54 protein-coding genes and 1 other RNA gene (2 of these 55 running past the window's edge) are annotated in these 57,671 nt (G+C 52.5%); 27 read left to right on the top strand and 28 right to left on the bottom strand.

The annotated features are described in order from the left end of the window. A protein-coding gene (amtB, locus tag GA565_RS20085; protein ID WP_152200358.1) for an ammonium transporter AmtB crosses the window boundary here: on the top strand, window positions 1-1,109 show its 3' portion. 178 nt of this gene lie to the left of the window's left edge; 1,109 of the gene's 1,287 nt are visible here — the last part of the coding sequence; the start codon falls outside the window, past its left edge; it ends in the stop codon at window positions 1,107-1,109. Between the two features lie 109 nt (window positions 1,110-1,218). On the opposite strand, the gene tesB is transcribed toward amtB, so the two are convergent. After that, window positions 1,219-2,085, bottom strand: a complete 867-nt coding sequence (gene tesB, locus GA565_RS20080; protein ID WP_152200356.1) for an acyl-CoA thioesterase II — start codon at window positions 2,083-2,085, stop codon at window positions 1,219-1,221. Window positions 2,086-2,376: 291 nt separating this feature from the next. On the opposite strand from tesB, the gene GA565_RS20075 reads away from it, so the two are divergent. Then, window positions 2,377-2,946, top strand: coding sequence for a YbaY family lipoprotein (locus tag GA565_RS20075; protein ID WP_152200355.1), 570 nt, complete (start codon window positions 2,377-2,379; stop codon window positions 2,944-2,946). 68 nt (window positions 2,947-3,014) lie between these two features. Here GA565_RS20075 and GA565_RS20070 read toward each other — a convergent pair whose 3' ends face one another. Then, window positions 3,015-3,323, bottom strand: coding sequence for an MGMT family protein (locus tag GA565_RS20070; RefSeq protein ID WP_152200353.1), 309 nt, complete (start codon window positions 3,321-3,323; stop codon window positions 3,015-3,017). Between the two features lie 142 nt (window positions 3,324-3,465). On the opposite strand from GA565_RS20070, the gene ffs reads away from it, so the two are divergent. Further along, an RNA gene (gene ffs / locus GA565_RS20065) (signal recognition particle sRNA small type) lies at window positions 3,466-3,562 on the top strand. A gap of 71 nt (window positions 3,563-3,633) precedes the next feature. Here ffs and GA565_RS20060 read toward each other — a convergent pair. Further along, window positions 3,634-4,977, bottom strand: a complete 1,344-nt coding sequence (locus tag GA565_RS20060) for an NCS2 family permease (protein WP_152200351.1) — start codon at window positions 4,975-4,977, stop codon at window positions 3,634-3,636. A 98-nt stretch (window positions 4,978-5,075) separates the two neighbouring features. Next, window positions 5,076-6,863, bottom strand: a complete 1,788-nt coding sequence (locus GA565_RS20055; RefSeq protein ID WP_152201660.1) for an adenine deaminase — start codon at window positions 6,861-6,863, stop codon at window positions 5,076-5,078. Window positions 6,864-7,016: 153 nt separating this feature from the next. On the opposite strand from GA565_RS20055, the gene GA565_RS20050 reads away from it, so the two are divergent. After that, window positions 7,017-7,958 (top strand): LysR family transcriptional regulator, encoded by a 942-nt coding sequence (locus tag GA565_RS20050; protein WP_152200349.1) that lies wholly within the window; start codon window positions 7,017-7,019, stop codon window positions 7,956-7,958. A 164-nt stretch (window positions 7,959-8,122) separates the two neighbouring features. Here GA565_RS20050 and GA565_RS20045 read toward each other — a convergent pair whose 3' ends face one another. From GA565_RS20045 to GA565_RS20035, 3 genes are all read right to left on the bottom strand, one after another. Continuing rightward, on the bottom strand, window positions 8,123-8,326 hold the full coding sequence (locus GA565_RS20045) for an HHA domain-containing protein (RefSeq protein ID WP_055778183.1): 204 nt from the start codon (window positions 8,324-8,326) through the stop codon (window positions 8,123-8,125). A gap of 44 nt (window positions 8,327-8,370) precedes the next feature. Next, the gene (gene tomB / locus GA565_RS20040) at window positions 8,371-8,739 is read right to left on the bottom strand and encodes an Hha toxicity modulator TomB (protein WP_055776852.1); all 369 of its coding nucleotides are present in this window, start codon (window positions 8,737-8,739) and stop codon (window positions 8,371-8,373) included. Window positions 8,740-9,032: 293 nt separating this feature from the next. After that, window positions 9,033-9,386: a hypothetical protein gene (locus GA565_RS20035; protein WP_152200348.1), complete on the bottom strand. Its 354-nt coding sequence runs from the start codon at window positions 9,384-9,386 to the stop codon at window positions 9,033-9,035. 412 nt (window positions 9,387-9,798) lie between these two features. On the opposite strand from GA565_RS20035, the gene GA565_RS20030 reads away from it, so the two are divergent. Genes GA565_RS20030 through GA565_RS20020 form a run of 3 tightly spaced genes read left to right on the top strand, consistent with a single transcriptional unit; the run spans window position 9,799 to window position 12,303 of the window. Beyond that, on the top strand, window positions 9,799-10,536 hold the full coding sequence (locus GA565_RS20030; RefSeq protein WP_193311944.1) for a metal ABC transporter ATP-binding protein: 738 nt from the start codon (window positions 9,799-9,801) through the stop codon (window positions 10,534-10,536). Further along, window positions 10,533-11,390 (top strand): metal ABC transporter permease, encoded by an 858-nt coding sequence (locus GA565_RS20025; RefSeq protein WP_152200344.1) that lies wholly within the window; start codon window positions 10,533-10,535, stop codon window positions 11,388-11,390. The genes GA565_RS20030 and GA565_RS20025 overlap by 4 nt, the downstream gene beginning before the upstream one ends. 34 nt (window positions 11,391-11,424) lie before the next feature. Continuing rightward, on the top strand, window positions 11,425-12,303 hold the full coding sequence (locus GA565_RS20020; protein WP_152200342.1) for a metal ABC transporter substrate-binding protein: 879 nt from the start codon (window positions 11,425-11,427) through the stop codon (window positions 12,301-12,303). A 125-nt stretch (window positions 12,304-12,428) separates the two neighbouring features. On the opposite strand, the gene ykgO is transcribed toward GA565_RS20020, so the two are convergent. From ykgO to GA565_RS20000, 4 genes are all read right to left on the bottom strand, one after another. Beyond that, window positions 12,429-12,569, bottom strand: a complete 141-nt coding sequence (gene ykgO / locus GA565_RS20015; protein ID WP_009639085.1) for a type B 50S ribosomal protein L36 — start codon at window positions 12,567-12,569, stop codon at window positions 12,429-12,431. A 21-nt stretch (window positions 12,570-12,590) separates the two neighbouring features. After that, window positions 12,591-12,845 (bottom strand): type B 50S ribosomal protein L31, encoded by a 255-nt coding sequence (locus tag GA565_RS20010; protein ID WP_152200341.1) that lies wholly within the window; start codon window positions 12,843-12,845, stop codon window positions 12,591-12,593. A gap of 179 nt (window positions 12,846-13,024) precedes the next feature. After that, window positions 13,025-16,174, bottom strand: coding sequence for a multidrug efflux RND transporter permease subunit AcrB (gene acrB, locus GA565_RS20005; protein ID WP_152200339.1), 3,150 nt, complete (start codon window positions 16,172-16,174; stop codon window positions 13,025-13,027). Window positions 16,175-16,191: 17 nt separating this feature from the next. After that, window positions 16,192-17,364, bottom strand: coding sequence for an efflux RND transporter periplasmic adaptor subunit (locus GA565_RS20000; RefSeq protein WP_152200338.1), 1,173 nt, complete (start codon window positions 17,362-17,364; stop codon window positions 16,192-16,194). Between the two features lie 144 nt (window positions 17,365-17,508). Between GA565_RS20000 and acrR the strand changes: the two genes are divergently transcribed. After that, window positions 17,509-18,159, top strand: coding sequence for a multidrug efflux transporter transcriptional repressor AcrR (acrR, locus tag GA565_RS19995; protein ID WP_152200336.1), 651 nt, complete (start codon window positions 17,509-17,511; stop codon window positions 18,157-18,159). Between the two features lie 201 nt (window positions 18,160-18,360). Further along, window positions 18,361-21,669, top strand: a complete 3,309-nt coding sequence (gene mscK / locus GA565_RS19990) for a mechanosensitive channel MscK (protein WP_152200334.1) — start codon at window positions 18,361-18,363, stop codon at window positions 21,667-21,669. Between the two features lie 16 nt (window positions 21,670-21,685). Here mscK and rsmS read toward each other — a convergent pair whose 3' ends face one another. Continuing rightward, window positions 21,686-21,856 carry a pleiotropic regulatory protein RsmS gene (gene rsmS / locus GA565_RS19985; protein ID WP_072156448.1) on the bottom strand — a complete coding sequence of 57 codons (171 nt, stop codon included), beginning with the start codon at window positions 21,854-21,856 and terminating at the stop codon, window positions 21,686-21,688. Window positions 21,857-21,996: 140 nt separating this feature from the next. Further along, complete coding sequence (gene priC, locus GA565_RS19980) at window positions 21,997-22,533, bottom strand: primosomal replication protein PriC (RefSeq protein ID WP_152200333.1); 537 nt, start codon at window positions 22,531-22,533, stop codon at window positions 21,997-21,999. 506 nt (window positions 22,534-23,039) lie between these two features. On the opposite strand from priC, the gene apt reads away from it, so the two are divergent. From apt to htpG, 5 genes are all read left to right on the top strand, one after another. Further along, window positions 23,040-23,591, top strand: a complete 552-nt coding sequence (gene apt, locus GA565_RS19975; RefSeq protein ID WP_152201659.1) for an adenine phosphoribosyltransferase — start codon at window positions 23,040-23,042, stop codon at window positions 23,589-23,591. Window positions 23,592-23,795: 204 nt separating this feature from the next. Beyond that, the gene (gene dnaX / locus GA565_RS19970) at window positions 23,796-25,745 is read left to right on the top strand and encodes a DNA polymerase III subunit gamma/tau (protein WP_152200331.1); all 1,950 of its coding nucleotides are present in this window, start codon (window positions 23,796-23,798) and stop codon (window positions 25,743-25,745) included. 55 nt (window positions 25,746-25,800) lie between these two features. Then, window positions 25,801-26,130, top strand: coding sequence for a YbaB/EbfC family nucleoid-associated protein (locus GA565_RS19965; RefSeq protein WP_152200330.1), 330 nt, complete (start codon window positions 25,801-25,803; stop codon window positions 26,128-26,130). Beyond that, window positions 26,130-26,735, top strand: a complete 606-nt coding sequence (gene recR, locus GA565_RS19960; RefSeq protein ID WP_152200328.1) for a recombination mediator RecR — start codon at window positions 26,130-26,132, stop codon at window positions 26,733-26,735. Before GA565_RS19965 ends, recR begins: the two co-directional genes overlap by 1 nt. Before the next feature lie 330 nt (window positions 26,736-27,065). Continuing rightward, the gene (htpG, locus tag GA565_RS19955; RefSeq protein WP_193312003.1) at window positions 27,066-28,934 is read left to right on the top strand and encodes a molecular chaperone HtpG; all 1,869 of its coding nucleotides are present in this window, start codon (window positions 27,066-27,068) and stop codon (window positions 28,932-28,934) included. A 51-nt stretch (window positions 28,935-28,985) separates the two neighbouring features. Here the strand turns inward: htpG and GA565_RS19950 are convergent, their stop codons facing one another. Next, the gene (locus GA565_RS19950) at window positions 28,986-29,858 is read right to left on the bottom strand and encodes a LysR substrate-binding domain-containing protein (protein ID WP_152200325.1); all 873 of its coding nucleotides are present in this window, start codon (window positions 29,856-29,858) and stop codon (window positions 28,986-28,988) included. Window positions 29,859-30,063: 205 nt separating this feature from the next. Between GA565_RS19950 and GA565_RS19945 the strand changes: the two genes are divergently transcribed. The 7 genes from GA565_RS19945 to GA565_RS19915 all read left to right on the top strand — a co-directional run bounded on the left by GA565_RS19945 (window position 30,064) and on the right by GA565_RS19915 (window position 36,366). Next, window positions 30,064-30,774, top strand: coding sequence for a hypothetical protein (locus GA565_RS19945; RefSeq protein WP_193311942.1), 711 nt, complete (start codon window positions 30,064-30,066; stop codon window positions 30,772-30,774). Window positions 30,775-30,786: 12 nt separating this feature from the next. Beyond that, window positions 30,787-31,185: an NUDIX domain-containing protein gene (locus tag GA565_RS19940; RefSeq protein ID WP_152200323.1), complete on the top strand. Its 399-nt coding sequence runs from the start codon at window positions 30,787-30,789 to the stop codon at window positions 31,183-31,185. Beyond that, complete coding sequence (locus GA565_RS19935) at window positions 31,185-32,063, top strand: DUF6024 family protein (RefSeq protein ID WP_152200321.1); 879 nt, start codon at window positions 31,185-31,187, stop codon at window positions 32,061-32,063. The genes GA565_RS19940 and GA565_RS19935 overlap by 1 nt, the downstream gene beginning before the upstream one ends. Continuing rightward, the gene (locus tag GA565_RS19930) at window positions 32,060-32,947 is read left to right on the top strand and encodes a DMT family transporter (RefSeq protein WP_055776903.1); all 888 of its coding nucleotides are present in this window, start codon (window positions 32,060-32,062) and stop codon (window positions 32,945-32,947) included. Before GA565_RS19935 ends, GA565_RS19930 begins: the two co-directional genes overlap by 4 nt. Before the next feature lie 111 nt (window positions 32,948-33,058). Then, the gene (gene adk / locus GA565_RS19925) at window positions 33,059-33,703 is read left to right on the top strand and encodes an adenylate kinase (protein ID WP_152200320.1); all 645 of its coding nucleotides are present in this window, start codon (window positions 33,059-33,061) and stop codon (window positions 33,701-33,703) included. 204 nt (window positions 33,704-33,907) lie between these two features. After that, window positions 33,908-34,870 (top strand): ferrochelatase, encoded by a 963-nt coding sequence (hemH, locus tag GA565_RS19920; protein ID WP_055776909.1) that lies wholly within the window; start codon window positions 33,908-33,910, stop codon window positions 34,868-34,870. 176 nt (window positions 34,871-35,046) lie between these two features. Continuing rightward, window positions 35,047-36,366 (top strand): inosine/guanosine kinase, encoded by a 1,320-nt coding sequence (locus tag GA565_RS19915; protein WP_152200318.1) that lies wholly within the window; start codon window positions 35,047-35,049, stop codon window positions 36,364-36,366. 77 nt (window positions 36,367-36,443) lie between these two features. On the opposite strand, the gene ybaL is transcribed toward GA565_RS19915, so the two are convergent. The 8 genes from ybaL to GA565_RS19875 form a co-directional block, all read right to left on the bottom strand. Further along, window positions 36,444-38,132 carry a YbaL family putative K(+) efflux transporter gene (gene ybaL / locus GA565_RS19910; protein ID WP_152200316.1) on the bottom strand — a complete coding sequence of 563 codons (1,689 nt, stop codon included), beginning with the start codon at window positions 38,130-38,132 and terminating at the stop codon, window positions 36,444-36,446. A gap of 227 nt (window positions 38,133-38,359) precedes the next feature. Next, window positions 38,360-39,577, bottom strand: coding sequence for an MFS transporter (locus GA565_RS19905; RefSeq protein WP_152200314.1), 1,218 nt, complete (start codon window positions 39,575-39,577; stop codon window positions 38,360-38,362). Between the two features lie 101 nt (window positions 39,578-39,678). Continuing rightward, window positions 39,679-40,158, bottom strand: a complete 480-nt coding sequence (gene ybaK / locus GA565_RS19900) for a Cys-tRNA(Pro)/Cys-tRNA(Cys) deacylase YbaK (RefSeq protein ID WP_152200312.1) — start codon at window positions 40,156-40,158, stop codon at window positions 39,679-39,681. 297 nt (window positions 40,159-40,455) lie between these two features. Further along, on the bottom strand, window positions 40,456-41,262 hold the full coding sequence (locus GA565_RS19895) for a TraB/GumN family protein (RefSeq protein ID WP_193312002.1): 807 nt from the start codon (window positions 41,260-41,262) through the stop codon (window positions 40,456-40,458). A 140-nt stretch (window positions 41,263-41,402) separates the two neighbouring features. Continuing rightward, the gene (gene copA / locus GA565_RS19890) at window positions 41,403-43,952 is read right to left on the bottom strand and encodes a copper-exporting P-type ATPase CopA (RefSeq protein WP_152200308.1); all 2,550 of its coding nucleotides are present in this window, start codon (window positions 43,950-43,952) and stop codon (window positions 41,403-41,405) included. Window positions 43,953-44,179: 227 nt separating this feature from the next. After that, window positions 44,180-44,503 (bottom strand): hypothetical protein, encoded by a 324-nt coding sequence (locus GA565_RS19885; protein ID WP_152200306.1) that lies wholly within the window; start codon window positions 44,501-44,503, stop codon window positions 44,180-44,182. A 100-nt stretch (window positions 44,504-44,603) separates the two neighbouring features. Beyond that, window positions 44,604-44,843: an ogr/Delta-like zinc finger family protein gene (locus tag GA565_RS19880; RefSeq protein WP_084982912.1), complete on the bottom strand. Its 240-nt coding sequence runs from the start codon at window positions 44,841-44,843 to the stop codon at window positions 44,604-44,606. Between the two features lie 59 nt (window positions 44,844-44,902). After that, window positions 44,903-46,009, bottom strand: a complete 1,107-nt coding sequence (locus GA565_RS19875; RefSeq protein ID WP_152201655.1) for a phage late control D family protein — start codon at window positions 46,007-46,009, stop codon at window positions 44,903-44,905. 157 nt (window positions 46,010-46,166) lie between these two features. Here GA565_RS19875 and GA565_RS19870 point away from each other — a divergent pair, with 157 nt between their 5' ends. The 6 genes from GA565_RS19870 (at window position 46,167) to GA565_RS19845 (ending at window position 52,001) form a co-directional block, all read left to right on the top strand. Further along, complete coding sequence (locus GA565_RS19870) at window positions 46,167-47,333, top strand: phage tail sheath subtilisin-like domain-containing protein (RefSeq protein WP_152201653.1); 1,167 nt, start codon at window positions 46,167-46,169, stop codon at window positions 47,331-47,333. A gap of 12 nt (window positions 47,334-47,345) precedes the next feature. Next, entirely contained in the window at window positions 47,346-47,858 is a 513-nt protein-coding gene (locus GA565_RS19865; RefSeq protein WP_152200305.1) for a phage major tail tube protein, read from the top strand. A 54-nt stretch (window positions 47,859-47,912) separates the two neighbouring features. Then, a complete protein-coding gene (locus GA565_RS19860) occupies window positions 47,913-48,212 on the top strand; it encodes a phage tail assembly protein (protein WP_152200303.1) in 300 nt (99 codons plus the stop codon). A gap of 83 nt (window positions 48,213-48,295) precedes the next feature. Beyond that, window positions 48,296-48,361 (top strand): hypothetical protein, encoded by a 66-nt coding sequence (locus GA565_RS24975; protein ID WP_370518112.1) that lies wholly within the window; start codon window positions 48,296-48,298, stop codon window positions 48,359-48,361. Continuing rightward, the gene (locus GA565_RS19850; RefSeq protein WP_152200302.1) at window positions 48,358-51,564 is read left to right on the top strand and encodes a phage tail tape measure protein; all 3,207 of its coding nucleotides are present in this window, start codon (window positions 48,358-48,360) and stop codon (window positions 51,562-51,564) included. The genes GA565_RS24975 and GA565_RS19850 overlap by 4 nt, the downstream gene beginning before the upstream one ends. Window positions 51,565-51,569: 5 nt before the next feature. Beyond that, window positions 51,570-52,001: a phage tail protein gene (locus GA565_RS19845; RefSeq protein WP_152200301.1), complete on the top strand. Its 432-nt coding sequence runs from the start codon at window positions 51,570-51,572 to the stop codon at window positions 51,999-52,001. Window positions 52,002-52,073: 72 nt separating this feature from the next. Here GA565_RS19845 and GA565_RS19840 read toward each other — a convergent pair whose 3' ends face one another. The 6 genes in view from GA565_RS19840 to GA565_RS19815 are tightly spaced (at most 51 nt apart) and all read right to left on the bottom strand, a layout consistent with a single transcriptional unit that may run on beyond the window. Continuing rightward, entirely contained in the window at window positions 52,074-53,165 is a 1,092-nt protein-coding gene (locus GA565_RS19840; RefSeq protein WP_152200299.1) for a phage tail protein, read from the bottom strand. Window positions 53,166-53,216: 51 nt separating this feature from the next. Then, the gene (locus tag GA565_RS19835) at window positions 53,217-54,062 is read right to left on the bottom strand and encodes a hypothetical protein (RefSeq protein ID WP_152200297.1); all 846 of its coding nucleotides are present in this window, start codon (window positions 54,060-54,062) and stop codon (window positions 53,217-53,219) included. Between the two features lie 10 nt (window positions 54,063-54,072). Next, a complete protein-coding gene (locus GA565_RS19830) occupies window positions 54,073-55,896 on the bottom strand; it encodes a hypothetical protein (protein ID WP_152200295.1) in 1,824 nt (607 codons plus the stop codon). Further along, entirely contained in the window at window positions 55,889-56,500 is a 612-nt protein-coding gene (locus GA565_RS19825) for a phage tail protein I (protein ID WP_152201651.1), read from the bottom strand. Before GA565_RS19825 ends, GA565_RS19830 begins: the two co-directional genes overlap by 8 nt. Further along, complete coding sequence (locus tag GA565_RS19820; RefSeq protein WP_152200293.1) at window positions 56,490-57,401, bottom strand: baseplate assembly protein; 912 nt, start codon at window positions 57,399-57,401, stop codon at window positions 56,490-56,492. Before GA565_RS19820 ends, GA565_RS19825 begins: the two co-directional genes overlap by 11 nt. Then, window positions 57,398-57,671: the 3' portion of a GPW/gp25 family protein gene (locus tag GA565_RS19815; protein ID WP_226951002.1), read on the bottom strand. Its footprint extends 83 nt past the window's final position; only the last 274 of its 357 coding nucleotides appear in the window; its start codon lies off the right edge, out of view — the gene reads right to left on this strand; its stop codon occupies window positions 57,398-57,400. The genes GA565_RS19820 and GA565_RS19815 overlap by 4 nt, the downstream gene beginning before the upstream one ends.

Here is a 57,671-nt window from a genome sequence, read left to right as displayed (position 1 = left end):
CAAAAAACGTATTGTCGATGCTGACTCAGGTTATCGTCACTTTTGCTCTGGTTTGCGTACTGTGGATGCTTTACGGCTACAGCCTGGCCTTCAGCGAAGGTAATGCCTTCTTCGGCGGCTTCAGCAATGCCATGCTGAAAGGTATCGGTCTGACGTCTGTCACCGGCACCTTCTCGCAGATGATCCACGTTGCTTTCCAATGCTCTTTCGCGGCCATTACGGTTGCGCTGGTTGTGGGCGGCATCGCTGAACGCGTTCGTTTCTCTGCGGTTCTGATCTTCACTGTTATCTGGCTGACCTTCTCCTATATCCCAATCGCACACATGGTTTGGGCGGGCGGTTTCTTGGCAGCAGACGGCGCGCTGGACTTTGCGGGCGGTACCGTTGTTCACATCAACGCGGCAAGCGCAGGTCTGGTCGGTGCTTACCTGTTGGGTAAACGTGCGGGCTTCGGTAAAGAGGCATTCAAACCACACAACCTGCCAATGGTGTTCACCGGTGCAGCTATCCTGTATGTGGGCTGGTTCGGCTTCAACGCCGGTTCAGCAAGTGCGGCAAGCTCAATCGCAGCGCTGGCGTTCCTTAACACTGTGATGGCAACCGCAGGCGCAATCCTGTCATGGGTGCTGGTTGAGTGGATGGTGCGCGGCAAACCTTCGCTGCTTGGCGCATGTTCCGGTGCTATCGCGGGTCTGGTTGCTATCACCCCGGCGTGTGGTACCGTCGGTGTTGGTGGTGCTCTGATTATTGGCCTGGTCGGCGGCGTTGCTGGCCTGTGGGGTGTTGTTACTCTGAAAAAATGGCTCAACGTTGATGATACCTGTGACGTGTTCGGCGTTCACGGCGTGTGTGGCATCGTAGGTTGTATCCTGACCGGCGTATTCAGTGCCAGCTCTCTGGGTGGTACCGGCTATGCAGAAGGTGTGACCATGGGCCACCAAGTCTGGATCCAGCTGCTGAGCATTGTAGTGACTCTGGTTTGGTCAAGCGTGGTTGCTTTCATCGCTTACAAAATTGCTGACATGGTTGTGGGTCTGCGTGTTCCTGAAGAACAAGAACGCGAAGGTCTGGACGTTAACAGCCACGGCGAAAACGCTTACAACCAGTAATCCTGGTGGAGCGAGACACACTATCCCTGTAAATGGATAATGATGAGATAGCAAAAAGGGGGACGATAATTATCGTCCCCCTTCTTTTTTTACTTAAACATTGCGCCGCTTACTCCGGCTTTCTCTGCCGCATGACCCCTTCCTGCACGGTGGAGGCAACCAGCACGCCTTCTCGGGTGTAAAACTGTCCGCGAACGAATCCCCGCGCGCCTGAGGCCGAGGTGCTTTCAATACTGTACAGCAGCCATTGATCAAGACGGAAAGGGCGGTGGAACCACATTGAGTGATCAATGGTGGCGACCTGCATGCCCGGTTCAAGAAAGCCCACACCGTGCGGCTGTAACGCCGTGGGTAAAAAGTTGAAGTCTGAAGCATAGCCCAGCAGGTATTGATGAATTCGCAGGTCGTCCGGCATGGCGCCGTTGGCCTTTATCCATACTGCGCGCTCCGGAGGCTCTACCTTGCCCTGCAACGGGTTGTGAAACTTAACTGGACGCATCTCTATGGGTCTTTGACCGATAAACTTTTCCCTGACTTTTTCGGGAATGATGTGCGCAAACTTTTTGGCTATCTCGGACTCGGAGATAAGCGTTTCGGGTGCTGGAACCTCGGGCATGCTGTTTTGATGCTCAAAGCCTTCCTCCAGACTTTGGAATGACGCCGTCATGTAAAATATCGGCTTGCCACTCTGTACGGCTTTAACGCGACGCGCACTGAAACTGTTGCCGTCGCGCAGGTTCTCTACGTCATAGACAATCGGCTTGCTGCTGTCGCCCGGTCGCAAAAAATAGCTGTGAAAAGAGTGAATGCCGCGATCGCCAGGTACCGTCTGCTTGGCGGCGTACAGCGCCTGCCCAACTACCTGTCCGCCAAATACCTGGCGCAGTCCCAGATCTTCACTCTGACCACGAAACAACCCTTCTTCTATTTTTTCAAGATTGAGGAGATCCAGTAGTTTATTTAGTGCCTGAGTCATAGGTTGCCTCGTGAATGTAGGAATTACTGGGTCGGAATTTTCTCATAAATGCCGTTAATTATGGCGGCTCACTGGCGCTAAAAATGACGCTAATCGTCTGTCACAGCAAGAATTACTCAATTTATGATAGTAGATAGCGGATAGCAGCAGAAGGGTTCATTAAGGCCACGGCAGGAATAATTCAGTTTTGTGTGCCATAGTTATTAATACGAGTGGTTAAATAATCCATTCCAATCAAATCGGCATATAGAAAACCGTGTCGTGCAGATGATCATAAAAGGAGTACGATCAATGAAACTTTGGCAGATAGTAGGTGGAACCGCGCTGTCTTTTGCTCTTGCAGGTTGTGCTACACACCATCAGGCACCCCCGCAGCCATCCCCCAATTCGAGCGCTAGCCCGACGTCGGCACCGGCCATTACCGGACCCAATGTCTCGGGTGTGGTGAACATTTCGCAGCGCGTTGCACTGCCGCCTGATGCGGTCTTGACGGTAACTCTGTCGGATGCCTCATTGGCTGACGCACCTTCTCGCGTGATTGCGCAGAAAGTGGCACGCACCGACGGTAAACAGGCACCCTTCAGCTTCATCCTGCCGTACAACCCGCAGGATATTCAGCCTAATGCCCGTATTATCCTGAGTGCTGCCGTGACGGTGAACGACCGTCTGGTGTTTATCACCGATAATATTAAAGAAGTGATTAACGGTGCGAAAGGCACGCGTGCCGACCTGAACCTGGTTCCGGTAACGGCGGTCCCTGTTGCGACCAAACCCACGGGTTTAGGTCCTATGGGTAACACGGGTGATGCCGCCCCTAACGCGGTACCTGTACCCCAACCGGCTCCTATTACCTCTTATTAATTAAGTCTTATTAATTAATAAATTGGGCCGTCAAGTCTGTCCCTTCTTCCGCCTGCGGGAGAAGGGAGTTACAACTTCCAGCCAAACTTTAGCAAATCAATTTGCCCTTTTTTAAAGATAATACCCTCGGCAAGTAGGGCCTGACGCTGTCGTTTAAAATCCTCTCCATGAAGTGAAATTTCACCATGACGATTGACCACGCGATGCCAAGGCAGGCTGCTACCCTCAGGCAATTTCTTCAAGACCCCACCTACCTGACGTGCGGCGCGCGGTGAACCGGCCAGGCGAGCGATTTCGCCGTAGGTGGTCACTTGCCCCAAGGGAATAGCCGCGATGATTTGAAACACCCGCTGGCGAAAATTGTCGACTTCTGACATGCAAACACCTTTCTGAAAAGAATTCACCGTTGATTGTATAAGAAAACAACGGTTGTCGGCAGTTAACTTGCTTTTGTTTAGGTCATCCCTGATAATGCCCACCGCTTCGCAGTATTGAAGCCGTCAACGTCAATGGGGGCCCTGTTGGTTCTCCCGCAACGCTAACTTGTTAACTCGGTCAGGTCCGGAAGGAAGCAGCCATAGCAGGTGTCGTGTGTGCCGGGATGTAGCTGGCAGGGCCTCCACCATTTCAGCCCCACCGCATTATTTTCTTTTTCCCCATCAGACCCATTTACCCGTCGACCCAGCGTTAATGGTGCGTCAGCGTTGCAAAATAATAAACCAGCGGAATAGCCAAAACGTAAAGACTCACCGGCACTTCACGCGCTTTCCCCGCCACGACTTTTATCGCCACGTAGAACAGCAACCCTGCGGCAATACCCGTCCCGAAACTGTTAGAAATCAGCGTAGCCATCACCATCATCAACACCGGCAGGCCTTCAGTAAAGTTGCTCAAATCGACTTTGCGCAAGCCGCTGAACATATTTAGCCCAATCAAGATTAATGCTGGCGCCGTAGCCTCTTTGGGGATCATCAGTGCTATAGGCGTCAACAATAGCATCAGTAAAAACATCACCGCCGCCGTCAATGCTGTTAGCCCCGTTTTACCACCCGCTTCGGCAGCTGCCGCTGATTCAATCAGTGCCGTCGCCGCAGGAATACCGAAAATAGGACCCAGCGCCGCCGCAATAGAATCGACAACAAACGGACGATTAATGTTCTTCATATTGCCGTGTTCGTCGAGCAGTCCTGCTTCACCGCCAACGGCCAGGGTAGTGCCCATGGTCGAGAAAAACTCTGAGGCAAAAAAGATAAACAGGAACGGCAGGAAGGCAATATTAAGCGCGCCCAGCAGGTCAACTTTACCGATAAGCGGCGTTAATGAATGCGGCAGGGAAATCCATTCGGCAGGTAAATGTGTAATGTTGAAAGGCAGACCGGCCAGCGTGGCGAGCAGAATGGCCCACAAAATGGCGCCGGGAACGCGACGTGCCTGCAGCCCGATCGCGATTAATAAACCCAGCAGCGCAATCAGCGCCCCGGGCGCGGTAAAATCACCCAGTCCAAGGGCGTGTGTTTTAACGTTGGCGGTGACCAGACCCGCATTGCGAAAGCCAAGTAAGGCAACAAAGATGCCGATAGACGCTGTCAGGCCCAGCTTGATCGACTGCGGAATCGAGCGGGTAACCACTTCGCGAAGCCCCAAAATGGTCAACAGAAAGAATAAGATACCCGACCAGCAGGCTATTCCCAGCCCCACAGGCCACGTAATGCCGTCACCTGCCAGCGTGATACCGACCAGTACCGAACCGCCTATGCCAGGCCCGACCATAAACGGCAGGTTGGCATAGAAGGCCATCAGCAAACTGCCGGCAACCAGAACGATAATGGTGCCTGTCAGCGCAGCGCCTTTATCAATGCCGCCGACTGCCAGCAAACCTGGGATGACTACCAAAAGATAAGCGGCGGCCAAAAAACCGGTAATACCCGCAAGACATTCGATTTTCACACTGGTTTGACGTTGGTAAAGCTTGAAACGTCTTTGTAGCCAGCCTCCACCGGAGACGGCGTTGGTAACGGATGGTTCTGCCATGTTGTGTTCCCCTGAACAAAATGAATTATCGTTTTTTATGATTTACTATCAATCGTTTATGTTATTTTAATAAGTTGCCCTTCACGTAAAACGATTATTTATAGTACTTCCCATGCGTCGGTAAGCGGGTCGATGATTTGTCGCGTTCCGCCGTCGGTCAGCCCTAAATCAGTCAGATGTGGGCCGGCATTACAGGCCAGGCAGGTTCCTTCAATTGCTTTAAACACCCGATAAGGCGGCTCCCAGTCGGCGATTTTGGCACTCAAATCTCGCAGATTTTTAAACTGCACGGCCAACTGTTCGGCAGGTAAATCAGACAACATTCCGGCAATCGGCATGTCGACATTGGCCAGCAGTTTTCCATTCTGGCTGAGCGCCATGCCCCCACCGCAGGTAATAAGATGGTTCGCCGCCAGCGCCATTTCGGCAGGGTCACGCCCGAGAACCACCAAATTATGCGCGTCATGGGAATAGGAGGTGGCAATCGCACCGCGTAATTCCCCCCAGCCCTCGAGCAGGGCGAGCTGAGGCTTGGCCGGATATTTCCCATGACGATGCAGAACCCAGATCAGGCTAAACTCCGCGGGCAATTGCACTACGCCCGCACGCACGTCTACGGTGGTTTCGCTCCATTGGGTGAAGCGCGCACCCTTGATGTGTCGTAGCGTGGCTTTGCCATTGTTGACGTTTGGAATGCGGATGGCGAAGTCAGACTCACTGACCGGCGAAAGGTGCATGGTGTCGCGCGGTGGCTGAATCGTGGTTGCGGGTTCAGTTTCTTCAATCAGCATGCGACCGCTTTCGGCGATGCATTGCCCACCGACAAAAACTTTTTCAGGGCAGATCTTTTCCAGTGAATCGAAGGTGAAGAAATCGGCGCTGCGGCCAGCGGCAATCAGACCTAAATCGGCACGCTGCAGGCGCAGCGCAGCGTTAAAGGTTGCCATGCGCAGCACGTCTTCAGCCGGTAAGCCGCAGTCGATCAGCGTATTGACCAAAGCAATCATTCCACCCCGTTCAAGCAAAAAGTCCGGCGGTACGTCGTCGGTGCACAGCGTGATTTGCGATGACAGATGTGGCAGAGTTTTCAATGCGTTAACAATGTCGGGCAGTAAATACGGATGCGAGCCGCGAATTTGCAAATTCAGCCCCGCCCGCAGTTTTTCAAGCGCGTCTTCGGCCGAGGTCAGCTCATGGTCCGAGCCAACACCCGCCGCTAAATAGGCCTGCAGCTCTTTGCCTTTAAGCCCGCGCGCGTGGCCTTCAATCAACTTGCCGCTGCTAAGGCCAGCATCAAGAATTTCTAGCATGCGTTCACTGCCGGTGATCACGCCGTGCATGTCCATCATTTCGGCAACGCCGGCAACGTCTGGCCAGGCGAGCATGGTTTGCATCTCTTTACCGCGAAAATCAGCGCCTGATGTCTCAAGACCGGGCGTTGATGGCACGCTTGAAGGCGCAGCACAGATTACTCGCAGCGGCAGGCCGCGGCTCGATTCCACCGCATAGCGCACCCCTTCTACACCCAGTACGTTGGCCAGCTCGTGCGGATCCCAGTAAATGGTGGTCGTTCCCTGCGCAACCACGATTTGCGCGTAGCGATGAGCTGGCAGGTGTGAGCTTTCTACGTGAACGTGTGTGTCAATCAGGCCGGGGGAGAGGTAGGCACCGGCCAGGTCCTGCGTTATTGTCGCCTCAAAGTCATCACCGCACGGATGAACACTGGCAATCATCGAGCCGGACAGGCCGATATCGACCTCGCGGATTTCACCGGTGACCATGTCAATCAATCGGGCATTTTTTAGCAATCGATCGAAAGGCGTCTCACCCATCGCTGCCTGAACTGCGCGCCGCCGTAGCGAAATGGCCGGTTTGTCTGTGGTCATCATATTGTCTGCCAAATTAGGGGTCGAAAACGAGGAATGGCCTTACTGTAGGCAGGCCGACAGCGATTTAACAGATGATTTATTTTATCAGTGGATAAGATGGGGTTATGCTGGCTAACACTTTCTGCTGCATCATTGAACTGACGGGGATTTATGTCTGAACCCTGGCGCAGGCTGCCTGCGTTATCGCTTAAACAAATTCAGTATTTTGTTACGCTTGCCGAGCTGCGCAGCTTTACCGCTACGGCACATCTTTTGGCTATCAGTCAGCCTGCCTTGAGCAGCGCGCTTCGCCAGATTGAGTCCGTGCTTGGCGGCAAACTGGTAAATCGTACGGCGCAGGCGGTGACTCTGACCGATCGCGGGCTGGCGATTTTGCCCTATGCGGAAAGAATGCTGAATATTGCGCACAATACCTTCGATGACATGTTGCAAATTATGGCGCAGGGCGGTGACGGAACCTTGCGAATCGGTCTGGTGCCCTCGGTCAGTACGCTGCTTTTTCCGGCGGTTCCCGAATTACTGGCAACACGTTTCCCACATCTTCGGGTCGAATTTCATGATCTGACCAATGATCGGCTTTTGATAGAGCTTGAGAAGGGGTCGATTGATTTTGGACTTGGGTCGCTCGACAGCACGGTACCGGCAAAAATAGAAGTGTTCCCGCTGCTTGAGGACCCCTTTGTGGTCGTAATGCGCAAGGACGATCCGCTCGCTGATGGCCACCATCTACCCTGGCGACATCTGGCGCGACGGCCCATCGCTATCTTCCTCAAGGGGAATGTGAGTCGTCTCGTTAACTCGCTCATTGAAAGCCATCGTTTAAGCCTGGATATCGCCTATCGGGTCGATTTTCAAGAGACACTTTACGGATTGGTACGCTCAAGGTTGGCGCTGGCTATATTGCCCGAACTCTACACTTCAACGCTGAATGACAGTGAATTAACCGTGGTGCATTTACAGCAGCCAGAATTAACCCGCACGGTAGTAATGATGAGAACGAATTCACCTTTACGCTCACCGCAAACGGAGCAGTGCTTTCAATATTTACTGCAGGCGTTTCATCAACGGCTGAAATTACAGAGTGGGAAATAGGCAAAGAAGGATATTGAGTTTCACTGAGTGGAACTCATTAGCGAGGTAAATGTGTCCTGAATTTTAGCCTGATTAATTAATAACATTATCGGACATAAATTTAAGATAAGTAAAAAAATACATTGAGCCGATAAAGGTCGGCTCAATGAGGGCAGAATGAGAAATTAGCGTACAAACTTCCAAACGGCGACGGGAATTTTATCGTAAAGCTTATTCATTGTTAACTCGGCGAGGCGATGATCTGCCGCGGAGTAAAACAACTCCAACTCATCATTAGAAAGTTCGTACTTATTCTTCTCAATAACACGTTCAAGCGTATCGATAGTGGTGCATTTTCTTAAACGCATCAAATAGTCGGTTTTGTTCATCATAGCCTTTTCAACTGTATCTACATTCTTTATTAAATTATCTTTTATGTTTTCATCAAGGTACAGACATAATCCCCTGAGAACATTCTGAATAGTCGTTTTTTGGTTTTTTGCCATTGACGTAAATCAGAATCGTTAATTCCGTAATTGCTAAACAGGGTATAGGTATCGTCAAGATACTCCTCTACCAGGTCGCTGAGGTTCGTTTCATCCGGGTATTTAATTTTAAAGCTCATGATGAAAGAAGCAATATGCTCAATCAGGTCATTCAACTGCAGATTAACTGCTGAAGTTGGATCATTGACCCAGCCGTGGTGGCTGTCTCCCAGGGTTGCAATTCCTTCGTCGTACAAATTTTCGTTGAGGAACCGCAGTTGCGCAATATCATGTCGCTTAGGCGAGTACTCATCCATATCATCCCCTCCGTAATGGTTATTCGGTGTGATAACACTCTGTGAGTAAACAAAATCTGTAAATAAACAACAAAATCCGAGCTGAACCAGGGACTGCTTGGTAAAAAATATTACCCTATTAAAATTAAATGATATTTCGTATCACTATTGTTGAGAAGCGGCAGGTTCAGGGTAGATTGCCACGCTCATTATCGTGTCGAATGTTGTCGAGGATACCTGACATGACGTAATAATGAACTCACAATATAAATATAATCTAATTTTTGAGAACTGCGCAAACCTATTACTGAAACTTACAATTCATTCTCGGTGCCAGCCGAATCAAAATCTATTATATCAAACTCCAAACCATCGGGTTTAACGATAAATGATACGGTTTCTTTGGCATCTTCTTCTGAGTTGAGGTCAAGGCAACCATTGAAAATGGTCCAAGCATAAGTGTAACTCATTGAATACACTTGATTATGTAATAATTCTATAGATTTTATAACCAGCGTGCTCGGCGTGTAGCGAGCATTTTGCGAATAATAAGTTAACCCGGCAGTTAATGCGTCTTCAATCACCTGGATATTAGATTCTATTATCTGCTTAAGTTCAGCAAGGCTGAGTTCTTTTCCCTGAGTGTCATAAGTAATCAATTTTTTCATAAGAATTATCTGATCATTAAAATGGTCAGCATTAATTATTACATATTTTTGAGATAAAGTGGCAAAAGAGAACAAAATAATTATCTATCATTAATTTTTTTAACGCTATGTTTTTAAAGCAATTTTGTGTTTTTTTAATATTTAATTACGCTTTCCTGACGGAGTGCGTTGAGGCCTGTGGCGAAAAAATGAGATCTGCATCAATCATTTGGATACCCTACGTATTGTAGGTGAATGAGTAGACCTAGCATCTTGAAAAATCACTAAAATTGTGTTGTTATAATATAACATCGCTTGAGCAATTTATTATGACTAAAACACTGTTTACCTTATCTGCACTCTCCCGCTGTGCTATTGCTTTAATTTTACTAGCAATTTTGTGGTCAGGGATTTATTGGGCCATCTCTTTACCATGATCAACATTTCTAATCTTGAAGTCGGCTACGAACGACGCCCCGTTGCCATGCCGTTGAGCGGTCGCATCATTGCGGGCTCACTGACGGCGGTAGTGGGCGCCAACGGCGCCGGTAAGTCTACCTTTCTCAAGACTCTGGCAGGACTTCAACCCGCTATCTCCGGCTCAATCGAGTTTACGGGGTCATCTTCCAAAAACAAACGCCCGCAGCTGGCCTATTTACCGCAGCAGGCCGAGCTCGACCGACAGTTTCCCATCAGCGTGTTTGACCTGGTAGCCATGGGCTGTTGGCCGCAAAGTGGCCTGTTCGGTGGCATTAGTCGTGAGTCCGAACGGCAGGTGATTGAAGCCCTGGAAACCGTCGGCATGACGGAAATGCGCAACGTGGCCGTGGGTGAACTCTCCGGTGGACAGCTGCAAAGAACGCTGTTTGCCCGACTGTTGATCCAGCAGGCGCCGCTTATCATGCTTGATGAACCTTTCACCGGTATCGACAGCCAGACCACAGAACTGCTGCTCAAGGTTATCCGCCAATGGCACCAGCAGGGGAAAACGGTTATTGCCGTACTGCACGATATCGCGATGGTGGCGCGCCATTTCCCGCAGGTGCTTTTCCTCAGCCAGCAGCAAAATATTTGGGGAACGGCCGATGAAGTTCTCTGCCATTTTCCTCATCGCGATCACGCCTGCATTCTGGCCGATGAGTTCAGTCAGCAGCGGAGCGTTATTTCATGATGTGGTTTCATCTTTTAATCGATCCTTTTGTACAATTCGGCTTTATGCGCCGTGCGCTGATCGCCTGTCTGGCGTTATCGATTAGCGCAACACCGCTGGGCGTATTTCTGTTGCTGCGTCGCATGAGTCTAGTGGGTGATGCGCTGAGCCACGCGGTTTTGCCCGGCGCGGCGATAGGTTACCTGATTTCAGGTATGTCTCTGGTGGCGATGGGCGTGGGCGGTTTTATTGCCGGACTAGCAGTGGCCATGCTTTCTGGTGTCGTCAGTCGCCGCACGCAGCTTAAAGAAGACGCTAGCTTTGCCGGTTTCTATTTAGGATCATTGGCCCTCGGCGTGACCCTGGTTTCTCTTAAAGGCTCAAGTGTTGACCTGCTACACGTGCTATTTGGTTCCATTCTGGCTATCGACTCCAGCGCCATGCTGATGGTCGGCTCAATCAGCAGCGTTTCACTTATTATCCTCGCCTGTATTTATCGCGCCCTGGTCATCGAGTCTTTTGATGCGCTGTTTTTGCGCGTCAGCTCGGGTAAATGGCTGGCGCTGATCCAGGGCATATTTTTGGCGCTGGTGGTGGTGAATCTGGTCGCCGGTTTCCAGATCCTCGGCACCCTGATGTCGGTGGGATTGATGATGCTGCCTGCAGCAAGTGCACGTTTTTGGGGCCGTGATTTGCCGCATACGCTGCTTATTGCCATGGTGATTGGCATGATCTCAAGTTATATCGGACTGATTTGGTCCTACTATGCTTCGCTGCCTGCTGGCCCGGCGATTGTGCTCAGCGCCAACGTGATTTTCTTTATCTCAGTTCTGTTTGGAACGCGCGGCGGCATGTTAACCGCCTCGCGACGTTAGGAAGTAAAAATAAAGTCAATATAAAGGAGTGGAAATGAAATTATTACCTGTTGCTCTGTCAGTAGCTGCCCTACTGTCGAGCCCACTGGCGATGGCCAAAACGGTTAACGCCGTAGCCAGTTTCTCTATCCTGGGGGATATTGTGCAAGAAGTGGGCGGCGACCACGTCAAGGTCACCAGCCTGGTGGGGCCCGACGGTGACCCGCACAGTTTTGAGCCTGCACCGCGAGACAGCAAAACGTTGGCCTCGTCCGACGTCGTGTTCGTCAGCGGCTTGGGAATGGAAGGCTGGATGGACCGTCTGATCACGGCCTCTGGCTACCATGGTAAAGTGATCACTGCCTCTCAGGGCGTGGACACGCGCCAGATGGAGGAGGAGGGCAAAACGGTTACTGATCCTCATGCCTGGAACAGCATGGCTAACGGCGTTATTTATGCCACCAACGTCATGAATGCGCTGATTGCCGCCGACCCAGAAGATGCCGACTATTTCCGTCAGCACGGTGGGGCCTACATTGAACGCCTGAAGAAGCTCGACGCATGGGCCAAGCAGGAGTTTAGCAGTATTGCTGCGAATAAACGTACAGTGCTCACCAGCCACGATGCCTTCGGTTATTTCGGGAAAGAGTACAACGTGGCCTTTATGGCTCCGGTGGGTTTCTCAACCGAATCTGAAGCCAGCGCCAGCGGCGTCGCCTCGCTGATTAAACAGATTAAAGCGGAGAAGGTGAAAACTTACTTCATCGAGAACCAGACTGACCCACGTTTGGTGAAACAGATTGCTTCTGCAACCGGCGCACAGCCAGGAGGCGAACTGTATCCTGAATCGCTGTCTGGTCCGCAAGGACCGGCCACAACTTATGAAAAAGCCTTTACTCATAATGTGGAAGCGATCGTCGCCAGCATGAAATAAAACATAGACTCCCTCAACGGCGATAAGCTGTGAGGGAGGCTACAGGTTTCCACTTCTTAAGATGTGACAAAGCCCCGTTGGGCAGCAACGGGGCTTTTTTAATGCCTAAAAATCGACACACTGGGTTAGCGTTTTTTCTTGCCGCCCTGAACCGCTTTAAAGCGAGGGTTGCTTTTGCAAATCACGTACAAACGGCCCTTGCGTTTCACGATACGGCAATCAGGATGCCTGTTTTTGGCCGATTTTAATGAGCTTAATACCTGCATTTTACTTCTCCCAAACAACGCTTACTTTTTGCCCAGGAAGCTGCCAAAACGCTGCTGGAAGCGTGCGGTGCTGCCTTCTTTCGAAAACTCTTTCTGCTTGCCCGTGTAGTAAGGATGGGAAGCTGAAGAGATATCGAGCGTCACATAAGGAAAGGTTTTCCCTTCCAGCTCAATGGTGCGATCGGTTTTGATGGTTGATCCCACGCGGAAATACTCATCAACACCGGTGTCATGAAATACCACGGTGCGATAGGCAGGATGAATGTTCTCTCTCATAATAGCCTCTAAATGTAATGTTATACTATAACAATTATTATGCGCGTCTTGATTCATCACTTCAAGTATCATTTGGAGTTTTTTAATTATGTTCGCGCAAGGGGCAGGGCGAGATGGCGGAAAAACAGCAATAAAAAAGGCCGCTTGCGCGGCCTTTCGAGAAGCTTAATCAGCTCAAATTAGTGATGAGATGACTCAACCGGATGGTTGTGCTCAATATCTTCATTCTTTTTGCCAAAGCGGCGGCGAACCACCACGAAGAACACCGGAACAAAGAAGATAGCCAGCAGCGTTGCGGTAATCATCCCACCCATTACGCCAGTACCTACGGCGTTCTGTGCGCCGGAACCTGCGCCGGTGCTGATAACCAGCGGCATAACGCCGAGGATAAAGGCCAAAGAGGTCATCAGAATTGGACGCAGACGCATACGTACCGCCTCCAGCGTCGCCTCAATCAGCCCTTTACCTTCTTTATCCATCAGGTCCTTGGCGAACTCGACGATCAGTATGGCGTTTTTGGCCGACAGTCCGATGGTGGTCAGCAGCCCCACCTGGAAGTAAACGTCGTTGCTCAAACCGCGCATGGTCGCGGCAATCAGGGCGCCCACCACCCCAAGCGGTACTACCAGCATGACCGAGAACGGAATCGACCAGCTCTCATACAGTGCGGCCAGACAGAGGAAGACCACAATCAGCGAGATGGCATAGAGTGCTGGCGCCTGGTTACCCGAGAGCCTTTCCTGATAAGACATACCGGTCCAGTCATAGCCGATACCGTTAGGCAATTTGGAAGCCAGAGACTCCATCATTGCCATCGCTTCACCGCTACTTTTCCCTGGAACAGGCTGACCCAGAATCTCCATTGAAGGCAGGCCGTTATAGCGCTCAAGACGCGGAGAGCCATATTCCCACTTCGCCGTAGAGAAGGCCGAGAACGGTACCATCTGCCCCGAACTGCCGCGAACGTACCAGTTTTCAATGTCTTTAGGCAGCATGCGGAACTTCGCATCACCTTGAACATAAACCTTCTTCACGCGACCACGGTCGATAAAGTCGTTCACATAGCTGCCGCCCAGTGATGCCCCCAACGTGGTATTGATGTCAGAGATGGACACGCCTAGCGCCGTGGCTTTCTCCTGATCGATTTCCAGCTTGTACTGCGGGGTATCTTCAAGTCCGTTCGGACGCACGCCCGCCAGGAGATCTGGATGCTGAGCAACCATTCCCAACAGTTGGTTACGCGCCTGAGTCAGCTTGTCGTGCCCAAGGTTGGCCTGATCGATAAGCTCAAAGTCAAAGCCGGTCGCCGTACCCAGCTCGACAATGGCCGGCAGGTTAAAGGCAAAGACCATAGCATCTTTAATTTTGCTGAACTCGCCCATTGCACGACCGGTGATGGCGGCAACTTTGTTTTCAGCACCGCTGCGTGCTGACCAATCTTTAAGACTGACGAAGGCAATACCGGTGTTCTGGCCGCGCCCTGCAAAACCAAAGCCGTTAACGGTAAACACCGATTCAACGTTGGCTTTCTCTTTGGTCAGATAGTAATCGGTGACTTCGTCCAGCACTTTCTGAGTACGTTCCTGCGTGGCACCCGCTGGCAGCTGCGCCATGGTCAGGAACACGCCCTGATCTTCTTCCGGCAGGAAGGAGGTCGGCAGGCGAATAAACAGGAACGCCATACCGACTACGATCAGCAGATAGATAATCAGATAGCGACCGGTGCTGCGCAAAATATTGCCTACGCTGTCGGTGTAGTGGTGCGTGCTTTGGTCAAACTTCTTGTTAAACCAGCCGAAGAAACCTTTCGTCTTGCCGTGGTCGCCCTTGGCAATCGGTTTAAGCAGGGTTGCACAAAGCGCCGGCGTCAGAATCAACGCCACCAGCACTGACAGCACCATCGCCGAAACGATAGTTATTGAGAACTGACGATAGATAACGCCGGTTGAACCGCCAAAGAAGGCCATCGGAATGAATACCGCCGACAGCACCATAGCAATACCGACCAATGCGCCTTGAATCTGACTCATTGATTTGCGTGTTGCTTCTTTCGGCGGCAGCCCCTCTTCGGCCATGACGCGCTCGACGTTCTCGACCACCACAATGGCGTCATCCACCAACAGGCCGATTGCTAACACCATCCCGAACATGGTCAAGGTGTTTATCGAATAACCAAACGCCGCGATGATGGCAAAGGTACCCAGCAATACCACCGGTACGGCTATCGTCGGGATAAGCGTGGCGCGGAAGTTCTGCAGGAACAGGTACATTACCAGGAACACCAGCACGATGGCCTCAACCAGCGTTTTCACCACTTCCTGAATCGAAATTTTAACGAATGGCGTGGTGTCGTACGGATAAACGACTTTCATCCCCTCGGGGAAGAAGGGTTGCAGCTTCGCCAGCTCGGCTTTAACCGCGGTTGAGGTGTCGAGGGCGTTGGCGTTGGTCGCCAGCTTGATCCCTAAACCGGCAGCAGGCTGGCCGTTAAAGCGAGCAATAACGTCGTAGCTTTCACCGCCGAGTTTGATGTTAGCCACGTCTTTCAGGCGAACCTGCGAGCCGTCTGGATTAACCTTGAGGATAATCTTGCCAAACTCGTCCGCCGATTTTAAACGCGTCTGCGCAACAATCGAGGAGTTGAGCTGCTGCCCCGGAACCGGAGGCGTACCGCCCAGCTGCCCTGCGGCAACCTGGTTGTTCTGCACGGTAATGGCGCTGATAACGTCAACCGGTGTCAACTGGTAGTTATTCAGCTTGTTCGGGTCCATCCAGATACGCATGGCGTACTGAGCACCAAACAGCTGAACGTCACCCACGCCGGACACACGACTGATCGGGTCCTTAATGTTTGACGCCACGTAGTCGGCAATATCTTCCTGTGTCATGGAGTTGTCAGAAACGAAGCCCGCGACCATCAGGAAGCTGCTGCTTGATTTCTGCACGCTAATACCCTGCTGCTGCACTTCCTGCGGCAGCAGTGGCATCGCCAGCTGCAGTTTGTTCTGAACCTGAACCTGTGCGATATCCGCGTCAGCGCCTGAGGCGAAGGTCAGCGTAATCTGTACAGCGCCCGAAGAGTCACTGGTGGAAGACATATACATCAGGTTATCGATACCGTTCATATTCTGTTCGATAACCTGAGTCACGGTATCCTGCACCGTTTGCGCATCCGCGCCTGGGTAGGTTGCCGTCAGCTCGATAGCCGGCGGTGCCACGGTAGGATATTGCGCAATAGGTAACTTGAGGATCGCCAACCCACCCGCCAACATAATAATGATGGCGAGGACCCACGCAAAAATAGGGCGATCGATAAAGAAATTAGCCATGTATTACCGGCTCCTTTTTAAGACTTCGGCGCTTCTGCGGCAGGCGTGTTCTGGTCAACTTCTTGGGCTGTCACCTGAACACCGGGTTTAACTTTTTGCAGGCCGGTAACAATTACTTTGTCGCCAGGCTTAAGGCCATCTGTCACAACCCACTTGTCGCCAATGGCCTGAGTGGTCGTGACAGTACGAAGTTCCACTTTATTATCGGCACCCACGACCATAGCGGTCGCATCGCCACGAGGGTTGCGGGTGATGCCTTGCTGAGGAACCTGCAGAGCATTGTTATTTACACCCTCATCCAGACGGGCACGAACAAACATGCCAGGCAGGAGTGCGTCCTGTGGGTTAGGGAATACGGCGCGTAAAGTGATGGAGCCGGTGGTTTCATCAACCGTCACGTCGGAGAATTCCAGCGTGCCAGGTTGTTGATACTGCTTGCCGTTATCCAGAATCAGCGTCACTTTAGCCTTGCCACCTTCCTGTTTCAGCGTACCGTCGGCCAGCTCCTGCTTGAGACGCAGGAAATCATTGCTGGACTGGGTCACGTCAACGTAGATAGGGTCAAGCTGCTGCACGGTAGCCAGCGCGTCGGTTTGACTGCTGGTAACCAGCGCACCTTCAGTGACTGAAGATTTGCCGATGCGCCCGCTGATTGGTGCGATAACTTTGGTATAAGCCAGACTAATGCGGGCAGTTTCAACCGCCGCCTTCGCCGCTATGACCGAGGCATCGGCCTGAACCGCGGTGGAGGTTGCCGTATCATAGTCTTGCTTACTGATGTAATTGGTGCCCAGCAGTGGTTTGTAGCGGTTTACTGTAACGCGAGCGATTTGTGCGCTGGCCTGGGCTTTTGCCAGGTCACCTTTGGCGCTGTCATAGGCGGCCTGATAGGTAGCTGGATCAATTTGATAAAGCGAGGTGCCCGCCTGAACTTCGCTGCCTTCAACAAAGTTACGTTTCAAAATGATGCCGCTCACCTGAGGACGAACCTCGGCGATACGATAGGAAGATGTGCGTCCCGGAAGCTCGGTCGTGACATTTAACGGCTCGGATTTTAACGTGACGACCCCTACTTCAGGGGCTTTAGCTGCTCCTTGCTCGGTTTTTTTATCATTACATCCTGTAAGAGCTAATCCGCCGGTTAGCATCAGAACGACCGCCAGAGGCGTTAACGCTCTGTTTTTGTTCATAAATAAACCTCAAATGTCCGATTTTAAAATTGTATTCAATGGATGCTGATTGTTACATTCCACTGCTGCGTTTTTAGTATGTGCGTGCTATGTTACATACATTCATGAATGTATGTAAATTAAACTCCTTTCTAAGCTAACCCTATGGCACGAAAAACCAAATCCCAGGCGCTTGAAACCAGACAACATATTCTGGACGCGGCCATCAGTCAGTTTTCTGCCCGCGGCGTCGCGGCAACCTCCCTTACGGACGTGGCCAACGCTGCCGGGGTAACGCGTGGTGCTATTTATTGGCATTTCAAAAACAAAGTCGAACTTTTCAACGCGGTGTGGGAAGACTGTGAATCTCAAATCGAAAGGCTGGAAGTTGAGTATCAGACAAAGTTCCCGAATGATCCACTGCGCGTGCTGCGTGAAATTTTAGTGTTTTTGCTGCGCGCTACGGTGACCGATCCTTCGCGCCGTTCATTAATGGAAATCATATTTCACAAATGTGAATTTGTTGGGGAGATGAGCTCCGTTCATGAAGCGCGTAAAGCGCTCTATATGGAGGGCTACGGCAAGATTGAAGGCATTCTGCATCGCTGCATTGAACAGGAGCAATTGCCTGGAAGCTTGCATACCCGCCAGGCGGCAATTATTCTGCGCGCCTACATCACTGGACTGATGGAGAACTGGCTTTTTATGCCAGAAAGTTTTGATCTCCACGATCAGGCATCTCAATTTATTGATACTTATATCGAGATGTTGAGGTTATGTCCAAGCTTGATTAAAAGTAATCAAATGTATCTTTGATGTGCAACAGAAGATTAGTAAAGATTTACAAGTTTGATTGAGATTGGCCGATTGCACCCGATACGTTGTGGGGCTTTACCGTGGTAAACTTGCCCATCTACGTTTTGAGTTAAGTTAACTATGTTTAGCCTGCCCGCTGACTTCATTATTAGCCTTCATTTCGCTTCTTCGCGCTTTTCACGCGCGGGATTATTGCGCTTGATGTTGATTGGCTTGGTCTTTCTGACCTTACTGAGCGGCGTGTCTCAGGCGTTTGCTGCCGATATTCCTTCCCGTAATGAAATTCAGAATCAGCTTGATGCCCTAAGCAGGCAAAAAGTCCTGACGCCGGTTGAGAAACTGAGTCAGCAGGACATCTACCGTACCATGGAGTTGCTCGACGCGCTCGATCGCGTTAAACAACAGCAAACCCAGCTGCGCCAGCAGTTGGCCGATGCACCCAGTAAACTTCGCGCTGCCTCCGACGGTTTGGCGCAGATGCAGGGCAAAACTGACGATGCAGCCCTAAAAACGCAGCTCGGCGCACTCTCTCTGCATCAGCTTGAAAGTCGCCTCGAAGACACCCTAGACGACCTACAGTCATCGCAAAACGACCTCTCGACCTATAACACCCAGCTTATTACCCTGCAGACTCAGCCTGAACGCGTGCAGAACACCATGTACAGCTATTCGAAAAGTTTGCAGAACATTCGCAACCAACTCAACGGCATGTCGCCCAATCAGCAGGATTTACGCAGCACGCAGCAAACCATGCTGACCACCGAGCAGGCGCTGCTGAATGCCGAAATAGACCTGCAACGCAGCAGTTTGCAGGCCAATACCACGCTGCAGGACCTGCTGCAAAAACAGCGTGACTACACCAACGCACACATTAATCAGCTCGAGAAATTTACCCAGGTGCTGCAGGAAGTCGTTAACGGCAAGCGTCTGACCCTGTCGGAACGCACCGCGAAAGAGGCACAAACGCCGGGCGACACCACAGATTTGCAAAAAGATCCGTTGGTGAGTCAGGAGCTTGGCATTAACCGTGACCTCAGTCAGCGGTTGATAGCCTCGACGGAAGAGGGCAATAAACTTCTTCAGCAAAATATTACCGTCAAAAATTGGCTTGACCGATCTTCGCAGTCCGAACACGACCTCAAAGAGCAGATTACCGAGCTAAAAGGCAGTCTGCTGCTGTCGCGCATCCTTTACCAGCAACAGCAAAACAACCAGCCCACCGCCAGCTTGATGACCGACATGAGCACGCAGATTGCCGATTTGCGGCTTGAACAATTCAACATCAACCAGCAGCGTGACGAACTTTTTCAGGGTGATGACTACATTCAGAACCTGGTAAAAACCAGCAAAGAAAGTATTAACGACGACATCAGCGATGCGCTTGACCAGATTATTGACGTCCGCCGCGAGCTGCTCGATCAGTTAAACAAACAGCTCGGCAACCAACTGGCCTTGGCGATTAACCTGCAAATTAACCAGCAGCAGCTGTTGAGCATCAACGAATCGCTTAACAGTACGCTGACGCAGCAAATCTTCTGGGTCAGCAGCAACAAGCCAATGGACTGGGACTTTATCAAGTCGCTGCCGGAAAATATTCACCAGCAGGTGAAAGGGCTCAGCGTGAAAATGCCGTTGGGATCGCTGATGCTTGGGGCGCTGCACTCGCTTCCCGTCACTGTGCCAATGCTGGTGGGGATCCTCGTACTGCTGTGGCGTCGACGGGCTATTCTGGCACGTATCGACAAGTTGGGCGGTGATGTTGGGCAACTTAAGCGCGATTCCCAACTGCATACGCCTCAGGCTTTGTTATTGGTTATGCTGCTGGTGTTGCCGGGGGTGATGCTGACGCTGGGCATCGGTTATTGGCTGTCGGTGAGTGATATTGAATTAAACGATTTCTTGTGGACGCTGGCGCAAAGATTGGCCGTTTTCCAGCTGATTATGGGGTTTTGCTACTACGCTCTGGCTCCGCAGGGCCTGAATGAACGCCATTTCAACATGCCTGCAAGCCGCTGTGCGCACTACCGCCGGTCGATAGTGCGCCTGTCGCTCACCATGCTGCCGCTGATTTTCTGGACCGTACGTGGCGAAAAAGAGCCTCTGGGGTTGGTTGACGATATCATCGGGCAAATCGTGGTGTTCTTAACCATGGCCGTGTTGACCGTGTTGGTATTTCCAATGTTCCGCGACGGCTGGCGTGAGAAAAATTCGCACAGTGTACGTCTGGTAGCCGTTACCGCCATCGCGCTGGCGCCAGTGTTCTTTATGGGACTGATGGTTACAGGCTATTTCTATACCACGCTGCGCCTTTCCAGCCGCTGGTTAGACAGTCTTTATTTGCTGATTATATGGAATATTACCGGCATGACGGCGCTGCGAGGCCTGAGCGTGGCAGCGCGGCGTTTGGCCTATCGGCGGGCGCTGGCGCGTCGTCAGGTTAGCAGTGTAAAAGATGGCGCAGACGGCGGCGAGCAGGTTGAAGAGACGCCGCTGGGTCTTGATCAGATCAACCAGCAAAGCCTGCGTTTAACCACCATGGCGCTATTCATTGTTTTTGCGCTTATTTTTTACTGGATTTGGTCAGACTTGCTGACAGTTATCTCGTATCTCGACAGTATTTCAATGTGGCACTATTCCGCTAATGTGGCGGGGAAAGTGGTACAACAAACGGTGACGCTGGGTAATTTCCTGCTGGCCTTTGCCGCCGTCATTGTCGCCTATGTGCTAACGCGCAACTTGCCGGGCCTGCTCGAGGTGCTGGTGCTGTCCCGGTTGCAGCTTCGCCAGGGAACCTCCTACGCGATCACCACTATTCTGACCTACACCATCACGGTCATCGGGGCTATCACTGCACTGGGTTCTCTGGGCGTGTCGTGGGATAAACTTCAGTGGCTGGTGGCCGCGCTGTCGGTCGGGCTGGGTTTTGGTTTGCAGGAGATCTTCGCCAACTTTGTGTCGGGCCTGATTATTCTCTTTGAGCGTCCGATCCGCATCGGCGATACGGTAACCATCGGCACATTCTCCGGATCGGTCAGCAAGATCCGCATACGCGCCACCACCATCACCGACTTTGATCGCAAAGAGGTGATTATTCCCAACAAAGCGTTCGTGACCGAGCGCTTAATCAACTGGTCGCTGTCGGACACCGTGACGCGCGTAGTAATTAAAGTGGGCGTTGCCTATGGCTCTGATTTAGATAAGGTAAAAGAGATTTTACTGCAGGCAGCGAACGAAAATGACCGCGTCATGAGCGACCCAACGCCGACGGTTTATTTCCTTAATTTTGGTGCCAGCACGCTCGACCACGAACTGCGCATTTATGTGCGCGAGTTGGGAGACAGAAACCATACCGTAGACGAGTTGAACCGCCGCATTGATAAACTGTGCCGAGAAAATGATATCAATATCGCTTTCAATCAGTTGGAGGTGTATTTGCACAACAAGAGCGGCAGTGAAGTGCAAGAAATTAGTCGCCCCTTCACGCCGCCGGACGAAGGAACGCTGGTCTAAATTTTTCTTCTGCCTATCAGTAGCTTATGGATAAGCTGCCCGTTGGATTTTTCAGTTTTTGCTGATAATCCTTTTTGACAATTTCCAATGCCGCCAACGCCACGTCCGGGGCGATTTCGTTACATTCCAGCAGGTAGATCAAATCCACGGCCAGCTGCAATTCGGGAGGAGCATTCTCTACGGACATAAGCATTCCAGTTAATCGTTTAAGTTGGAGTCCAGTGGCCTGCAGTCAACGGATGTTCCAACGAAGGGTAATCGAGTTAACTAGTATAGAGTTTTTGCCTCAAATACCGACGGTATTTTTCAAATTTTGTGATAACAACGTCAAAAACCGCGCTCTTGCCGTTCAATGCTGCGCTCGATCTTTATCAGCGCCTGACGGCAGCGCATGAGACGGCCTTCCAGCGCGGCCAGCTCTTTCTGCATGTGTTGCTGCTCTTTAAAGGTTGCCAGTTTGCCTAGCTGACTTTCGCGGTCTTCGATCATGGCAATAATTCGACGCTCATACTGCTGATGTTCAACCAGCTTGCTGTAAAAATCACTGCTTTTCACCTCTTTCTGCTTATCGGCCTTTCTCAGCGTTTGCGTCGCCAACTCGCGCTGCAGAGCGGTAATTTGCGAAACCAGACGTTCGGCTACGTAGGCCACCTGCGCGCTGCGATTTTCGTTTACCACCTGGCAAAGCTGTGCAAAATTGGTACGCACCTCCACCAGATACTCGCGCAGGCGGGTGCCTTTGGTAGAAAAAAGCGCGACGTCAAACCTTGCCTGCTGCGCCGTGGCGTGGGCAATGGGCTCTATCTCCCGAGCCAGATTTTCAATTTGCTGTTCCAGCGACTGCAAAAGGGTTTGCGTACTCAACGATTATCTCCCGACCCATGCTTTTCGACCCAAAAGGCCAAAGTTAGGCGACAAGCTTACCCTTAACCCGTGCAGAAACAAGCGGCGAAGGGATGCAGGCACGTATGACGTTGTTTGTATTCGTGCTGTTTACACTTTGTAATATTCGGCGCACTGTATTATTGAACCAGGGCGTTTCACTCTATTTTGTGCCGCTGTGGTGGGGGACTCACCGCTGCTTATCATGCAATGGACGCTGCTGATTATGATGTGGTGTTTACCAGAGGTTGACCTGGAGCAACAAAAAAGGCGATCATGTCCGGCTGTGGGTTGCTTTTTAAAGTGGCTTTGCATAGATTTGGGCGACTCGACCTTGCGTCGTTGTCCACTAACTTTTTCCTGAATAGCCTGTCAGACTCGTTCGCCGCTGTCCTTTACTATGCCGATAATTTCGGAGTAGGGCATATGGTTTGAACCGTCCCGCGGCTGTTCAGGTATGAATCGACTTTATTATGAGCGCTATCGTTATGACCGCTACTGCACAGCAGCTTGAGTTTATTAAAAACAGTATCAAAACCATTCCCGACTACCCGAAGCCGGGCATACTGTTTCGTGATGTCACCAGTTTGCTGGAAATCCCTCAGGCCTATCAAGCCAGCATTGATTTACTGGCAGAGCGTTACCGCAACACCGGTGTGACCAAAGTGGTCGGCACCGAAGCACGCGGTTTCCTGTTCGGCGCACCCGTCGCGCTGGCGCTTGGCGTAGGTTTTGTTCCCGTGCGTAAACCGGGCAAACTGCCGCGTGAAACTCTCTTTGAAGAATACGAACTGGAGTACGGTACCGATAAGCTTGAGATCCACACCGATGCTATCAAGCCGGGTGATAAAGTGCTGGTTATCGATGACCTGCTGGCGACCGGCGGCACTATTGAAGCCACGGCCAAGTTGATCCGCCGTCTGGGTGGCGAAGTGTCCGATGCAGCCTTTATCATCAACCTGCCTGAGCTGGGCGGTGAAAAACGTCTTAACGGCCTCGACATCGACTGTTATAGCCTGGTCAACTTCGCTGGCCACTAAAATTCTTTGTCCTTCGGGCTACAGGGGTGTTGGCTGCCTTTACTTATCCCAGTCATGACGGTTGTCAGTTCTTGGGAATGCGCGCAGCAGCCGCCTATCTGTAACTCGAATGCCTGCGAATTCACTCGTTTATACTAGGCCTCGCTCGTGCGGGCGGGGCTGTGATAACATAACGCCACAGACCCCTCGACTTCTCCGGAATTAATGAGCTATCAGGTTCTTGCCCGTAAGTGGCGCCCCCAAACTTTCACTGACGTAGTTGGTCAGGAACACGTGCTGACGGCACTGGCTAATGGCCTGTCGCTGGGGCGAATTCATCATGCCTATCTTTTCTCCGGTACGCGCGGGGTGGGTAAAACTTCCATTGCCCGCCTGTTAGCCAAAGGCCTGAACTGCGAAACGGGCATAACTTCCTCTCCCTGCGGCGTTTGCGACAACTGTCGCGAAATAGAGCAGGGTCGTTTCGTTGATCTCATTGAAATAGATGCCGCGTCGCGCACCAAAGTTGAAGATACGCGCGAGCTGCTCGACAACGTGCAGTACGCACCGGCGCGCGGGCGTTTCAAAGTCTACCTGATTGACGAAGTGCACATGCTCTCGCGTCACAGCTTTAATGCGCTGTTGAAAACGCTTGAAGAGCCGCCTTCGCACGTCAAATTCTTGCTGGCGACCACCGATCCACAAAAGCTGCCGGTGACCATTCTTTCGCGTTGTCTGCAGTTCCATTTAAAGGCGCTTGACGTTGAACAAATTCGCGCCCAGCTCGATAAAGTCCTGCACGCCGAGCAGTTAACCAGCGAAGCGCGTGCGCTCCAGCTGCTGGCCCGCGCAGCCGACGGCAGTATGCGCGATGCCCTCAGTCTTACCGACCAGGCTATTGCCATGGGGCAGGGCCAAGTGACTACCGAAACGGTATCACAAATGCTCGGTACGCTCGACGATGAGCAACCGCTGGCCATCCTTGAGGCGCTGGTCAGTGCAGACGGCGCCAACGTGATGGCACAGGTTGAGCACGCGGCCTCACGCGGCGTGGACTGGGAAACACTGCTGGTCGAATCCCTGGCTCTACTACACCGCATCGCGATGGTTCAGCTTCTGCCTTCGGTGCTTGATAACCATTACGCCTCCATTGAGCAGCGCCTGCGCGAACTGGCTCGGGTTATTCCACCCACCGACGTGCAGCTTTACTACCAAACGCTGCTGATTGGCCGCAAAGAGCTGCCGTTTGCACCGGATAAACGCATGGGTGTTGAAATGACCCTGCTGCGTGCGCTGGCGTTTCATCCCAAAGTGTTCATCGCCGAACCGGCCGTGAACGAGCAAAAAGCCGCTGTGCCACAGCCTATGCCAAATCAGGTCGCGCCGTCTCAGCAGACGCCGTCGCCTTCCCGGGCCACGCCCGCGCAGCCACAGCCTGATGCGAGCATTCCTGATTCCACCGCGCAGCTGTTGCAGGCACGGACACAGTTACTTAGGCAGCAGGGGAGCTCTTCCCCAAAAAAAGCTGAGCCGGCCGCGCCTGGAAAAGCGCAGCCGGCTAATTCGGTACTGGAGCGATTGGCTTCAGTTACCGAGCGTTCATTAGAACGCACGGGCGCCAGTGCTCAGAAGAAGGTCTCTGCTGCGCCGGTCAAGCAAGAGGCTTACCGTTGGAAAACGGTTAATGAGCCTGAGGCCGCCCCGGAGCCTGTGGCAACGCCAAAAGCATTGCGTGCAGCTCTCGAACATGAAAAATCGCCTGAACTGGCGTCTCGTTTGGCCGAAGAGGCCATTGAGCGTGACGAATGGGCGGGCATCATTCACCAACTGACTATGCCGAAACTGGTGCAGCAGTTGGCGCTTAATGCTTTTCTTGAGCGGGTAGATTCGACGACGCTGTGTCTGCATTTGCGTTCGTCTCAGCGTCATCTAAACTCGCCCTCGGCACAAAAAACCTTGGCCGATGCGCTTGCCGCGCTCTATCAGCATGAGATAGCCTTGAGGGTTATCGAAGACGACAATCTGGCGAACCGTACGCCGCTCGAGTGGCGGCAGGCCATTTATGAAGAAAAACTGACGCAGGCGCGTCAGTCGATTATCGCGGATAACAACATCCAGACTTTGCGTCGTTTCTTTGACGCCGAGCTGGACGAGGAAAGTATTCGCCCAATTTAACCGCCGCAGTAGGAGCATGGTGCACATACGCGGCTCGACGCAAAGAGAGAAGATTATGTTTGGAAAAGGCGGCATGGGTAACCTGATGAAACAGGCCCAGCAAATGCAGGAAAAAATGCAGCAGGCACAGGCGGAAATCGCAGCCCTTGAAGTGACCGGTGAGTCTGGCGCAGGTCTGGTTAAAATCACTATCAACGGCGCGCACAACGTACGTCGTGTTGAAATCGATCCTAGCCTGTTTGAAGATGACAAAGACCTGCTGGAAGACTTGGTTGCGGCGGCGTTCAATGATGCGGCTCGTCGTATCGATGAAACCCAAAAAGAAAAAATGGCAGCAGTTTCTGGCGGCATGCAATTGCCACCGGGCTTTAAGATGCCATTCTGATGCAAACCAGCCCACTCCTTGAATCATTAATGGAGGCGCTGCGCTGCCTGCCGGGCGTTGGCCCGAAATCAGCGCAGCGTATGGCATTCCAACTGCTGCAGCGTGACCGCAGCGGTGGAATGCGGCTGGCGCAGTCTCTGACCCGCGCAATGTCTGAAATTGGCCACTGTGCCGACTGCAGAACGTTTACCGAGCAAGAGATTTGCACCATTTGCGCCAACCCACGTCGCAAAGAAAATGGTCAGATTTGTGTGGTTGAAAGCCCGGCAGATATTCATGCCATTGAGCAAACCGGACAGTTTTCGGGGCGCTACTTCGTATTGATGGGACATTTGTCGCCTCTTGACGGCATTGGTCCTGATGACATTGGTTTGGGCAGGCTTGAACAACGTCTTGAAAGTGAAAGTATTCAGGAAGTGATCCTCGCCACGAACCCGACGGTGGAAGGCGACGCTACCGCTAACTATATTGCCGATATGTGTGGCCAATACGGCGTTGTCGCCAGCCGCATCGCTCACGGTGTACCGGTAGGCGGCGAGCTTGAGATGGTAGACGGTACAACCCTCGCACACTCGCTGGCGGGTCGTCATCTCTTTAAGTACTAATCCTCGTCGTATTTGAAGCCGCAGCTGTGTTGGCTGCGCGTATGTGCCCCAGTCACTGACCTGAGTCAGCACCTGGGGACTTATCCTCTTGCCGCCTTGCTGCACCTCCCACGAGTTCGAATATTGCTGTGTCGTCGATTTTTATTTTCCACCGCCTGTTTTAAACACTCGCGGTTAGACGCTTAAATAATCAATTAACGCACTTTTCGCCATTTCCTTGCCCGTTCCTCTTGAATACTTCCCTTTAGCCCCCCATCTCAGTCTCAGTCTGTTTTAAACAGAGTCACGTTTTTAATCACTCAAACGGTTTGATTGAGGTATTTGATGAGTATGAAAGGACAAGAGACCCGCGGATTTCAGTCAGAAGTAAAACAGTTACTCCACCTGATGATCCACTCGCTTTATTCTAATAAAGAAATCTTCCTGCGTGAGCTGATCTCCAACGCCTCGGATGCGGCGGATAAACTGCGCTTCTGCGCCCTGTCCAAACCTGACCTCTATGAAGGCGATGCCGAACTTCACGTTCGTCTGTCGTTCGATAAAGAAAAACGTACCCTGACGCTGAGCGACAACGGCATTGGTATGACCCGCGATGAAGTGATCGACAACCTCGGCACTATTGCAAAATCGGGCACCAAAGCGTTTCTGCAGTCGGTGGGATCCGAGCAGGCGAAAGACAGCCAGCTGATTGGCCAGTTTGGGGTCGGTTTCTATTCTGCCTTTATCGTGGCTGATAAAGTCACCGTGCGGACTCGTGCGGCGGGCGTTAAAGCCGAAGAGGGCGTTTTCTGGGAGTCTGCAGGCGAAGGTGAATACACCCTGGCAGACGTCGAAAAGGCCGATCGCGGTACCGAAATTACGCTGCATCTGCGTGCCGATCAGGACGAGTTCCTCGACGATTGGCGTGTGCGTTCAATCATCAGCAAGTACTCTGATCACATTGCCTTGCCGGTTGAAATCGAAACCCGCAATGAAGAAGACGACACCACCACCTGGGACCAAATCAACAAGGCGCAGGCACTGTGGACCCGCAGTCGTTCAGAAGTGACGGACGAAGAGTACACCGAGTTCTACAAGCATATCTCCCATGATTTCAGTGACCCGCTGAGCTGGAGCCACAACCGTGTCGAAGGCAAGCAGGAGTATACCAGCCTGTTGTACATTCCTTCTCAGGCGCCATGGGACATGTGGAACCGCGACCATAAGCACGGGTTGAAGCTGTACGTGCAGCGCGTGTTTATCATGGATGAAGCCGAGCAGTTTATGCCGAACTACCTGCGTTTCGTGCGCGGGCTGATAGACTCTAACGATCTGCCGCTGAACGTCTCGCGTGAAATTCTGCAAGACAGCCGCGTCACGCAAAACCTGCGCAGCGCGTTGAGCAAGCGTGCGCTGCAAATGCTTGAAAAACTGGCGAAAGACGATGCAGAAAAATACCTGCAGTTCTGGAAGCAGTTTGGTCTGGTCCTGAAAGAAGGGCCGGCAGAAGACAGCAGCAATAAAGAAACCATCGCCAAACTGCTGCGTTTTGCCAGCACCCGCAGCGACTCTTCAGAGCAGAATTTGTCTCTTGAAGATTACGTGAGCAGCATGGTTGAAGGTCAGGACAAAATTTATTACATCACCGCTGACAGCTACGCGGCGGCCAAAAACAGCCCACACCTTGAGCTGTTCCGCAAGAAAGGCATCGAAGTGCTGCTGCTTTCGGACCGCATTGACGAGTGGATGATGAGTTATCTGACCGAGTTTGACGGCAAGAGCTTCCAGTCCGTTAGCAAAGCGGATGATTCTCTCGACAAGCTGGCCGATGAGAAGAGTGAAGAACAGCAGGATGCAGATAAAGCGCTTGAGCCATTCGTTGAGCGTGTAAAAACTCTGCTAGGCGAGCGTGTTAAAGAAGTGCGTTTAACGCATCGTTTAACCGATACGCCGGCCATCGTCACCACCGGTGCTGACGAGATGAGCACGCAAATGGCCAAGCTGTTTGCCGCAGCGGGTCAGGAAGCGCCAGAGGTGAAATACATCTTCGAACTGAATCCTGAGCATGCGCTGGTAAAACGCGCTGCCGACGAAGTTCAGGAAGATCAGTTCGCCGAGTGGGTTGAACTGCTGCTCGACCAGGCACTGTTCGCCGAGCGCGGAACGCTGGAAGATCCCAACCAGTTTATCCGCCGTATGAATACTCTGCTGCAGGCGTAATTTGCCCGCAGTGAGGTAATGCAAGATTGTGTCACTCAAGAGGCCCGTCGGCTAACCCCGGCTGGCCTCTTCTAATAACCACTGTCTAAACAGCACAATTTCTCTTTCCTGACTGCGTGCACGTTTCACCAGCATGTAGGTGGCCCTGTCGACTTCGGCAAAGCCCAGCGGCGCAATCAAACTTCCTTCCTGAATCTCTTTTTTGACCAAAATTTGCGGCGTCATAATAATGCCCAACCCGCTTCTTGCTGCCTGAATGGCCAGCGTCAGATTGTCAAAATGCTTACCCGAAATAAAATCTCCCCGCGTATTGGTTTTCCTTGCCCACTCTTGCCAGGCATTAATTTTAGTATCCGCGTGCAGCAGCGGCAGCGTGGTGAAATCTGTTTCATAGGTAAAGCGATGACGAAAGTCGGGAGAGCAAACTGGCCCAATATAATCCACGGTAATGAGCGTAGCCTCAATTTCGTCAGAGAGCGGAGATTCATTACTTTTGATTAAAATATCTGTACGTTCATCGTGAATATTTTCAATATTTACATGTGTCTGAAAGGTAAGCGCAATATTTTCATGCCGCTGAGAGAAGTGAGAAATTCTCGGGATCAACCACTGTGATAAAAAACTCGGTGCGCACGAGATAATAAGATTGTTTTCTTCCCGGGTTTTAATTTCCTTACAGGTTGCTTCTATATTTCTAAATACCTGCTCGCAGCATTTTTTTAATATTTGACCGTCTTGTGTTAAATAAACCCGACCGGCAGTTCGTTTAAATAAGGGCGTACCCAACCAAGCTTCAAGATTTTTAATTTGATGGCTAATCGCGCTGTGTGTGACGTTTAAAGACTCGGCCGCAGCACTGAAACTTTCAAATACTGCTGCCTGTTTAAAATAATGCAATGCTCGCAGTGAAGGAAGATCGGACATAGTGACACCCTGTTAGTTTTTCTCAACACATCTGTCTGTTTATATCATTTTCCAAGCCAAAAAAAACCCTTTAGTCTCCACGTTGTCCCAAAGCGAGCCGCCAGGATGGCGGATTAATACTTCAAGGCAGGCGCAGCGGGACAACCCTCAAATCATTCTAAACGTGCCTTGCACCTGGGTATTTTACTCAATATTAAGGATTAATATGAACGATGCTTCCGTAAAGACCCAGCTCGTGATGTTTACCGGCGGTCGTGACAGTACCTTAGCTGCCTGTTATTTAATGTTACAAGGTATCCCCGTTCACCTCTATTCAGCTAACAGCGGATGCTCGCTGCATCGCGGTATTCTTGCTCACCGTGTGGATGAGCTTAAAAACCGTTTTGGTGAACTCGTTGTAGCGCATACGGTTGAAGATATTAGCGGGACTTTTCGCAGTATTGCCATCGAAAATATTGAGGGCGATATTCTTAAATATCGTAAGAACCTGGTTCTACTCGGCGAGAAGTTGGCAATACATGCTCATTTAATTGATTTTTGTCGCCGTCATGATATTGACGTGATTAACGACGGTATTACGCATTATCAGCAAGAGTTCCCTGAGCAGAGATTAGTCGCCAAAGAGTATTTGGTCGATTTGATGCAGGAATTTAGTATTCAATATAATTCACCAATATATGAATTTGCTCAATCGTCAGACGACGTTAAATATCGCCTGCTGCAGCTGGGTATTTCCACCAAGTCACTCGAAGGCGTCAGCATCTTTGGCGACAGCTTCACCACGCCAAGCGACGACACCATTATTTCTTACCTGCGTGAGAAAACGCCGCTGGCGCTGAATATCGTTAAATTCCTGTCTGGCGAGACCCTAATGCTGGCCAAGAAAGTGGCTACCTCACCTGCAGAAGCAGCCTGATTGGAGCCCAAGATGAAAACCATCATCAAGTGTTCGGCGATTATTATCCGCAACCGTGCGCTGTTGCTGACGCGAAAAGAGGGGACTGAGATTTTTATTTCCCCCGGTGGGAAACCGCTTAAAGGTGAAGATCATCTGACCTGTCTGCGTCGTGAAATTAAAGAAGAGCTGAACGTAGAAGCGGCCGAGATCAAGCCCTTTGGTTTGTTCCATGGGATTGCGGAGTTTGAATCTGTAGCTATCGAAAATCACGTATATCAGGTTGAAGTGGTCGGACAGCCGGTTGCCAGCGCAGAAATCGCCGAAATTGCCTGGGTTAATTATCGTAAACCGCCGTGCGAAGTGGGTGTGGGTTCAATCTTTCGCGACAACGTTTTACCACTACTTTATCAAAAAGAGTTAATTGATTAATGGATCCTTCAGCATTGTCACCTCAGCTCCAGGAGCAGCATGGCGGCGGACACTTTTATAAAAAAGTGAATCTACTGCGTGAAGCACTGCGGGAAAAACTCACCGAAGTTTACCGTCTTGAGCAATACGATGTGTTTATGGTGCAGTCGGTCAGCATTGGGCTGGCGATGTTGTCCCATCTTTTACACAAGCAAAATATTTCTCTCAGTCTGGCAAATCATCAGCACTATCAGCCGATCGACATGCTGTTTCCTCACTCAATTGCCGCCGGGACCGAAAACAGCGGCGTGCAGATTGTGACTCACATTAATCCGTATACCGGTGAGCTGAATGCTTTGGATCAATCGACCCATCGTATTGTGGTCGATGCCTCACACAGCTTTGCCACCAACAAACACAATGACCTGATTAACAACGGGTCGATATTTTTGGCCCCATTACATAAGCACGCGTCGGTGGCCGTTGGCCTGACGCTGATTGCCGTGCGGCCTGAAGAATACAGCATGCTGCTGCGCAGTGAGCTGCGTCTGTTTGAAAGGGCGACGGTATCAGAAGCGCCGCTGCAAATGGCGCTGGAAACCATTAATGCGCCGGGCTGGCAGCCTTTTAATGTTGCCAGCATTGACGCGGTGGATATCTGGCTGCCTGACGGCGCTCGTTTGCAATCCATCGGCGAACCCGGCCTGCCTTTATGCTGTTTTAAGGTGCCTTCCTTTACCCCAGAGCAGCGCCAAACCGTAAAAGAACTGAACGGTAGCTATTTCGAACACAGTAATACCCTTCGACTGTCTCGCTGGACGCGTGGGCAGAATGGACGTCCGGTCAACTGTACCGGCAGCATTTTTGAAGACATTTCAAAACTATGGAACATAAGATGAGTAAAACAAGCGCAGTAAACGGCAACCTGATTGGCATTATGGGCGGCATTATTCTGAGCACCGATTCTGTGTTTATCCGACTGATGGCGGTCGATAACTCTTGGCTTATCGTGGTCCTACGCGGGTTGCTGATGTGGGCGGTGGTGTTTACCGTTTGGCTGCTGGTGCCCAAAAGCCGTTCAGTGCTGGGCGTGCCGTGGATAACCCGCCAAAATCTGCTGTCAGTGCTGTTTTTCTGCGCTTCTTCGGCCTGTTTTGTCAATGCGCTTAATCGCGGCAATATCGCCACGGTGCTGGTTATTATCTCTTCCACGCCGTTTGTTTCGGCTATTATATCGCGGATATTTTTTGCCGTTAAAATCGATCGTTCCTTGATGATAGCCGCTCTCGTTGGCATGGTCGGAGTGGTTATCGTGATGGCCGGTCGTCAGTCTGGCGTGGACGCCAGCGCCAACTATTTTGCACTGGCAACGGCGATTTGTATGGCATTGGCGTTTATTTTTGCCTCAAAGGTCGAAAATGGCACTTTGGCACTGCCTTCACTGGGCGGCATTCTCGCGTCGATTGTGGTACCTATTTTTGCCGGAGCAGGGCTGTTGCCCGCCATCTCCGCGCTTCAGCCACAGCAGTGGTTGTGGCTGACTATTGAAGGGGCGCTGATCATTCCCGTCGCCATGGGACTGATTTCGCTATCGACCCGCTATGTGGCGCCTGCGAATGCGGGGCTATTTTTGCTGTTGGAAACCGCACTGGCACCGCTGTGGATCTATCTATTCTTGCATGAAGCTCCCACGATTAATGCCGTGATTGGCGGCTGTATCATCATCATTGCCGTTGTTTCTCAAACCTTGCAGGCAAAAAAACAGGCAGCCATTGCTTTGTAGTTATTGTTTAATCACTAAGTAGCCGTCCGCTTTCTTGAGGAAGGGGGCGCAGAATGGTATGGTTGACCGTTTTCGACTTTTTATAAAATTACAAGCAAGGGGATTTACGCAATGCGTATCATTCTGCTGGGCGCTCCGGGCGCAGGTAAGGGTACTCAGGCTCAATTTATCATGGAGAAATACGGGATCCCGCAAATTTCTACTGGTGATATGTTGCGCGCAGCTGTTAAGGCCGGAAGTGACCTCGGCAAGAAAGCCAAAGAAATTATGGACGCCGGTAAACTGGTTACCGATGAATTGGTTATCGCTCTGGTTAAAGAACGTATTACTCAGGAAGATTGCCGTAACGGTTTCCTGCTGGATGGTTTCCCACGCACCATTCCTCAGGCAGATGCGATGAAAGAAGCCGGTATTAAGGTTGATTTCGTTTTGGAGTTTGACGTTCCTGACGAACTGATCGTTGATCGTATCGTAGGTCGTCGCGTTCACGCTGCCTCAGGTCGCGTTTATCACGTCAAATTCAACCCGCCACAGGTTGAAGGTAAAGACGATGTTACCGGCGAAGAGCTGACCACCCGTAAAGACGATCAGGAAGAAACCGTTCGCAAACGCCTGGTCGAGTACCACGAGCTGACCGAGCCACTGGTGTCTTACTACGGTAAAGAAGCTGAAGCAGGTAACACTCAATACGTTAAAATCGACGGCACCCAGAAAGTTTCTAAAGTGCGCGAAGAACTGGCGACCATCCTGGGTTAATCCTCACACGGTGAGCTAGGTTATCAGGGCGGCTTCGGTCGCCTTTGTTTTATCCTCATTTGCCCCTTCCAAATAGCATTGATTGTTAATCCCACTTGCTGTTATCGGTTCCGATTTGCCGGTGTTTAGTTACAATAAGGGCGCATTCAGACAGGTCACTTGCCCTGTGTTATAAATTTAGCAATATTATTTAGGGAATTCAGCATGATGCAGACGAAGTTCGGTGTGTTACTGGTTAACCTGGGCACCCCGGAGGCTCCAACCACGCAGGCGGTGAAACGTTTTCTGGCTGAGTTTTTGAGTGATATTCGCGTTGTTGATACCAACAGACTGATTTGGTGGCCTATTTTACAGGGTGTTATTCTGCCGTTTCGTTCGCCGCGCGTGGCCAAACTGTATAAATCCGTGTGGATGGACGAAGGATCGCCGCTGATGGTTTACAGCCTGCGTCAGCAAAAAGCGCTGGCGGCCCGTTTCCCCGACACTCCGGTTGAACTGGCGATGAGCTACGGTAAACCTAGCCTTGAAGACGGCATCGGTCGCCTGTTGGAGAGAGGGGTGACCAAAATGGTGGTTCTGCCGCTGTATCCTCAGTATTCGTGTTCGACCAGCGCCTCGGTATTTGACGGCGTGGCGCGTGTGCTTAAACAGCAGCGCCGACTGCCTTCGGTCAGTTTCATCCGCGATTATGCCGAACATCCTGCCTACATTGCCGCACTGAAGGCCAGTATTTTGGAGTCATTCGAAAAGCACGGTGAGCCAGATCGCCTGGTGCTGTCCTTCCATGGTATTCCCAAACGTTTTGTTGCGCAGGGCGATGACTATCAGCAGCGCTGTCAGGCAACCACGCAGGCATTGACCGATGCGTTGCAGCTGCCCGCCGGAAAAATTATGCTCACCTTCCAGTCGCGCTTTGGCCGTGAGCCTTGGCTGACGCCTTACACTGACGCCACGATGGAAAGCCTGCCTGCTCAGGGCGTGAAGCATATTCAGATAGTGTGCCCAGGTTTCTCCTCTGACTGCCTTGAAACCATTGAAGAAATTAACGGCGAGAACCGTGAGCTGTTCCTGCATGCCGGTGGTGAGAAATTTGAATATATCGAGGCTCTCAACGACCGTAGCGATCACATCGACATGCTGCAGCAACTGGTGAGTCAGCACTTCTGAGTGCCATGACTCGGCGCGAAAAGTACTTCGTTGGCTGGTGAGTTTCGCCAGCCAACGATTTATTGCTGTATTTATTTCATACCTCAATCATCATTGATCAGAATTATTGTTCACCTGAATGCTTATCGCGCTTGTGATACCATTTACCCCTGTCTCACAGCCCGTGCCTACTATCAATGAAATTTCCTGGTAAACGTAAGTCCAAACACTATTTCCCCGTCGACGCCCACGATCCGCTGCTTCGTGATTCCATGCTGCAAGCTTTGCAACCCGAGTCTGACACCAGCGCGTCCTATATTGTCGGCATAGACCAGACGTTGGTTGATATTGAAGCCAAGGTGGATGACGAGGTTATAACACGTTACGGTCTGATAGCCGGGCAATCGAGCCTGATTGACGACGAGCGTGCCGAGTTGCTTTATCAGGAGCTTGCCTCGAATGCGTTAATTACCCATCAGTTTGCTGGCGGTACCATTGGAAATACGCTACACAACTATTCAGTGCTGGCCGATGATAGGTCGGTACAGCTTGGCGTAATGTGTAGCGACGTGAAAATCGGCGGCTATGCCTATCGGTATCTATGTAACACCTCCAGCCTTATTGATCTTGATTATCTGCAGGGCGTAGACGGTGCAATTGGCCGCTGTTTCACTCTGATTAACGAAAACGGCGAGCGTACCTTTGCCATCAGCCCCGGTCACATGAACCAGCTGCGTGCCTCAAGCATTCCTGAAGACGTGATAGCCGGTGCCTCGGCGCTGGTATTAACCTCGTATCTGCTTCGCGGCGCGGCGGGTGACCCGATGCCCGAGGCGACCATGCAGGCGATAGCCTATGCCAAAAAATATCAGGTGCCGGTGGTGCTGACGTTGGGCACGCAGTACGTGATAGCCGAAGACCCGCAGGCGTGGCGCGATTTTATCAATCAACACGTCACGATTTTAGCGATGAATGAAGATGAAGCTTGCGCATTGACCGGTTTAAGCGATCCTTTAATGGCGTTAAATCAGTCGCTGGAGTGGGCTGATCTTGTGCTTTGTACCGCCGGTCCAAGTGGTTTATACATGGGCAGTTATACCGAGGATGCCTTTAAGCGCACCACCAACCATCCTTTACTTCCCGGAGCGATTGCCGAATTTAATCAGTATGAATTTAGTCGAGCGATGCGCCGTGAAAGCTGCACTACGCCGCTGCGGATTTTCTCGCACATTGCGCCGTATATGGGCGGACCCGAGAAAATAATGAACACCAACGGTGCGGGAGACGGTGCGCTGTCGGCGTTGCTACACGATATCGCCGCCAATGGTTTCCACCGGATGTCAGTCCCTAACTCTAGCAAGCATTCACGCGAATATTTGACCTATTCCTCGCTGGCGCAGGTTTGTAAATATGCCAATCGAGTGAGTTTTCAAGTGCTGAACCAGCACTCCCCGCGTCTGACGCGAGGACTGCCGGAGCGGGAAGACAGTTTGGAAGAGTCCTACTGGGAACGCTAAATCCTTTTCACCATGAACAGTGTCGCGGTGTTGGCTGCACCGTTCATGACTTAGGGAATTGCTTTATAATCAGAAAGTTACACCGGGCAACTTTCTGGCTGCGGCGGTATTTCCTGGCCAATATTGAGTGAGTCGAGCATGTTGTTGGCAATCTCACGCTCGCCCATGACCACTTTATTCGCACCGCGCGCCATGATGTAGGTGACCTCATCGTCATAGTGCGCGCGGGCAATGATCTCGATAGTGGGGCGCTTTGTGCGCGCAGAGGCAATAATCTCGCCCGACTCGTAGCCGTTGGGGATGGTCAACAGCAGCCAGCGCGCACAGTCGAGGCCCGCCAACTCCATGATTTCCTGATTGGCTGCATTACCGAGTACTGCACTGATCCCCTGTTCACGCAGTGCTTCTACGCGTGGACGGGAGTTTTCAATCACCACCATCGGAATTCCCTGCTGTATCAGCCTGGCTCCCAGCAAGCTGCCCACACGGCCATAGCCGACGATCAGTGCGTGGTCGCAGAATGAGACCGGCGTCTGTGTTTCGTCTTCTATAATCTCCTCAAAGCTTTGGTCCTCAATGATCTCCGTCTTGGCGAGATAGCGCTCAAGCAGTGAGAACAGAAGGGGATTTAGCATGATCGACAATATCGATCCCGCCAGCACCAGGTTGCGCGCATGCTCGGAAAGCATGCCGAGGGTGATGCCTAATCCTGCCAAAATAAAGGCAAACTCACCGATCTGCGCCAGACTGACTGAAATGGTCAGCGCGGTTCGCTGCGAATGTCCAAACATTTTGACCAGAGCGAAGGCGGCTGCAGACTTACCAAACAGGATAATCGCCAAGGTTGCCAGCACGGCCAACGGCTCGTGGATAAGGATCATCGGGTCAAACAGCATGCCAACCGAAACAAAGAACAGCACCGCAAAGGCGTCGCGCAGTGGCAGCGTGTCGTGTGCGGCCCGTTGGCTGAGCTCAGACCCGTTAAGTACCATTCCGGCAAAGAAGGCACCGAGGGCAAAAGAGGCATCGAAGAATTCAACGGCGCCAAAAGCAATACCCAGCGCCAGTGCCAGCACGGCTAAAGTAAACAGCTCGCGGGAGCCGGTGGCCGCAGACTTGGCCAGGATCCACGGCACCAGGCGACGACCGACGACGATCATCAGAATAATAAAGGCAACAACTTTGCCCAGCGTGATGGCCAGTTCGCTAAGTAAATGTCCCGCGCTCATCTGCTGGCTGCCCATCATATTGCTAATCGCTGGCAGCAGCACCAGCGTCAGCACCATCGCTAAATCTTCAACAATCAGCCAACCAATGGCGATTTGCCCGCGCTGGCTGTCGATAAGCTGCCGTTCTTCGAGCGCACGCAGCAGCACCACGGTACTGGCGGTTGACAGACATAGGCCGAATACCAGTCCACTGGTCAGGTCCCAACCCATCAGATGAGAAAGCCCCATACCCAGCACGGTGGCGACGGCAATCTGCAAAATAGCGCCGGGGATGGCAATGGATTTCACTGCCAATAGGTCTTTCAGGGAAAAATGGAGGCCTACGCCAAACATCAGCAAGATAACGCCAATTTCGGCTAATTCGGGGGCAAGTGAGGTATCTGCGACAAAACCGGGGGTAAAAGGGCCAGCTAAAACGCCGGCGGCAAGGTAACCGACCAGAGGCGAAATGCGCAGTCGGTTAGCCAACATACCCAAGAGGAAGGCGAGAACTAAGCCTCCTACAATCGTCGTAATTAAGGGGGTAGAATTATGCATCAAGATTCCCTCTCGTTATGCACGGAACAGCGTGAACCTGGTACTTTCAGTTTAATTTAAAAAACTGGCCTTAGGTGAAAAAATAGTGCTTTAAAGTTGATAAATGCGAGTAATGCCAAGAAAATTAGCTGAACAGCTCATTTGCACTGCATTAACATGAAAATGGCTGATAAGAAAACGATATCCTTGTGTTCATAAAGTGAATTATCAGCCTTTAATATAATGTTTTAAGTGGATTTACGTTCGATATTTGGCAAAAAGGCGGTCAATATTCCTAAAAGCGGCAGGAACGCACATATTTGATAGACCTCTTCTATGCCGTCTTTGTCGGCCACGTAGCCCAGTATTGCCGCGCCCAGTCCGCCCATACCGAAGGCCAGTCCAAAGAACAGCCCCGATACCATGCCCACTTTCCCAGGAATAAGCTCTTGAGCAAATACCAGAATGGCAGAAAACGCCGAGGCAAGAATGACACCGATGATCACGCTTAGTACGCTGGTCCAGAACAGATTGGCGTGCGGCAAGAGCAGGGTAAAGGGCGCAACGCCGAGTATTGATACCCAAATAACATATTTACGACCAATTTTGTCACCGATGGGTCCGCCGACAATGGTTCCGGCCGCCACGGCCAGCAGGAAGGCAAACAAATGGAACTGTGCTTCCTGAATTGAAACGCCAAACTTATGAATAAGGTAAAAGGTGTAGTAGCTGCTTAGGCTGGTCAGATAAAAATATTTTGAAAACACCAACACAAGCAGGATGCCAAGCGAAAGAGCCACGGTGCGCCTAGGCAAAATACTGACCTGCACCGGAACGGGGCCGCGTTTTTTAGCCAACTGTTGCTGGTGGCTGTACCATCTGCTGACCTGCAGCAGTACAACCATACCCAGCAGAGCGGCCAGTGAGAACCATGCCACGTTACCCTTGCCGTACGGCGCAATGATAATTGCTGCCAGCAGCGGACCTAGCGCGCTGCCGAAGTTGCCACCCACCTGAAACAGCGATTGCGCCAAACCGTGGCGTCCGCCTGAAGCCATGCGTGCCACCCGAGAGGACTCAGGGTGAAAAATAGATGAGCCAGTCCCAACCAGCGCTGCGGCGATGAGTATCACGCCAAAGCTTTGCGCAACTGCCAGCAACAGCAAGCCGGCAAGCGTGAAGCCCATACCAACCGGTAGCGAATAAGGTTTAGGGTGCTTATCGGTGTAGTGGCCAATCAGCGGTTGCAGCAGGGAGGCTGTTATCTGATAGGTGAGCGTAATCATCCCGATTTGTGTGAAGCTCAGGGTAAATTCTTTTTGCAACAGCGGATAAATCGCCAAAATAAGCGACTGCAGCATATCGTTAAGCAGGTGTGACACACTGATCGCGGTGAGTATCTTAAATGCGGTGCCTTTCAACGCGCTGTCTTTTTTCTGAATGTGTACTTCACTACGATCGGTCATAATTTGACTCTTTTCCCCGTCATCTTTCACGTTGCTGGCGAGTAAGCTACCTTCCTGCATCTCGAAATCTATTGGGTAATTTTAAGGGTGAGAGAAAAAAACTAATCGCGTTTTGCTATTTCCGCAAAGCGCCCGTTGAGTAAGCGGCAAAGATCTGTCGCCGAGAGCTCAAGATCAAGTCCCCGTTTGCCACCAGAGACAAAAATGGTCGTGAACTGCTGCGCGGGGCTGTCAATGACCGTCGGCAACAGTTTTTTCTGCCCTAATGGGCTGATGCCGCCGACCAGGTAACCGGTCACGCGCTGCGCCAGTTGTGGGTCAGCCATATCAGCTTTTTTTGCCCCCAGCGCCTTGGCGACTTTTTTAAGATCCAACTGGGTGGCGACGGGGGTAACGGCTACGGCCAAGTTTTTTACTTCACCGTTAAGCGCCACTAATAACGTCTTATAAACTTGTGCGGCATCCAGTCCGAGTTTTTTTACCGCTTCATCACCAAAGTTGGTCTCATCACTGCTGTGTTCATAGGGATGCAGTGTGAAACTGATTTTATTTTTTTCCAAAAGTTTTACGGCGGGCGTCATATTTCTTTTCCATGTAACGAAGTCAGCGCTTTAGGCTCACAACATGATTAGCTAAAAAATAATCACATCGTACAATCTTTTGATACTAAAGAACAAAGTATGAAATTCGAGCGCCAAGCGCGTTTTTTGAGCAATTGAGAGTTGCCAGATGACAATCACGTTGCTAACCTACGCGCGCCGGCATGGATTCCTCAAGAACTTCATGCTGCCGCGATAATTAATAAAAATGAAATTCCTCTTTGACTGGCCAATAGAAATATTGGCCATTTTTTTGTCTCAAAAAGGACAACAGCGCAATTAACTTTTTTGATTCAACAGGCTGGGGAGATTACCTTCACCATACAAATGCAGCGCACCTACCGCGACCACATAGTTACCCGCAGGCATGCTTTCCAACTGCTGCTTCCAGCGCTGATTGCGTTGGTGCATTAGCACGTCGTACAGCGCATTACCAAAGGTGGCGGGAAGTTGATCAATACCTACCGAGGGACGGCTGTCGAGCCACCAGCCGATCATCGTTTGCAACAGTCTGGCATTAGTGTGCCAGTGGGTGAGAGTGTCATCAAGCAGGCTGCGCCCGTCTTCGGGTAATTGTTTTAGCAATTGGAGCTGCTGCTGTGCGCCTTCAAGCTCAATGACCTTCTTATCCTGCGTTTTTGCGGCGTTTAACAGCTGGTAATCGATGCCGTATTCACCCCGCAGTCCCAAACGCTGCGCCTGAGTCGCCTGTAACATCAGGGCAATTTGCCAACAAGGCAGGTCGGAGAGGGAATACATCGGAATGCCTATTTCGTCACACAGGCGCTCAATCTGCTGATATTGCTGCTCTTCAAGGCGCTCACTGAGCGGGGCCAGACCTTCAGGTTCCCCAAAAGGCGATTCACTGCCGCTGATATCAGCCTCAACGATCAGGGCATCTGCCTGCGAGACTTTGCGGATCAACTGTCTGGGCAGCGGCGACATGTTTTGCGTGCCCATATGAATGCTGCCTACCAGATGAAAGTGACGCCCGCCGGGAAGTGTAATATCGATAGCGGGGTAGGGATACTCTGCGGGAGAAATGAGCCCGGTCCAGCGAGCCAGTCGGTGTAATAAATCCCAAATCATGCGTTGTCTCCCTGTTCCAATAGCCTTTCATGCTAGCGCTAACGGGCAGATTGGAACAGGGGGAAAACTCTCTAACGCACAAATACCTGTTGGCAGAGCTTTTATTGATAAACCGAGTCGTTGATGGCTGAACCCGCCTATTTTTTGTGAGCGGCGAATTTATCCGGCTTAAAACGCAGCAGCCGATTGGCATTGGCGACGACGGTGATGGAGGACAACGCCATCGCTGCTCCGGCGACAATCGGACTCAGCAATGTGCCAGTGAGTGGATAAAGTACGCCAGCTGCAATAGGGATACCTATCACGTTGTAAATGAAGGCACCCAGCAGGTTTTGTTTCATGTTTCGCAGCGTACCCTGAGACAGCGCCAGCGCATCGGCCACGCCGTGCAGGCTGGGGCGCATCAGGGTAATGGCCGCCGTTTCGATGGCAACATCGCTGCCGCCTCCCATCGCTATCCCCACGTCTGCCTGTGCCAGCGCTGGTGCATCATTAATACCGTCGCCAATCATTGCCACTTGTTCACCCCGCGCCTGCAGCGCTTTTATGGCCTCGGCTTTTCCTTCAGGGCGAACGCCAGCGATCACTTCATCAATACCGGCAAGTTTGGCAATGGCCCTTGCGGTAAGCGCATTGTCGCCGGTAAGCATCACCAGCTTGTACCCTTGCTGATGCAGGCGCTGCAGGGCCTCCGCGCTGTCTTCACGTAGCGAGTCACGTATCGAGAATACGGCAACAACTTTACCTGCGGCAGCGAGCAAAACAGGGGTAAAGCCTTGTGACGCCTGTTGCGACAGCAGGGCGTCAGCAATGCCGCAGTCTATTTGCTGTTGTTCAAGCAGTGCCTTGTTGCCTAGCAGAAGTGAGGTGTCGCCACTGTTTCCACTCACGCCCAAACCGCCGAGAGTCCGGAAGTTGTTAATTTCGGTTTTCGCCATGCTGGCGGCTTTTTCCGCAATGGCCTGCGCCAACGGATGATGAGATCCTTGTTCCAGTGACGCGGCCCAGCTCAGTGCCTGCTCTTCTTCCGTATGGTTAAACAGGTGGATTTCTGCCACCTGTGGCTTGCCTTCGGTTAACGTGCCGGTTTTATCAAACACCAGCGTGGTGATCGTGCTGGCCTTTTGCAGTGCGTCGGCGTCCTTGACCAACACGCCAAACTCGGCAGCACGCCCAACGCCTGCGGTAATCGACATTGGCGTCGCCAAACCCAAGGCGCAAGGGCAGGCAATAATCAATACCGTTGTGACAATCACCAGCGTATACATCAACTGCGGTTGCGGGCCGAAAAAGTACCACACCGCGCCGCTTAGCAGTGCAATAGCGACCACGATGGGAACAAATACGGCCGAAATTCTGTCGGCCAGCTTGCCTATCTCCGGCTTGCTGCTTTGCGCTTCACGTACCAGATTAATGATGCGTGAAAGCTGAGTTTGACCGCCTACGGCGCTGGCTATGAACTGTACGCTGCCGTCTTTGACCTGCGTACCCGCGCTTATCTTCTCACCGGTTTTTCGATGCTGCGCGATAGGTTCGCCGGTCAGCATTGCTTCATCAAACCAGGCCTCACCCTGATGAATTTCACCGTCCACCGGCACGCGATCACCGGTGGTCAGGCGCAGCAACATACCCGGTTTAACCTCCGCCAAAGGCAGCGTCTTTTCGCCGTGTTCGGTGACGACTCTCGCCGTAGGAGGGGTGAGATCCAGCAGGCGTTCCAGTGCTTTCGATGATCGCTGGCGACCGCGTTGCTCCAGCGCGTGGCCGAGATTAATCAGCCCGACTATCATCACGCTCGCTTCGTAATATAAGTGTCGTGCCTGCATAGGAAAGGCTTCGGGCCACAGCGTGACCAGAAACGAGAATACCCACGCCGCGCCGGTGCCCAGTGACACCAGAGTGTCCATGTTGGCACTGCCGTGCATCAGGCTTTTCCAGGCACTGCGATAGAAATGCCCACCGGCGATAACCATAATGGCCAGCGTGAGTATGCCTACCACGAGCCAACCTGTTTGGTTGCTGGCAGTGACCATCATCTCGCCGCCCAATAATCCCCAGGCCATCAGTGGGATACCGGCAGCCAAACCCAATGCCGCCTGCCAGCTAAAACGAATCATGCTGCTGCGCGCAGTTTGCTGCTGTCGTTCACGACGCAGGGTTTCATCAATAATAATTTCTGCGCCATAACCTGCTTTTTCGACAGCTTCAATCAGCGCATCGGCATTTTCTGCCCCTTGCACCAACGCGCTGCGCTCGGCCAGATTAACGCTTGCCCGCGTCACGCCGCTGACGTTTTCCAGCGCACGCTGAACCTTGCCTACGCAGCTGGCACAGCTCATCCCGCTCAGCAGAAGCTGAACGCTATCACTTTCTGCCGCAGGATGTGTTTCAACGGATGCCGGAACAAAAGAGGTGGCCGCTGACTGACGTTCCGGCATGGAAGCTTCAGGCAAAGTCAGCGGCTTAGATTTTGGGGATGCATCCTCCGCTGCCAACTGGGCGTGGTAGCCCGCATTTTCGACGGCATCAATCAGGCTTTTGCTGCTTGCTTCACCTTTAACAATGGCTTTATCAATAGTAACTTCAACGTCTTGTGTGCCGGCAACGGCTTCCAGCGCCTTACGCGTTGAGGCCACACAGTGGCCACAGGACAAGCCTTGTAAAGTCAATACGGTGGTATTTGACATAAAATATCCTTGGGGCGGTTATGCCCAGTTTTAATGATTAAGTGGTCAATTCCTACTCGTGATATACAATAAACCTTCCAGCAAGGGGAAGGTCAATGCAATATTACGTTGATAGAAAAGGATTTTTATTAACACCGTCCACATAGCGACCACACTTCGTAAAAAAGCCCCATTTCTGGGGCTTTATTTTTAATTGGATGCTTTGTACTGCAATCTTTCAAATGCGGCTAATCATCATCTTTAAGATTTTTTGTATAGGTCCACAAATCATAAAGACGTCCTTTCAAGTAAATTTGCACCTGCGCTACTCCAGCCCCATTCCTCCACTCTTGAGATACAAATCTTTCAATTGGCAGCCCAGGTGTTACGTGCAAGCATTCCGAACTCATGATCTCGTCATATGCTTTTTGGTCTTGATGCTTGTAAATCGCCTGCAATCTTGAGAAAGCGTCTTCTGTAATGCATACCGGATATTTTCCATCAATATGGACCGCGCTTGCAGAAACCGAAAATAACATCGTGATCAATCCTGCCGTAACCAGCTTTTTCATAACTATTCCTTAGTTAATTTTTCGTCGAGCAATTTCTTTTCTTTGCGTGGACATGCGGGGGGCCATTAAAAACCCCAGAAATCTGGGGCTTAACGATTCTTCAGAGTGAAAGGGTAAGCTGGTCTTCCCCGTAATTTGAGTTGGGGAATAAACCTTTAGGGACGGCATTTGCTTTCATGGGTAATACGTTATTGAGAAAGTGCTCTACTGCATCAAGCGTGGTGAAAGCACTGCCGCAGGAAAGGTTATTACATTGATGGTAGCTGCGTCTGACTTCGTTACTCAGCATCACGCTGGTTCGGGTTTTCGCGCTTGCGCCGCACTTTGGACAGGTAAACATGAGACACCACCGCTGTCTGATTCATTTAAACTTATTTTAAGATAAGTCTAAATATTAATCTACTCTGTTTCCCCGTCGTCCTCTTCTACATCATCCCAACTGGTTAACCTCACTTCCAGCTCAAGCACCGTCAAGAATCCGTTTTCGTCAATGGAATGGGTGACCCGGTGAATAACCCAGTCTGCCTGGTCGATAATGGGCTTAAACCCGCTGACGTTGGCATGCAATTCAGGGTATAAATCCTCTCTGCCGCGTGCCAGGGTAATACTGAATTCCGCCGCCCCTCGTTGCAACTCACGCCACTTTGCCGCCGCTGCCCGCTTGGCTGCTCTCTCGGTCTTGAAGGTTTTACGCATAACAAAAACGTTACCCTCCGCACCCTCCATGTAATCCCCCTCCTTTTTGCTTGAGGCAGGGGTAACGGCTACCGGCTTTTTCTTCCTGCGGCGTTTCACCGTTGTGGGCTTTTTCTTGCCAAAATTCAGATCCAGCCAGTAAGCCTGAACGCCCGTGTAGGCGTCGCGGTCGGCGATACGAAAAGAATGCCCATCGCCCGAGGCGCGAGTGATCATGACGGCAGGCAGTACGCGGCCACTTTGCGACACCCCCATGCCTGGCACGATGAAAAGTAATCGACCGTTCTTGATGGTCGCAATCGCGCCCAGCATTTCGGCCATGCGGGTTAAAAAACTGATATCTGACTCATTCGTTTGGTCAGCATGGTCAATCTCAATATCTTTTAGTGACGCGCTGACCGCCGGGATAAGGTCATAACGCCCTGCGATGGCCGAGACAACATCACTCACTTTGACGTTATGCCAGCTGTACTCACGTTTGACGTTAAAGCTCTCACGAAAATCGGCACTCCTGGCGGCAATAATCAGCCGGTCTGGCGGCCCTTGATGGGTGATTTCGTCGACCGTAAACACCCCTTTATCAACCAGTGGCTTACCGGCCCAGCCAATCGCCACGGCTATTTTCGCCCCCCTTGACGGCATAACAACCCGCCCGTCACTGTCGTCAATGGTCAGCTCCAGCCTGTCCGCCTCAAAGCCGCGATTATCCGTGAGTGACAAGGACATTAACCTTTCATCCAGCGCGGTCAGTACGACGCCGTCAATGGACAGCCGGTGATCGGGCTGCATGGATAAATCTTCATTCAACATAGTCAGCATAAATCCCCCTGCCTGTATCCTCGCTCGCGCGCATGAGCGCCGTCAGCCGCTAAGCGTTGTCAGCGGCCAGCGACAACCGGCACGACGTGAAAAGAAGCCTGCGCGGGTTGATGATGGTTTGCACGCATCAATCAGAGGCAAGAAAAGCATGGATAATTATCATCACGGCAGTTCGGTCAAGGAAACCACTGACCTGAGCACGCCCATTCGCGACATTGATACCGCCACCATTGGCGTTATCTGTACGGCGGATGATGCAGACGCTACGACGTTTCCACTCAATACCCCCGTTCTGCTCACTCGGGTACGCGATTACCTCGGCAAATCGGGCAAAACCGGCACGCTTTACACGGTCCTTAAGGCGATTTCTGACCAGTCCAGCCCGAAGGTTGTCGTTGTTCGCGTGGCACAGGCGAAAGGCGACGGGGCCACTACGCAGGACCAATTGACTATCGGCGGCGTAGGCGTGGATGGACGCTATACCGGCCTGTTTGCCTTGCTGACCGCCGAGCCTCGCATCGGGGAGCGTCCGCGCATTCTGGCCGCGCCTGGCCTTGACACCAAGCCGGTGGGCCTTCAACTGGCGGTGATCGCCGAGAAGTTGCGGGCATTTACCTATGTCGCCGCCAACGGCTGTAAAACTATTGCCGAAGCCAAGGCCTACCGTGAAGATTTCAGCGAGCGCGAAGTCATGGTGATTTACCCTGACTTTATTGCTTACGACAGCCAGAGCGCGGCAAACGTCGTCGTGCCGTCACCGGCTTATGCGGTCGGGCTGCGCGCCAAAATCGACGCAGACCAGGGTTGGCACAAAGTCCTGTCAAACGTTGCCGTGTCCAACGTTCTGGGCATTTCTGCGGATATCTATTGGACCCTTCAGGGCACCGACACGGACGCGGACGATCTCAACAGCAAGGGCATCACCACGCTGATTAAGCGCGACGGCTTCCGCTTCTGGGGTTCACGCACCTGTGACGCCGAGACGTTTATCTTTGAAAGTTACACCCGCACCGCGCAAATCCTCGCCGATACCATTGCCGAGGCGCATTTTGCCTACATCGATAAAACGCTGACGCCTTCACTGGCGAAGGACATCGTTGACGGCATCAATCGCAAAGGCTCCGCGCTGGTCACCGCCGGTAGGCTCCTCGGTTTCGCCTGCTGGTATGACAAAGCCGACAACGGGGCGGACACGCTGAGCAACGGGAAACTGACCATTCGTTATAAATACACGCCGGTTCCGCCGCTTGAGAATCTGAGTCTTATCCAGGAGTTCACGGACGAATACTTTGCCGTGTTCGACCAACTGGGCTAAGGAGAAACAACCATGGCACTACCAAGTAAACTTTTTGCGTTCAACGCCTTTGTCAACGGTAACAGCTACCTGGGCAAGGCCGAAGAGATCACGACGCCCAAACTGTCGCGCAAGACCGAAGACTATCAGGGAGCAGGCATGCCGATGGGCGTCTCGGTTCACCTTGGCTTTGAAACGGGCGCGGCAGACATGGAAATTACGCTGGGCGGCATTGACCCCCAGCTTATCAAAACCTACGGCAGCACCATTGACGGCGTGCAGCTGCGCTTTGCAGGGTCGTACCTGGACGACTCGACCGGCAACGCTATTCCCTGTGAGATTCAGACGCGCGGGCGCGTGCAGGAAATGGACTGGGGCAGCGCCAAATCTGGGGATAACACCTCCCACAAGTACTCGCTGAAAAATACCTACGTGAAAATCACCATTAACGGCGAAGAGGTATTCGAACTCGACGCCTTGAACATGGTCTGGATCGTGGGCGGCAAGGACATGATGGAGCAGCATCGGGCCAATATCGGACTGTAATTTTCTATTAACTCACCGGCGCAACCGCTGCGCCGGTTTACTGAGAGATAAACCATGCAAAAGACAATCACCCTGGGCTTTCCCGTGGTACGCGGCAAGACCGAAATCAAAGAAGTGACCATTACTGAAGCCATGCAGCAGACCGGCTCTCTGCGCGGCCTGAAACTTTATGACGTCATGACCAGTGACGTGGATTCGCTGATCAAGCTGCTGCCGCGCGTCACCAGTCCATCGCTGACCGAAGTTGAAGTGAGCCAGCTTAACGTGCAGGACTTCTCCCAGCTGGCCGCCGGTATTGCCGATTTTTTGGCACCGTCCTCGGCGTCGAGCGAGACAGCAGCGGGCGAAATTTAATCCGCTGTCCGGCGGTTGATACTGACGAACTTATCGCCGATATCGCCGTCGTTTTTCACTGGCAGCCGTCAACCTACGATGTGATGCCAGTGAGTGAATTTCTGACCTGGCATAAGCGTGCGTTGGCACGAAATGGACAGGAAGAATGACAGAACGTAACCTCAGCATTCGCGTAGCGTTCAGCGCTATCAACAACATCACCCGCCCGGTAAGCGCGGCGCAAAAAAGCGCCGCCTCGCTGGCATCCCAAATCAAATCCACGCAGACCAGCCTGAAGGGCCTTGAACGTCAGGCAAGCAGTTTTGACCGCCTGTCTAAAGCCTCTGAAACCACCGCGCGCCAACTTGCCGAAGCCCGTAAAAAAGCGGACGAACTGCGCACCGCGTTTGGCCCGGCAAAGCAACGCACGGACGAACAGACCGCGGCCCTCAAAAAACAGTCGGATGCCGTCCGGCAACTTTCCCGCGCGCGTAACGAGGAGCAGGCCAAGCTCGGCGCGCTACGCTCGGCGCTCATGCACAACGGCGTGCTGCTTCGCGGCGGCAGCAGCGCGACGGAGCAAATCAGCCGAAAAACAGCAGAATATAACCGGCAACTGGCCGAGCAGCAGCGGCGACTTGCCGCCGTCAGCCGTGCGCAGCAGCAGTATCAACGTGCGAAAGAAACCCGCGAGAAGCTGGAAAGCGGCGGCATGCGCGCGGTGGCGACCGGTGCGGCCATCACGGCGCCGGTCATTGGCCTGGTAAACAGTTACGCAAACTTCGAAGACTCCATGAAGGGCGTCGCCAAGCAGGTGAACGGGCTGCGGGATAATGACGGTACCCGGACGGCACAGTTTTATGAGATGCAGCAGGCTATCAAGGCGGCCAGCGAACAGCTCCCGATGCCGAACGGCGCAATTGACTATGCCGCCCTGGTCGAGGGCGGCGCGCGCATGGGCGTGGCCGAAGGTGACGACCCTTGGGACAAGCAGAAAAAAGACCTTTTGTCCTTCGCAACCACCGCCTCCATGGCGTCTGTCGCCTTTGAGCTTCCGGCCAGTGAGCTTTCCGAAAGCCTCGGTAAAATTGCGGGGTTGTATAAAGTCCCGACACAGAACATTGAACAACTTGGCGACGTGCTGAATTACCTGGACGACAATGCCAAGTCAAAGGGCGCGGACATTATTGACGTGCTCCAGCGCATCGGGGGTGACGCTGACAAGCTAGACTACCGCAAGGCCGCTGCGCTAGCCTCGACTTTCCTGACGCTTGGCACGGCACCCGAAATCGCCGCCAGCTCCACACACGCCATGGTGCGCGAACTGTCCATCGCCACACAGCAAAGCAATAACTTTATGGAAGGGTTGAACTCAATTGGACTTAGCGCTGATAAGGTTCAAAAATCCATGTCTGTCGATGCGATGGGCACAATCCTCACCGTTCTTGAACAGGTAAGTAAGCTTCCCAAGTCTAATCGTGATTCAGTACTGACTCAGATTTTCGGCAAGGAATTTGGCGGTTCGGCAGGCAAGCTCACGAACAACCTGCCTGAGCTGTACCGCCAATTACAGCTGGTAAATAGCGAAGCGGCCAAGGGGTCAATGCGCCGTGAGTCTGACATTAATATCGACTCTGTTAGTGCTAAATGGATGCTGACCAAAGCCAGTATGACCAATGCTTTCAGTAGCCTAGGCGAAACCTTGCGCGGCCCTGCCATGGAAGTCATGAAATATGCCACCGGCATGATCCAGCGCTTTCGCGCCTGGGCCGAAGCTAATCCGGCGCTGGTTGGATCACTGCTCAAATTGGCTGCCGCCGTGGGTGTCGCCATCGCCGTACTGGGCGCGCTTGCCCTAAGCGTTGCCAGCATTCTGCTCCCAATGGCTGCGGTGCGCCTGAGCCTTTCACTCCTGACCGGCGGGCGCGGCTTTGGCGGTCTTTTACCTTCACTCAGCGGGCTGACCGCTCGCCTTGGGCGACTTGCCCCGCTGTTGGCCGGTACAGGGCGCAGCGTTAAAGACTGGGGGCCGTTGTTCCGCTCAGCAGCGACGGCCGCCGCCGAGTTTGGCACGCGCATTTTGTCCATCGGTAAAACAGGCCTAAGCGCTGTTTCCCGCATGGGCAGCGCCACAGGCTCGGCGCTGAGAATGCTTTTCACAGCACCCGGCGCCGCACTGGCTGCGCTGGGTAATGGCCTGCGCACGCTTGCTACATCAGGTTTTGGCACACTTCTCACCGTGGGACGCAGTGTGCTGACCGTGCTAGGCGGTGGCCTCTCACTGTTGCTTAGCCCCGTATTTCTGCTGGTCGCTGCCCTGGCCGGTGCGGCGATCATGATCTGGAAATACTGGGAACCGATAAAGGCATTCTTCGGGGGATTCTGGACGGGACTTGTTGGCGCTATCGAACCCGTTAAGCAGGCGTTCGCGCCGCTTGAGCCTATTTTTGATGGCATAGGCAATGCCATTGGCCGCGTGTGGAACTGGTTTACCCAGCTGTTTGAGCCGGTCAGTTCCTCAGCGGAAACCCTGAAAGAATGCACGGAGGCGGGGCGGGTATTCGGCGAGGTTGTCGGCAAGGCCGTGTCGGGCGTGGTTGATGTTATTTTGAAAGTCGCCGAGGGGATAGGCTGGCTACTGAAAAAACTGGGCGCTATTCCCGAAGCGGCCAATGCGGCTAAAGAAGTGGCGAACACCATGGATGCCGTCGCGCCCCAGGCTAAAGCGCCGGTAGTGAACGTCTGGGATGAAAAAAATAAGAAGTTTATCCAACGCCCGTGGGCATTTTCATCGACTGACGGCGTGATCAATAACGGCAATAACGCCCCCAAAAGCACTCCACCGCCCAAACCGCCACTTTCGCCGCCCGTGGCTCCGGTCTCGTTAGCGCAGCTTAGCGGGCATAACAGCACGAAGAAGGAAAAGGGAGCTGGAACCGGAACCGGCACGCCCGATGCCGTCAGCGCGGCGGCACGTGACCCGGATAAGCTAGGTGATATTGTCTTTAAAAAACACCCGCCGGTCATGTCGGTTTATGGCGCTTATGATGAACCAAGGATTGCAGCCACCCAAAGCCCGGCGCAGTCGATTGGCGACCGGATAGGGGCGGCAGTTCGGGGGATCACTGGGAAGTTAACCGCATGGCCAGCACAGTCATTTCTGCCTGGTATTCCGGTTCCATCGGGTCGCGCGGCACAGTCACAACCGGCTGTGCTCGATAACGCGCTCGAGCCGATAAGCCTGACATTAAATTTCTATGAGAGTGCCAAGCTTGATGCAAAAGAGATCGCGGCAACCGTGCGCCGTGAACTGGCTGCACTACTGCGAGAACGCGATAACCGCAAACGTTCCCAACTCAAAGATAGGGAGTAAAAATTATGATGATGGCCTATGGCATGTTCGTGTTTATGCTCAAAACTGCGCCTTACCAGTCACTGGAGCAGGACACATCCTGGCGGCACGTTAAAAATGATCGCATTGGAAAATCGGCCAGTTGGCAGTATATCGGCACGGGGGAAGACAACATTACGCTCACGGGTACGCTGTATCCCGAAGTGACCGGCGGTGACGTCTCGCTAAGCGTATTGCGGACCATGGCTTACGGTGGGAAGCCGTGGCCCCTCATTGAGGGTACGGGCACGATTTATGGCATGTTTGTGATTGCCAATATCAGGGAGAACAGAACGGAGTTTATGAAGGACGGCAAAGCGCAGAAAATTGAATTTACCCTGAGTCTGAAAAAGGTTAGCGAAGACATTCGCGAGAAGCTGGCAGGCATTACCGCCGACGATATTCTTTCCCTGATTTAACTTCCCAGGCACTTACAAAAGCGCTGCAGCATAGTCGATGATGACTTTGCTGCAGCGACTTCTTTTACTCACTCAGGCGGTACGATACCAGCCCATCAATTTGATAAAGCTGTTAGTGATATCAATATTGCTGCCGTTACCGAGTGCGGACGTTTTGCCATTTACCACGTGGCCGTGCGGGCCTATATAAACGTCATGCTCATGTTCGGGCGCCTCCTGAATTAACCCCCCTTCATTTGCAGCGTAATCAATAGCCCAGCTCCGGCGACTAGATCCCCCTCCGTCAATAGACGTATTGCTTTCGGCATATTTTCCAGGATGGCCATGCCTACCGGCGGGCTTGGTCGTTTTCGTCCCCAAGTCGGAATCAGCAGCGGTTCCGGCAACGTCAATCTGAACATTCGGCAGATTATCTTTACCCAACTGGATGCTGTCCGCGCCGCCCGTGGTGAGCACGTCGCTGCCATCCTGTTTTCCCAGGCGAAGCGTTTTGTTTTCACCCAAGTAGCGCCACGTTGACCACGGCCATTTAACATTCGGGTCTATCTTTTGCTGAAATAATCGCACCGTGCCTACTGGGTTATCGTCTTCCCACACGTCGCGGATAGCGGTTTTCATTGCATCAGCCAGGGCTGTCTTTAAGGTTTCGGTCAGCGTACCGGCCACGCCGTCGGTGTAGTCCTGCGCGGCGTCCTGTGCCTTTTTCAGTTCGGCGGCCGTGGCGACGATAACTGACGGGTCAGCATTCAACTGCACGCTGGCCGCGCTGCTAACCGCAAGCCAAATGCGGATCACCTGGTGACGTCCGGCCCCCTCGGCCAACAAAGGCTTATAGGTTTCGGGGATGCTGGCGACAGCCAGGCACACCCCCGCGTCGTCGAACAAAGCCGCCTCGCGAAGGGTGAAGCCGCCCGCCTGCGAAGGAATAATAATTTCTGCCTGGATAATATTGCGACTTTTATCGACCAGCGTCAGGCTGTTGAGCGCCGACCGATAAACCTCGTTAACCAGCCCGACCGGCGTCGGGTCAAGCACGGGAACGCGGCCGCCCCCGTCCCCGACGGCCATAAAAGCGAACCCCGCCGGTGAGCCAGAAATAGTGGCCTGAGAAATCTTCTCCTCGCCAACCGCTGTCAGCTTCGACATAAAACGCTTTTCAGCCATGATTACCTTCTTATTGCTTTTCAGTCAGGGGGACAATTTGCCCATGCGGGATTAAATACGTGAAATTGAACGCAGGTAGAGCAGCTCGGCCTCGCCTTTCATTTCATCGGCGGTCAGCACCTGGCGCGGCCAAAACTCACCTATTGCGATTTCACCGCTGGTCAGCGTGCGGGAGTTCATCGACCCGTAGGTTACCGCCGCCTCGGTGGCCGTCTCAGCGGCGAGGTTCGTTGCCTTCGCAAATTTAAACTGCGCGGTCAAAGGCTCCGCATTCCCCGCTTTTACAACCAGCGTGACCAGTCCGGCGGCGTCGCGAGAGACAACGGCGTTAATGATATCGCCCGAGGCAAAATCAACCGGCACCGAGCACTGTTCTGCGAGGTTATCTTTTGCATCGGCAATGCTGCCTGACCAGGCACAAATGCGGTGATTGTTGCTGTCGTCAATGTACGCGGCAATGCAAAGCATGGGGGCCGACGTCAGCTCAGCGCCGTTCTGCGCGTAATAAAACGTCGCAATAGGATAAGTGCGGCGAAAAGCCTCTTTAACCTTGGTTATGTTTCTGAAGGAAACGGCCAGGCTAACCGGAATCCCGTCGGCAATCATGTATGACACCGGCACGGCCGCACGGATACCCGTTGCACTCACGCTATCCGCACCTGGCCCGACAAAGGAAAACAGGCCTTTTTTAAAGGTCAGTTTTTCCGGCGTTCGGGTGAGCACGGAGGTGATTTGCTTTGAAACCGCGTTATCCACGTTATTGAGCAATGACGTTGCGCTGTCTTTCCCGTAAAGGCCACGGTAGGCCATATTGACCTGTTGAGAACTTTTCAAAAAAGAAAGGTCTTTTAATACAGAGGTGAAATTCGTCGGGACGGTAATGTTTAATCCAGCCATTTTATAATCCTTACTTGTACCAGTTTAAATTTAACAGATGCGCTTTAATCACATTCTCGACAACGGCTTTATGGGCGGCCATATTTAAATGCGCGGCGTCCAGTGACAATGACGTCGCCTTATATCCCTGCGCCTGCATTGTCAGGTCGGATGGCGTGGGCGTGATCCCCGCATCAGTCCATATTTGCGCGCTGCACATATAATCCTGCGTATCGACATATAGCGGGCCGAACTTTTCCTTGCAGCGGCGATTCATTTCCGCGAGACGCGTTTTATAAATATCGTTGCCGTAAGCGCTATCATTAAATACGCCAATAACTACTACACGCTTAACCATTGTCGAAACGTGCATGACGGTTTTCACCACGTTATTAAAAATGGTATCCATCGTTATTTCAGGATTGGTGACCGCATCAAACTTTAAATCGTTTTTATACATCCACAGCAGCACGACGCCATCGCGATACGTCACGGGCAGGCTAGGAATAAAATCCTCCGGCCCTGATAGCGCGACGGCATCACCGGCGGCAGCTCGGGTAAAGCTCAGGGATTTTAACTGGTTGTCCCATTTCAAATTCCCCGCCACGCCGTGCAGCGTGCCGTCGTAGCTTTTCAAATAATTGCTGTAGTAATTGCTCGGCAACTGCTGGCACGCCACGGCGACACTGCCGGACGCAGGCAGCGTGTCGTCTGGAAATTTCAACGTAAACGGCACCGCACCAAATCGCGCCGCAACGTGAAACGAGGTTTCGCCGCCTTGCCCCTGATTGTTCCAGTCTGTTACGCCCAGCTCTGCCGCAAGGCGGGTGAAATTCACTCCGACGCCGCCCTGGGTGAAGGAAGACGATCCCCAGCCGGACATTTTCAGCATGTCAGGATTGACCGGCGATAAATTACCCTCGGCATCAAAATAGCGGTCATGCAAATTAAGCGCCTGGGGTGAAGAGGACTCGCCGCCCGTTACGATTTCTTCGGCATAAAGTTTTTTGATATACAATTCACTGTCTGTCGTGAGCGCGGCGGCAAAACCATTTTGCCCCATAACACTCCATGCCAGCCCGTAAGGATTATCGGTTAATGCATTACCGCCGACCGACGTAGAAACGGTATTAAGTACCCCTTCCTTTGTCAGCGCGAGGGCCAAGCCGTTTGCACCTAAAATAATAAAAGGCAGCTCGGACGATGAAAGTACACCGGCATTTTTAACGGATAACGTTCTTTCTGCTTCAAGAGCTTGAATAATTCCCCCTAAATCACCAATGTGAAAAATAACCCCGTTATTCCCTTTAATGGCAAAAGAGCCATCCGGCATTAACCCAAACATTTGCTTTAGGTTGTCGATTTCTTCCTGCTGCGGGTCGGGTGCCTTTTCCCAGGCACCGTTACTCCAGAAATATAAACTGCCGCTGCTCGCATCCATTGCCAGTGCATGGGCCGTCGTGGGGACAAAGGCCAGCAAAGTGGCAACGTCCTTAAACGCCATCGCCGAGCCTGCGGCATTGCTGTAGGCCACGGCAACGGCCTTGCCCCCGTCATTGCGGTAGTTAATAAAACTGATAAACCCACCGACGCCTTGCGCGACTCGGAATAATTGGCCTTTCGTGGTAGCGGCCAGCCCTGCACGCGTGCCATCCGGATCGGACTCAGTGATGTAAAACGTGAAGCCTCTCAAATCAGGATTATCATCAATCGCCGCTTTCAAATACTGCGTGCGGTTTGCCAGCTGCGCCGCCTGCACGTTTGCTACGCCATCCAATCCGCCCACAACGCGCTCGCCACGCTGGATTTGATGAATATTTTTTTCCCATAATGCTGACTCGTTAATGTTAGTCATCTAGCCTCTCCGAATACTGATAATTTGCATCGTAAGATGCTGTTCCGTTGTAAGAAATACTGTCATCAGGCTGATAATCTGACGGGTAAACAGTAAGAATATCGCCATCAAAACTGGCGGCTCCGATGTAGGCAAAGCCTGCCGTTCTCACCGAGAGGGTAAGCTGCGAGATATGGCGGCTCACCGGCCTTGCATCGCCTATCAGCCGCTCCAGCTCGTTAACCATGGCGGCGGTAATGCCTATCTCGTTAACGTCAATGCTCAGGCGAAACGTGCCTGCGGGGTCGGCAACCGTCCACCACTCCTGAATTGTCATGGTGTAGCCGAGGTTTTCGATAACGCGCCGAATGGCCGCGACCGTTCCCTTGCGCCGGTGAATGTAAAACGCGTCCTTCACTGCCTGGCGTTTTTCCGCCGCCGTCCACTTTTCATCCCAGCGATCGACAGAAAAAGCCCATGCCAGATAGGGCAGAAATTTCACCGGACATTTGTCAGGGTTCCACAGGTCACGCAGCGGCACGGCCAAATCACTGACGCCCGCACAGGCCTCGGCGGCGCGTCGCTCAAGCGGCGTTGAACCGGACGGCAGCAAGTCACTCATCAGAGCCGCCGGACGTGATGGTGTAGGCGGTGCAGTTTGCCGCCTGCGTCTTATCCAGCACCACGTCGGCAGACGGTGAGGCCAGCTCAACGCGCTGCACGCCCTGCGTGGTCAGTGCGGCATAAATTGCCGAGCGGCGGATGTCTCGCCCGAGGCGGCGCATCTCGTTGATGTAGGCCAGCAGGCGCTTTTTGGCGTCCGCTAAAATCGGCTCAATGGCTGGCCCTGGGTAAACGAATACCGTCGCCTCAATCTGATAATTCACAATCTTCGCCGACTGCACCGTGACGCGGTCAGCCACGGGGCGCACCTCGCCGTCATTGAGCGCGGCGCTCACCGTAGCCAGCAGCGCGGGGGAGGCGGTGCCGTCTCCGTCACGCGACAGGATGGTGACGATAACTTCCGCCGGTGCCGGACTGATTGCGGACGCATCGGCAACCAGCCCGCTGGCGCTGGCGGCATGGTATTCGTAAGCCCCCGTCGGCCCCGCAACGCTCATGCCCTCAAACGCGGCAGGGATGCGCTGGCGCAAATCGGCGTCGCTTTCCATCACGGCAGCAACCGGCGGCACGGCATCAACATCGGCGGGGATAATTATCAGGCGCTGCACGTTGTAGTTGGCGGCCAACTGCTCAAGGTCATTACTGAGGGCATAAGCCACCATCACCGCCTGCGCTGCCTCGTTTACCCGCTGGCGCAAAAGCACCTCACGGTAGGCGTTCTCCTGCAGCAACTTCACAATCGGCTCAGATTCCAGCGTAAGCGTGCGCGCAATGGCCGCCTGCTCACTTTCGGGGTAGAGGGAAACCAGCGTGGCTTTACGCTCGGCCAGGAGGGTTTCGTAATCCAGCGTTTCCACCACGTCTGGCGCGGGCAGCTGGGATAAATCGATAACTGTGCTCATACGCCTCCCGTTAGCATGATATCGGTCGTGACAGCGCTTAACTTGTCGCTGCGCTGTGAGGTTATTGTCATGGTGAGTGCGCCCTGTTCACTGCGTGCAAAGCTCACCGAAGAAGGCGTGATCCGAGGCTCCCATCGCCAAAGGGCGATCACTGCGGCGGATATCAGCCGCAGGCGCGTAACGTCGTTGTCTGGCTCGTCAATCAGTGACGGTATGGCAGAGCCGTATTCCCTGCGCATAACACGGCTTCCCAGGGGCGTCATGAGAATG

Origin of the sequence: Rouxiella sp. S1S-2 (genome assembly GCF_009208105.1) — a bacterium.
Taxonomy (GTDB): domain Bacteria; phylum Pseudomonadota; class Gammaproteobacteria; order Enterobacterales; family Enterobacteriaceae; genus Rouxiella.
The sequence above is the reverse complement of the archived record's forward strand: the minus strand, read 5'-3'. Positions and strand labels throughout refer to the sequence as shown.

Coding starts and splice junctions, on each gene's coding strand:
- GA565_RS20035 (WP_152200348.1), bottom strand. CDS start 9,386: ATGAAAAAATTGATTACTTATGACACTCAGGGAAAAGAACTCAGCCTT.
- GA565_RS19930 (WP_055776903.1), top strand. CDS start 32,060: ATGAGTAAAACAAGCGCAGTAAACGGCAACCTGATTGGCATTATGGGC.
- hemH (WP_055776909.1), top strand. CDS start 33,908: ATGATGCAGACGAAGTTCGGTGTGTTACTGGTTAACCTGGGCACCCCG.
- mscK (WP_152200334.1), top strand. CDS start 18,361: ATGTTGATTGGCTTGGTCTTTCTGACCTTACTGAGCGGCGTGTCTCAG.
- GA565_RS19840 (WP_152200299.1), bottom strand. CDS start 53,165: ATGGCTGAAAAGCGTTTTATGTCGAAGCTGACAGCGGTTGGCGAGGAG.
- GA565_RS19870 (WP_152201653.1), top strand. CDS start 46,167: ATGGATAATTATCATCACGGCAGTTCGGTCAAGGAAACCACTGACCTG.
- GA565_RS20050 (WP_152200349.1), top strand. CDS start 7,017: ATGTCTGAACCCTGGCGCAGGCTGCCTGCGTTATCGCTTAAACAAATT.
- recR (WP_152200328.1), top strand. CDS start 26,130: ATGCAAACCAGCCCACTCCTTGAATCATTAATGGAGGCGCTGCGCTGC.
- tomB (WP_055776852.1), bottom strand. CDS start 8,739: ATGGATGAGTACTCGCCTAAGCGACATGATATTGCGCAACTGCGGTTC.
- GA565_RS20030 (WP_193311944.1), top strand. CDS start 9,799: ATGATCAACATTTCTAATCTTGAAGTCGGCTACGAACGACGCCCCGTT.
- acrR (WP_152200336.1), top strand. CDS start 17,509: ATGGCACGAAAAACCAAATCCCAGGCGCTTGAAACCAGACAACATATT.
- GA565_RS20055 (WP_152201660.1), bottom strand. CDS start 6,863: ATGACCACAGACAAACCGGCCATTTCGCTACGGCGGCGCGCAGTTCAG.
- ykgO (WP_009639085.1), bottom strand. CDS start 12,569: ATGCAGGTATTAAGCTCATTAAAATCGGCCAAAAACAGGCATCCTGAT.
- copA (WP_152200308.1), bottom strand. CDS start 43,952: ATGTCAAATACCACCGTATTGACTTTACAAGGCTTGTCCTGTGGCCAC.
- GA565_RS19865 (WP_152200305.1), top strand. CDS start 47,346: ATGGCACTACCAAGTAAACTTTTTGCGTTCAACGCCTTTGTCAACGGT.
- GA565_RS19835 (WP_152200297.1), bottom strand. CDS start 54,062: ATGGCTGGATTAAACATTACCGTCCCGACGAATTTCACCTCTGTATTA.
- GA565_RS20000 (WP_152200338.1), bottom strand. CDS start 17,364: ATGAACAAAAACAGAGCGTTAACGCCTCTGGCGGTCGTTCTGATGCTA.
- GA565_RS19935 (WP_152200321.1), top strand. CDS start 31,185: ATGGATCCTTCAGCATTGTCACCTCAGCTCCAGGAGCAGCATGGCGGC.
- GA565_RS19820 (WP_152200293.1), bottom strand. CDS start 57,401: ATGAGCACAGTTATCGATTTATCCCAGCTGCCCGCGCCAGACGTGGTG.
- ybaK (WP_152200312.1), bottom strand. CDS start 40,158: ATGACGCCCGCCGTAAAACTTTTGGAAAAAAATAAAATCAGTTTCACA.
- GA565_RS19915 (WP_152200318.1), top strand. CDS start 35,047: ATGAAATTTCCTGGTAAACGTAAGTCCAAACACTATTTCCCCGTCGAC.
- dnaX (WP_152200331.1), top strand. CDS start 23,796: ATGAGCTATCAGGTTCTTGCCCGTAAGTGGCGCCCCCAAACTTTCACT.
- rsmS (WP_072156448.1), bottom strand. CDS start 21,856: ATGTCCGTAGAGAATGCTCCTCCCGAATTGCAGCTGGCCGTGGATTTG.
- GA565_RS19940 (WP_152200323.1), top strand. CDS start 30,787: ATGAAAACCATCATCAAGTGTTCGGCGATTATTATCCGCAACCGTGCG.
- GA565_RS20075 (WP_152200355.1), top strand. CDS start 2,377: ATGAAACTTTGGCAGATAGTAGGTGGAACCGCGCTGTCTTTTGCTCTT.
- ybaL (WP_152200316.1), bottom strand. CDS start 38,132: ATGCATAATTCTACCCCCTTAATTACGACGATTGTAGGAGGCTTAGTT.
- GA565_RS20025 (WP_152200344.1), top strand. CDS start 10,533: ATGATGTGGTTTCATCTTTTAATCGATCCTTTTGTACAATTCGGCTTT.
- adk (WP_152200320.1), top strand. CDS start 33,059: ATGCGTATCATTCTGCTGGGCGCTCCGGGCGCAGGTAAGGGTACTCAG.
- GA565_RS19950 (WP_152200325.1), bottom strand. CDS start 29,858: ATGTCCGATCTTCCTTCACTGCGAGCATTGCATTATTTTAAACAGGCA.
- GA565_RS20045 (WP_055778183.1), bottom strand. CDS start 8,326: ATGAACAAAACCGACTATTTGATGCGTTTAAGAAAATGCACCACTATC.
- acrB (WP_152200339.1), bottom strand. CDS start 16,174: ATGGCTAATTTCTTTATCGATCGCCCTATTTTTGCGTGGGTCCTCGCC.
- GA565_RS19845 (WP_152200301.1), top strand. CDS start 51,570: ATGATGATGGCCTATGGCATGTTCGTGTTTATGCTCAAAACTGCGCCT.
- GA565_RS19880 (WP_084982912.1), bottom strand. CDS start 44,843: ATGTTTACCTGTCCAAAGTGCGGCGCAAGCGCGAAAACCCGAACCAGC.
- GA565_RS19885 (WP_152200306.1), bottom strand. CDS start 44,503: ATGAAAAAGCTGGTTACGGCAGGATTGATCACGATGTTATTTTCGGTT.
- GA565_RS19905 (WP_152200314.1), bottom strand. CDS start 39,577: ATGACCGATCGTAGTGAAGTACACATTCAGAAAAAAGACAGCGCGTTG.
- GA565_RS19860 (WP_152200303.1), top strand. CDS start 47,913: ATGCAAAAGACAATCACCCTGGGCTTTCCCGTGGTACGCGGCAAGACC.
- apt (WP_152201659.1), top strand. CDS start 23,040: ATGACCGCTACTGCACAGCAGCTTGAGTTTATTAAAAACAGTATCAAA.
- GA565_RS20070 (WP_152200353.1), bottom strand. CDS start 3,323: ATGTCAGAAGTCGACAATTTTCGCCAGCGGGTGTTTCAAATCATCGCG.
- GA565_RS19830 (WP_152200295.1), bottom strand. CDS start 55,896: ATGACTAACATTAACGAGTCAGCATTATGGGAAAAAAATATTCATCAA.
- GA565_RS20060 (WP_152200351.1), bottom strand. CDS start 4,977: ATGGCAGAACCATCCGTTACCAACGCCGTCTCCGGTGGAGGCTGGCTA.
- GA565_RS19945 (WP_193311942.1), top strand. CDS start 30,064: ATGAACGATGCTTCCGTAAAGACCCAGCTCGTGATGTTTACCGGCGGT.
- GA565_RS19875 (WP_152201655.1), bottom strand. CDS start 46,009: ATGTTGAATGAAGATTTATCCATGCAGCCCGATCACCGGCTGTCCATT.
- tesB (WP_152200356.1), bottom strand. CDS start 2,085: ATGACTCAGGCACTAAATAAACTACTGGATCTCCTCAATCTTGAAAAA.
- GA565_RS19850 (WP_152200302.1), top strand. CDS start 48,358: ATGACAGAACGTAACCTCAGCATTCGCGTAGCGTTCAGCGCTATCAAC.
- GA565_RS19965 (WP_152200330.1), top strand. CDS start 25,801: ATGTTTGGAAAAGGCGGCATGGGTAACCTGATGAAACAGGCCCAGCAA.
- htpG (WP_193312003.1), top strand. CDS start 27,066: ATGAAAGGACAAGAGACCCGCGGATTTCAGTCAGAAGTAAAACAGTTA.
- GA565_RS20010 (WP_152200341.1), bottom strand. CDS start 12,845: ATGAGAGAGAACATTCATCCTGCCTATCGCACCGTGGTATTTCATGAC.
- GA565_RS20020 (WP_152200342.1), top strand. CDS start 11,425: ATGAAATTATTACCTGTTGCTCTGTCAGTAGCTGCCCTACTGTCGAGC.